Origin of the sequence: Streptomyces sp. NPDC020898 (genome assembly GCF_044333925.1) — a bacterium.
GTDB lineage: Bacteria > Actinomycetota > Actinomycetes > Streptomycetales > Streptomycetaceae > Streptomyces.
Genome location: NZ_JBIRRV010000004.1, coordinates 305,419 through 361,803, shown reverse-complemented (window position 1 = coordinate 361,803; position 56,385 = coordinate 305,419). Strand labels below are relative to the sequence as shown.

Sequence of the window (56,385 nt, the reverse complement as noted above, 5' to 3'; positions counted from 1 at the left end):
CCGGGCAGGTGGTGCCGTTCCAGCATCGGCGGCGGGTACGGGATGTCGAACCCGGCGACGCGCAGCACCGGCGCCTCCAGGTGGTGGAAGCAGCGCTCCGTGACGCGGGCCGCGATCTCCCCGCCCGGGCCGCCGAAACCGCCCGACTCATGGACGACGAGGGCCCGCCCGGTCCGCCGTACCGAGGCGCACACCGTCTCGTCGTCGAACGGAACCAGGGAACGCAGGTCGACGACCTCCAGGTCCCAGCCCTCCGCTTCGGCCGCCCGCGCCGCCTCCAGGCAGACGGGCAGGGACGGCCCGTACGTGATCAGGGTGGCGCTGCGGCCCGGGCGCCGCACCACCGCGCGTCCTATCGGTTCAACGGCCGACGGCTCGTCCGGGTTCCAGGAATCCTTCGACCAGTACAGACGCTTGGGCTCCAGGAAGACCACCGGGTCGTCGGAGGCGATGGCGGCCCGCAGCAGGCCGTACGCGTCAGCGACCGTGGCGGGCGTGACGACATGGAGCCCCGGAGTCGCCATGTAGTACGCCTCGGAGGAGTCGCTGTGGTGTTCGACGCCGCCGATGCCGCCGCCGTAGGGCACGCGGACGGTGATCGGCAGGGGCATGGCACCGCGCGTGCGGTTGCGCATCCGGGAGACGTGCGAGATCAGCTGCTCGAACGCGGGGTAGGCGAACGCGTCGAACTGCATCTCGACGACCGGGCGAAGGCCGTACATCGCCATGCCGACGGCCGTTCCGAGGATGCCCGCCTCGGCGAGCGGGGTGTCCGTGCAGCGGTCCTCGCCGAACTCTTTCGCGAGACCGTCGGTGACCCGGAAGACCCCGCCGAGGGTGCCGACGTCCTCGCCCATGACGTGCACGGTCGGGTCGGCGGCCATGGCGTCGCGCATCGCGCGCGTGAGGGCCTGCGCCATGGTGGCGGGCTTGAGGGCGACGGTGGTCATCGGTGCGCCCCGTCCGCCTCGGCTTCGAGCTCGGCCCGCAACTGGGCCCGCTGCTCGCGCAGTTGAGGGGTCGGCTCGGCGTACACCTGGGAGAACAGGTCCATGGGGTCGAGCACCGGGTCCTGGTTCATCCGGGCGCGCAGGTCGGCGGCGAGGGCCTCGGCGTCGTCGCGGGCGGCCCGGATGCCGTCCTCGTCGAGCAGCCCGCGCGCGGTGAGCTCCTGTTCCAGGAGCACGATCGGGTCGTGCTCGCGCCAGGTGGCGACCTCGGACTCGGCCCGGTAGCGCTTGTCGTCGTCGGCGTTGGTGTGCGCCTCCACGCGGTAGGTCACCGCCTCGACCAGCGTGGGACCGCCACCCGCGCGCGCGTGCCGCACGGCGTCGCCCAGCACCTCGTACACGGCGACCGCGTCGTTGCCGTCGACCAGGCGGCCCGGCATCCCGTAGCCGACGGCCTTGTGGGCCAGCGACGGGGCGGCGGTCTGCTTGGCGAGCGGGACGGAGATCGCGAAGCCGTTGTTCTGGACCAGGAAGACAACCGGCGCCTGCCACACGGCGGCGAAGTTCAGCGCCTCGTGGAAGTCGCCCTCACTGGTGCCGCCGTCGCCGACCAGAGCCAGCGCGACCACGTCGTCACCCTTGAGACGCGCGGCGTGCGCGAGCCCGACGGCGTGCGGCAGCTGCGTCGCGAGCGGCGTACACAGGGGCGCCACCCGGTGCTCACGCGGGTCGTACCCGGTGTGCCAGTCACCGCGCAGCAGCGTCAGCGCCTGTACGGGGTCCACGCCCCGGGCGACGGCGGCGAGCGTGTCCCGGTAGCTGGGGAACAGCCAGTCGCGGTCCTCCAGGACGAGCGCGGCGGCCACCTCGCAGGCCTCCTGGCCGACACTGGACGGATACACGGCGAGCCGGCCCTGCTTGGTGAGGGCGGTGGCCTGCGCGTTGTACCGGCGCCCGCGCACCAGCTGCGCGTACAGCCGGCGCAGCAGCCCCGGGTCCGCCTGCGCCGCCTTCTCGGTGCCGAGGACGCGGTACGGAGCCGCGTCGGGCAGCAGCGGCGCGGGGTCGGTGCGGGGCTGCCAGGCGGGCGGCGGCGTTGGCCGGTATGCGCCCCGCTGCTCCATGACCGTCATGACGGCACCTCCTCGTGGGAGACGGCTTCGGACGCACCACGGATGTGAGGCGTCTCACCTACCGATTGTTCGGTCGTCGGCACAATTTGGCTACAGGCACCGCCAGGCTGTGGACAAACGGTTCTCCACAACCTGAGATGGACGCAGTACGTCCATGGTAGGGAGGCGGGGGGACATGGCACCTGAACAAATGGCCGAACGCCCGGACGGCGGCCCGGCCCTGCCACCCCCTCGCCCGCTGGACGCGATCGATCAGGACATCCTCCAGATGCTCCAGGCCGACGGCCGCGCCTCGATCCGGTCCGTGGCCGAACGCGTCCACGTCTCGCGGGCCAACGCCTACGCACGCATCAACCGCCTCATCGAGGACGGCGTGATCCGCGGCTTCGGCGCCCGCGTGGACCACGAACGCGCTGGGCAGGGCACCTCCGCCTACATCACGCTGAAGATCGTGCAGAACTCCTGGCGCACGGTCCGCGAGCAGCTGAGACTGCTCCCCGGAGCGGACCACATCGCCCTGGTGGGCGGCGACTTCGACGTACTCCTGCTGGTCCACACACCCGACAACAAGGCGCTGCGCGAGCTGGTGCTGACCCGCCTCCAGGCGATCCCGGAGGTGCTCAGCACGCGCACACTGCTGGTGTTCGAGGAGGAGGACCTGGAGCCGGAGGGCTGAGTCCGCCCTACCGACTGGCACAGGGTGACTCACTCCGGACTGCGCAGCCCCCCGAAGACCAGCCGCACCACCGCGTCGGAGACCTCCCGCTCACCCATGCCGCGCCCGTCGGGCCGGTACCACTCGACGACCGAGTTGATCATCCCGAAGACGAGCCGCGTCGCAAGCCGGACCTCCACGTCACCGCGTATGTCCCCCTCGGCCGCCGCGGCCTTGAGCAGGTCGGCGACCCGGTGGTCGAAGTCCCGGCGCCGTTCCAGGGCCTGGCGCTCGGTATCGGTGTTGCCGCGCACCCGCAGCAGCAGCGTCACGTACGGCAGTTCGGCGATGAGCACCTCGACCATGCGCCGCACGACGTACTCCAGACGCCCGGCGGCGGGCCCCACGCACGCGTGCTCCTCGTCGAGGATCCCGAAGAGCCCGTCCAGCGCCCGGTCCACGGCGCGGCGCAGCAGCTCCTCCTTGCCGGTGACGTGGTGGTAGATCGACGACTTGGAGATGCCCGCGGCCTTGGAGAGGTGCTCCATGGAGGTGCCGTCGTAGCCCCGCTCGTTGAAGACCTGGACGGCGACCTGGAGCAGCGTCTGCGGGGTGTACGTGTCGCGCTTGGCGGTGGTCATGGGGTGCCCTCCCGCTTGTCGGTGGCGTACGCGTGGCGGTAGAGCGCGAGGGACGGCGCGTACCGTCCGCTCGGGTCGCGCTGGTGCAGTTCGTCGAGGATCTCGTGCGCCCAGCTCCGGCCGAGCCTGCGGCTCCATTCGAAGGGCCCGAGCGGGTAGTTGACGCCGAGGCGCATCGCCGTGTCGACGTCCTCCTCGGTGGCGACGCCCTTGGCGACGGCGTCGTGCGCGAGGTCGACGATCCGGGCCACCGTGCGGGCGACGATCATGCCGGGGGTGTCCTGGAGGACGCTGACGTCCTTGCCGAGCGCCTGGAAGAGGCCGATGGCCTCGGCGAGGGTCTGCGGCTGGGTGTCCTGGGACGCGGAGAGGGCCATGCGGGTGGCCCGCCGGTAGTCGAGGGCCAGGTCGAAGTAGACGACGTCACGGAACTCGACGGAGGTCTGCCCGTCGGCGAGCACCAGCTGACCGCCGCTGGGCAGCACCAGCCGGGTCCCGTGGTCCTCCTCGTCCTCACGGACGGGGATGCCCGCCTCGCGGATCAGCGCGAGCAGCTCGGCGGCGGGGCCAAGGTCGCCCTCGGCGACGACGTACGCGGGCGCCTGGGCCTGCTCCGCGGTGTGCGGTTCGGCCGGCTCGGCGTCGTCGCCGTAGTCGTACCAGCCCTGCCCGGTCTTGCGGCCGAGCCGGCCCGACTCGACGAGCCGGCGCTGGGCGAGCGAGGGCGTGTACCGCACGTCCTGGAAGAAGGCCTGCCACACGGAGTGGGTGACGGCCTCGTTGACGTCCTGCCCGATGAGGTCGGTCAGTTCGAAGGCGCCCATCCTGAAGCCGCCGCACTCGCGCAGCACCGCGTCGATGGTGGCGGGGTCCGCGGACTGGGCCTCGTACGCCGCGAAGGCCTCCGCGTAGAAGGGCCGGGCGAGCCGGTTGACGATGAAACCGGGGGTGTCGGCGCAGGCCACCGGGGTCTTGCCCCAGGCGCGAGCCATCTCGTACGCGCGCGTGGCCGACGTGACGTCGGTGGCGAACCCGGAGACGACCTCCACGAGGGGCAGCAGCGGCGCCGGGTTGAAGAAGTGCAGGCCCACGAACCGGCCGGGGTTGCGCATGACGCCCCCGATGGCGGTCACGGACAGGGAGGAGGTGTTGGTGGCGAGCAGACAGTCGTCGTCGACCACGTCCTCCAGCGCGCGCATCAACTCCTGCTTCACGTCGAGCTGTTCGAGGACGGCCTCGACGACGAGGGAGCAGTCGGCGAGTTCGGCGAGGCTCCCGGCGGTGTGCAGCCGGCCTTGGGCGGCGTCCCGGTCGACCGCCGTCAGCCGGTCCTTCTCGACGAGCCTGTCGAGCCGCTCGCCGATCGCCCGGGCGGCCTCCTGGGCCCGCCCCGGAGCGGCATCGAACAGCCGTACGTGATGACCGGCGACCAGCGCGACCTGGGCGATGCCCTGGCCCATGGTGCCGGCGCCGACGACGGCCACGGGGCTGCTGAGGTCGAGTGCTGTCATGTGCGCGATCCTCCCGCACGGGGTTTTCCACAGATGCGGCGGACCCCCTTGTCCCGACCGATCGTTCGGTTACTCTAACTCTGTCATGTCTTTCGTGCCCAGGTCATGAGCTCGAAGAAGTGCTCTTGAGACGAGGAGATGGTTACCCCATGGCCGCCGAACTCACCGCGCACCAGCTGATCGCCCAGCACCGGCCCACCCTGGACCAGGCACTGGAAGCGATCCGCACGCGCGCGTACTGGTCCCCGCACCCCGAACACCCCAAGGCGTACGGGGCGGACGGCAGCCTGGACATGGCCGCGGGCAAGGCCGCCTTCGACGCCGTGCTGAACACCCGCCTCGACCTCGGCCAGCCCGGCACGGACGACTGGGTGGGCGCCGAGGTGTCCCCGTACGGCATCGGCCTGGGCGTCACCTACCCGCACGCGGACGTCGACGTGCTGCTGCCCGCCATGAAGGCCGGCCAGGGCGCCTGGCGGGACGCGGGCGCCGAGACCCGCGCGATGGTGTGCCTGGAGATCCTGAAGCGGATCAGCGGCCGGACGCACGAGTTCGCGCACGCGGTCATGCACACCAGCGGCCAGGCCTTCATGATGGCGTTCCAGGCGGGCGGCCCGCACGCCCAGGACCGCGGCCTGGAGGCGGTGGCGTACGCGTACGCGGAGCAGGTCCGCACCCCCGACTCCGCGGAGTGGACCAAGCCCCAGGGCAAGCGCGACCCGCTGGCCCTCACGAAGCAGTTCACGCCGGTCCCGCGCGGCATCGCCCTCCTCATCGGCTGCAACACCTTCCCCACGTGGAACGGCTACCCGGGCCTGTTCGCCTCCCTGGCCACGGGCAACGCGGTTCTCGTGAAGCCCCACCCGCGCGCGGTACTTCCGCTCGCGCTGACCGTCCAGATCGCGCGCGAGGTCCTGACGGAGACGGGCTTCGACCCGAACCTGGTGGCGCTGGCGGCCGAGCGCCCCGGCGAGGGCATCGCCAAGACCCTCGCCCTGCGCCCCGAGATCCGGATCATCGACTACACGGGCTCGACGGCGTTCGGCGACTGGCTGGAGGCCAACGCCCGCCAGGCGCAGGTCTACACGGAGAAGGCCGGCGTCAACACGGTGATCGTGGAGTCGACCGACAACTACAAGGGCCTGCTGTCGAACCTCGCGTTCGCTCTCTCCCTGTACAGCGGCCAGATGTGCACGACCCCGCAGAACCTCCTGATCCCCCGCGACGGCATCCGTACGGAGGAGGGCCACAAGTCGTACGACGAGGTGGTCACCGGCCTCGCCGCCGCGGTCGGCGGCCTCCTGGGCGACGACGCGCGGGCGAACGGGCTGCTGGGCGCGATCGTCAACCCCGACGTGAAGGCACGCCTGGAGGCGGCAGCCGGCCTCGGCGAAGTCGCCCTGGCCTCACGGGAGATCGCCAACCCGGACTTCCCGGACGCGGTGGTCCGTACACCGGTGATCGTGAAACTCGACGGCGCGCGGAAATACTGGGACGGGGCGGACTCCGAGGCCGCCTACATGAGCGAGTGCTTCGGGCCGGTCTCCTTCGCCGTCGCGGTCGACTCGGCGGCGGACGCGGTGGAGCTGCTGCGGCGGACGGTCCGGGACAAGGGCGCGATGACGGTCGGCGCGTACACGACCGACACGGAGTTCGAACAGGCCGTCCAGGAGGCCTGCCTGGAGGAGTGCGCCCAGCTGTCGCTGAACCTGACCGGCGGGGTGTACGTCAACCAGACGGCCGCCTTCTCCGACTTCCACGGCTCGGGCGGCAACCCGGCCGCGAACGCGGCGTTGTGCGACGGGGCGTTCGTGGCGAACCGGTTCCGGGTGGTGGAAGTGCGCCGCCAGGCCTAGAGGGCCGCGTTACCGGTGACGCTCCAGTGGTACAGCGTCATGGCCACGCTGGTCGCGAGGTTGTAGCTGGAGACCTGGGGGCGCATCGGGAGGGACACCAAGTGGTCGCCGCGCGCGCGTAGTTCGGGCGACAGCCCGCTGCGCTCGGAGCCGAAGGCCAGCACGGCGTCGTCCGGGAGCTTCAGCCCCCGGATGTCGTCGCCCTCCGGATCGAGGGCGAACACCGGCCCGGCGGGCAGCTCGGCCACCGTCAGCCGCTCCACGGCCGTCGCGAAGTGCAGCCCCGCTCCGGCGCGTACGACCGTGGGGTGCCAGGGGTCGAGCGTGCCGGTGGTGACGACCCCGGTGGCGCCGAAACCGGCCGCCAACCGGATCACGGCCCCGGCGTTGCCGAGGTTGCGCGGGTTGTCGAGGACGACGACGGGCGCGGTCCTGGGCGTGCGCGCGAGCGCCTCCAGGTTGGCCCCGCGGGAGGGCCGTACTGCCAGGGCGGCCACCCCGGTGGGATGCGGACGCGGCACGAAGGACCTGTACGTGGCTTCCGGGACCTCCACCAGGAGGGCGTCCAGGGTGTCCCGTACGTCCGGAGCCAGCTCGGCGGCGAGATCCAGCGTCGCCCGGCGGTCGGTGGTCACGGCGACCGGGACACGCGCGCCGAAACGGACGGCGTGCTTGAGGGCGTGGAAGCCGTCGAGCAGGACGGCGGTACCGGCGAGGCGGCGCCACTCGGCCGCCGACTCCGCCTCGGGGGCTGTCCCTGGGGCTGTCACCGGGTCCGTCGCTGCGTCCTTCATGCCTTAAAGCCTACGTGCGGGGGTCCCGCCTGCTCCTCCACCGCCGGCTCGTCGGCCTCCCCCGGGGTGCGCCGGTCCGGCGGCTTCGTACGGCCGTTCCCCGGCAGGCGGGCGAGCAGGCGTCCACGCGCGCGTGCCGCCCCGTCGCCGAGGCGGCGCAGGAAGGAGGTCGGAAGGAAGACCGCGTCCGCGGCGATCATCGCGAGCGAGAAGAAGGGCAGCCCCAGGACGACGGCGATCACGGCGTGCTCGGTCATCATCACGGCGAGCAGGACGTTCTTGACCCGCCGGTTGAAGAGCGTGAAGGGGAAGGCGACCTGCACGATCACCGTCCCGTATGTCACGAGCATCACCATCGTGCCGCTCGACGACATCAGGTCGGACAGGGCAGGCCACGGGGAGAAGTAGTCGAGGTGGAGCGGGTAGTAGACCGCGGTGCCGTCCTGCCAGCGCGAGCCCTGGATCTTGTACCAGCCGGCCGTCGCGTAGATCAGACAGGCCTCGGCCATGATCACGAAGAGGGCCGCGTTGTGGACGAGGTTGCCGACGATGTCGAGGAGCATCCGGGGCTCACCGCCCCGCCCACGGCGCTCCACGGCCCACCACACGCCCTGCGCCAGCCACATGCCCCAGAGGATCGTCGGCACCAGCCAGTCCCCGCCGAGCTTGCCTGCGGCGGTACCGGCGACGAGGAGGAGCCCGAGGACGGTCCAGAGCGCGGGGCCCACGCGGTCGGGGGCGGTTTCGGGAACGCGCGCGCGTGCCTCGCGCCTGCGCCGGGCGTCCAGGGACCACACCTGGCCGCAGCGCGTGAACACCAGGTAGAGGGACATCAGGTGCAGGACGTTGTCGCCGCCGTCGCCCACGAAGATGCTGCGGTTCTGGAGCGAGAGCACGCCGACCATGAAGACCACGGACAGGGTGCGGGTCCGCCAGCCGAGCAGGAGCAGGACACTGGCGAGCACGGCGAGCACGTAGACGAGCTCGAACCAGAGCTGGCTGCCGGACCACATGAGGACCGTGAACGCGCCGTTGTCCGCGATGAGCTGCTGGGAAAGATCCCAGCTCCAGGGCCCGTCGGGACCGTACAGCTCCTGCCGGTGCGGGAACTCGCGCAGCAGGAACAGCAGCCAGGTCGCGGAGAAACCGATACGGACGACGGCGGCCTGGTAGGGGCCCAGGGCGGTCTCGGTGACCCGGCCGATGCCGAGCGAGACGGAACGGGAGGCAGAGCGGGAGGCCGACAGCGCGAGGCGGGTCATGAGGCGTCCGCCTTCGTCGCGTCCGTCGCGCCTACCGCGCCTGCCGCCGCCGCGGGCGTCTCGTCGTCGGGGACGGGCCACCAGGGCAGTACGCGGTACGTGGGCTTGTCGGCCACCTGATCCTGGCTCCACTCGGGCGGTCGGACGTTCGTGCTGCGGGAGCGGACCTGGACGCGGTCGATCGTGCCGCCGGGGCCGGCCACGTCCTCGCGGTCGAGGCGCATGACGACGATGCGGCGCAGGTACTGCTCGGCGAGGACACCACGCAGGCCCGAGGGGCGGTTCTGGGCGTCGTGCGAGCCGACGAGGAAGTCCCAGGCCCGGCGCAGCTCGTTCTGCTGCGTGTGGCTCGGCAGCAGATTGCCCTTGATGGCCTCACCGTCCAGCGCGGAGAGGTCGTACCAGCCGGTCGTCCGGGCCTCGCCCTCCGCGGTGGCGACATCGGCGCGGACCTCGACAGCGATGTTCTGCTGAAGCGGGTTGGGGGCAAAGAGCTTCCAGTTCTGTTCGAACTCCGGGTAGATCCACTCGTCGATCGCCCGCGTGTGCTCCTTGCTGACCGTGTTCGAGGGCGCGACATGCAGGAAGACCATGCCGAGGTGGACACACGCGGCAACAGCGACGACCGCGACGGCGAGGGCGGCGCCTATCTGGTACGGGAGGGAGAGGGCCGCCAGTGCCGGGCGGGGGGCCTCCGGGGGGCCCGGGGGAGGCGCGGAGTCGTCCGGCGGGCCGGGCTCGGGCGGCGGCTGAGGGACGTCGGGCAGGGCGCCCTCGGCCTCGCCGGGCTCGTCGCGCCCGTGCCGGGCGTTCGGGCCTGCCTCGTACGCGTCCATTCCGCCCCGTCTCCCGATCCCCGGTCCCACTGCGGTCCGCCTGCCCACACACACCACGACACGGCGTGCGCACGGGCACGGTACTCACGGCCACCCGCCCCGCGCAGCCCCCTCCATAGACCCTGCACGACCGGCGAACGGCGCCCGCCTGCCCTGGACCGGAGAGTTATCCACAGCCGTTGACACCCTACGGCCCACCGCTGGATCATCGAATCAGCCGTACCGAACGATCGGTCGGTGACCGGACGTGGGGCGCCGATCAGAGCCACCCGTTCCCTTCTTCTAGAACCTGTTCTATCTTGACGCCCCGTCAGGCAACCCGCCCCCGGCCGAGAGGACAGCACCGTGGACTTCAGGTTCAGTGAGGAGCAGCAGGCGGCGGTCGAGGCGGCTCGGGCGGTGTTCGGCGGGGTCGTGCCGGACGGGGTGCCCAGTCCGTCGCTCGTCGCGGGTGCCGTCGCGGACGACTTCGACCGGGTGCTGTGGGGGAAGCTCGCCGGTGCGGATCTGCTGAGCCTGCTGCTCGACGAGGAGTTCGGCGGGGCCGGCCTCGATGCCATCGCCCTGTGCCTCGTGCTGCGCGAGTCCGCGAAGGTGCTGGCCCGGGTGCCGCTGCTGGAGAGCTGCGCGGCCGCGGCGGCCGTACAGGCGTACGGGGACAAGGAGTTGCGGGGTGAGGTGCTCGGCCGGGCCGGGGCCGGCGAGCTGGTGCTCACCGTCGCCGCGCACGGCCGCACGGGCCACGACCCCGCCGAACTCGCCGTGACCGCGCAGCGGGACGGTGACCTCTGGCTGCTCGACGGAGTGCAGACGGCGGTGCCGTGGGCGCACAACGCCGACTTCGTCCTCGTACCCGCGCGCACGAGCGCCGACCGGACCGTTCTCGCCCTCGTTCCCCGCGTCCACGAAGGCGTCGTCCTCACCGAGCAGATATCCACCACCGGCGAGCGGCTCGGCGAACTGCGCCTGGAGTCGGCGCGGGTGCGGGGGCGGTACGTCCTCGACGCCGACGGTGCCTGGCCGTGGCTGCGCGATCTGCTGACCGTCGGGACGTGCGCGCTGGCGCTCGGGCTGGGTACGGCGGTGCTGGACATGACCAGCGACTACACCGGAAAGCGGGAGCAGTTCGGGCATCCGCTGGCGACGTTCCAGGCTGTCGCCGTGCAGGCCGCCGACCGGTACATCGACCTGCGCGCGATGGAGGCCACGCTGTGGCAGGCGGCGTGGCGGATCGGCTCGGGGGCCGGGGGTGCGCTGCCCGTCTCCGGAGATGTCGCCGTCGCGAAGATCTGGGCCGCGGAGGGGGTACGACGTGTGGCGCAGACCGCGCAGCATCTGCACGGAGGGTTCGGCGCCGACACCGACTATCCGCTGCACCGGTACCACGCCTGGGCCAAGTACCTGGAGCTGTCGCTCGGCCCGGCGGCGGCACACGAGGAGATGCTGGGCGACCTGCTCGCGGCACACCAGCTGGGCTGAGAGCGGGGGCAGGACCGTACGGGGGTTCAGGCGACGAAGCCCGGCGCGCCCGTGTCGTCCACGACCGGGCGGCCCGCCGCCTCCCACACCTGCATGCCGCCGTCGACGTTCACGGCGTCGATGCCCTGCTGGACCAGGTAGTTGGTGACCTGGGCCGAACGCCCGCCGGAGCGGCAGATCACGTTGACCCGGCCGTCCTGCGGTGCCGCCTGGGTCAACTCGCCGTAGCGGGCGACGAATTCGCTGATGGGGATGTGCAACGCCCCCTCGGCGTGGCCCGCCTGCCACTCGTCGTTCTCGCGGACGTCCAGGAGGAAGTCGCCGTCCTTGAGGTCCGCGACCTCGACCGTGGGCACACCAGATCCGTAACTCATGTGCCCGACGATACCCAGGTCAGTGCCCGTGCAGCTCCGCGAGTTCCGTCTCGCGCTGCGCGACCTGGGCGAGGAGCTGTTCGGCGATCTCCTCCAGGAGGCGGTCGGGGTCGTCCGGAGCGAGCTTCAGCATCGCGCCGATCGCGCCCTCCTCCAGCTCACGGGCGACCAGCGTGAGCAGTTCCTTTCGCTGGGCAAGCCATTCGAGGCGAACGTAGAGCTCCTCGCTACGGGTCGGCCGCCACTCGACAGGCGCCGGGCCCGCCGCCCACTCCTCGGCCAGCTCCCGCAGCAACGGTTCGTCGCCCCTGCTGTAGGCGGCGTTGACCCGGGAGATGAACTCGTCGCGCCGCGCCCGTTCGACATCGTCCTGCGCCAGGTCCGGGTGGGCCTTGCGGACCAGCTCACGGAAGAGCTTGCGGGCCTCGTCGCTCGGGCGCACCCGCTGCGGGGGCTGCACCGGCTGCTCGGTCAGCATCGCCGCGGCCTCCGGGAACAGGCCCTCCGCGTCCATCCAGCCGTGGAACAGCTCCTCGACCCCGGGCATCGGCATGACCCGCGCCCTGGCCTCCTGCGCCTGGCGTACGTCCTCGGGGTCGCCGGTGCGCACGGCCTTCGCCTCGGCGATCTGCGCGTCCAGCTCGTCGAGGCGGGCGTACATCGGGCCGAGTTTCTGGTGGTGCAGCCGGGAGAAGTTCTCGACCTCGATACGGAAGGTCTCCACCGCGATCTCGTACTCGATGAGCGCCTGCTCGGCGACCCGCACGGCCCGCTCCAGCCGCGCCTCGGGCCGATCCTCCTCAGCCGCACCCTCGGCCTGACCGTCCTGACCTGCCTGGGCGCTCCCGTCACCGGCCCCGTCGGCGGCGCCCTGTCCGGCCGTGCCGGAGGGCGCCTGCGCGCCAAGGCGCTCCCGCGGCCCTTCTGCTTCGGGCACGGACGAGGACTGGTCAGCTTCCGGGGTCGTCACCCGCCCAGCGTAGGCCACGGTTCACCCGTCCACCCATGGCCACCGGACAGACCCCGCAGACGTCACGGCCCCGTCCGCGCCGCAGCCCTCACACTCCCATCTCCGCGGCGACCCTCCCCGCGCGCACCGCCTCCACCAGATCCGCGTGATCCGCCTCCGTTCGGTCGGCGTAGGCCGTGGCGAACGTCGCCATCGCCTCGTCCAGTTCGTCGCTCTTGCCGCAGTAGGCGGCGATCAGGCGCGGGTCGGCGCTGTGGGAGTGAGCGCGGGCCAGCAGGGCGCCCGTCATCCGGCCGTAGTCGTCGATCTGGTCGGCGGAGAGGGCGGCCGGGTCGACGCTGCCCTTGCGGTTGCGGAACTGCCGTACCTGGAACGGCAGTCCGTCGACCGTGGTCCAGCCGAGCAGGCTGTCGCTGACGACCTGCATCCGCTTCTGCCCGAGCACGACCCGACGCCCCTCGTGCGCCGCACCCGAGGCACCCGCCGGGTCCGTCGCCTCCACCGGGTCGAAGCCGGCGGTGGCCAGGTGCGGGACCAGCACCGAGGGGCGGGCCTCCTTCACCTGGAGGACGAGAGGTTCGCCGCGGTGGTCCAGGAGCAGGACGACGTACGACCGCGCGCCGACACTGCCCGTGCCGACGATGCGGAACGCCACGTCGTGCACCGAGTGACGGGCCAGCAACGGGAGGCGGTCCTCCGAGAGCGTGGTCACGTACTGCTCCAGGGACGCCGCCACCGCCGCGGCCTCCGCGTCCGGCACCTGACGCAGCACCGGCGGAGCCTCCACGAAGCGCCGCCCACCGTCCTCCGTGGCCTCCGTCGACCTGGCCGCGAAGCGCCCGCTGGTGTTGCCCCGCGCCTTCTCGGAGACCCGCTCCAGCGTGCCGATCAAGTCGTGCGCGTCCGTGTAGGAGACGAGCTCCTCGTCCGCGATGGCGTTCCACGCGTCCAGCACCGACAGCTTCGCGAGGAGCCGCATCGCACGGCGGTACGCGCCGACCGCGCCGTGCGCCGCCCTGCGGCAGGTGTCCTCGTCCGCGCCCGCCTCCCGGCCCGCGAGCACGAGCGACGCGGCGAGCCGCTTGAGGTCCCACTCCCAGGGCCCCTGGACCGTCTCGTCGAAGTCGTTCAGATCCATGACCAGACCGCCGCGCGCGTCGCCGTACAGGCCGAAGTTGCCCGCGTGGGCGTCGCCGCAGATCTGGGCGCGGATCCTGGTCATGGGGGTACGGGCGAGGTCGTACGCCATCAGACCCGCCGAACCGCGCAGGAAGGCGAAGGGGGTGGCCGCCATCCTGCCCACCCTGATCGGGGTCAGCCCGGGGATACGGCCCCGGTTGGACTCCCGGACCGCCGTCTCCGCGTCCGGCCGGGAGCCGTCCGCGCCGCTGTCGAAGGAGGCGTGCGCACTGCGCGGGACCTGCCGCCGCAGCGCCTTCCCCTCCTCCTTGGGCGAGCCCTCCGCCTGCCGCTGGGCGAACCCGCGCACCTGGGGAAGCTCCCGCGACCGGCTCCGCACCGCCCCGGTCCCCGCCGACTCCGCACCGACCTCGGTCATCGCGACCGCCTCCCCCGCTCCGCTCACCACTGGCAACATCAACTCGCGATGACCGTACAGCCGCCCGCCACATCCCGTCAGACCCTGTGGATAACCCAGAACGGACCCCTCACGGGAACGGCATCGTCAGGTCGGAGCACTGGGACTCGACCTGGGCACCGGCGACGACACCCCCGAGACCGAGTGGCTCGAGAAGGTCTCGGACGAGGATGACAACGCCCCGCGCAGCAGCACCCGTTGACCTGATCCCCACGACGTCACGTCAGGACAACCGGGACTGTCCGCACGCGATCAGGAACCCGAAGAGCACGCGCCCCACCAGGCACAAAAGCCACCCCCCGACCGTGAGATACCTCACCGTCCCGACCGGAGTCAGCCGCAACAACGAGAAACGGGCCCTCACCATGACTTTCGTCACTGGTGAAGACCCGTTCCATCGGTTCTTCTTTGTGCGCGAGGGGGGAGTTGAACCCCCACGCCCTTGCGGGCACTGGAACCTGAATCCAGCGCGTCTGCCATTCCGCCACTCGCGCATTCGGTGTGCCCTCGGGTCCCGCTCCAAGCGGTGCTGGGGCCTTCCGACATCGAGAAGATTAGCACGCTGGAGGTGGTGGGTTCACATCCCTTTCCCTCCGCCGCCCGAGGGCGGCCCACCTGCGAAGGTTCCCGCCCCGCAGCCCTCTCGGCTCCTCTGCGGACCGAGCCGGACGGCCTCCGGCTACGTATCAACGTCGACCGGTTCACGTATCAACCTCGTACCGGTCCAGCCCATCTCCTCAAGAGGCGGGCAAGGTGCACAGTCAGGTGCGGGACACTGGTTTGGCGCCGCCTCTACGATCTGAGTACGGCCGGGGAGTTCGAAGAGGAGCTTCACAGGGAACTTCGTCAGGCGTCGACACCCGTCGATCGCGCCGACAGGGGGAACCAGCCGATTTCCCGGCGCGTGGATACGATCAGTAAGCAGTACCAAGTACGGCTCAGACAGAGCAGCAACCAGGAGGAGGTGCCCCATGGGAGTCCTGAAGAAGTTCGAGCAGCGTCTCGAAGGTCTGGTCAACGGCACCTTCGCCAAAGTGTTCAAGTCCGAGGTCCAGCCCGTGGAGATCGCGGGTGCGCTGCAACGCGAGTGCGACAACAACGCCACCATCTGGAACCGCGACCGGACCGTCGTACCCAACGACTTCATCGTGGAACTGAGCACAGGGGACTTCGAGCGCCTCAGCCCCTACTCCGGGCAGCTCGGCGACGAGCTCGCCGGGATGGTGCGGGACTACGCCAAGCAGCAGCGGTACACCTTCATGGGCAACATCAAGGTGCACCTGGAGAAGGCCGACGACCTGGACACCGGTCTGTACCGGGTCCGCAGCCGTACGCTCGCCTCCTCCACCAACCAGCAGGCACCCGGCGGCCCCGGCGCCGCCGTTCCCGCGGCACCGCCCGCGGGCCGGCCCGGCGGCGGATACGGCTATCCGCCCGCCGCCGCGCCCCCCATGCCGGCCGCACCGCCGCCCGGCGGGCGCCCCGGCGCCGCCCCGGCGGGTCCGCCCATGGGGCAGCGGCCGACGGCGGCCGGCGCGAGCCGGATGCGGTGCTGGGTCGAGATCAACGGTGCCCGCCACCAGATCTCCCGCCCGACCCTGGTGCTGGGCCGCAGCACCGAGGCCGACGTGCGGATCGACGACCCCGGCGTCTCGCGCCGGCACTGTGAGATCCGGCCCGGAACGCCCCCGACGATCCAGGATCTCGGGTCCACCAACGGCATCGTGGTGGACGGGACACACACCACCCGCGCTACGCTCCGCGACGGCTCGCGGATCGTCGTGGGCAGCACCACCATCATTTACCGGCAAGCCGAAGGGTGAAGCGGGGGCAATGTCAGAGCTGACCCTCACGGTCATGCGGCTGGGTTTCCTGGCCGTACTGTGGCTGTTCGTGATCGTGGCCGTGCAGGTCATCCGCAGCGATCTGTTCGGTACGCGTGTCACCCAGCGCGGGTCGAGGCGTGACAGCGGCCGCCAGCAGCAGGCGGCCGCCCGACAGACCGCCGCGCCCCCGCAGCAGCGCCAGCAGCAGCCGTCTTCCGGCGGCGGCAGGCAACGCCGTGGCGCCCCCAGCAAGCTGGTCGTCTCCGAGGGCACACTGACGGGCACCACCGTCGCGCTCCAGGGGCAGACGGTCACGCTCGGCCGGGCCCACGACTCGACCATCGTGCTGGACGACGACTACGCCTCCAGCAGGCATGCCAGGATCTACCCGGACCGGGACGGCCAGTGGATCGTCGAGGACCTCGGGTCCACCAACGGCACCTATCTCGACCGGACCCGGCTCACGACTCCCACACCGATTCCGCTGGGCGCGCCGATCCGCATCGGCAAGACGGTCATCGAGCTGCGGAAGTAGTGCTACATCATGATTGAGTGGCAGCGGAGCGAGCACGCAGCGGCGGTCCACGCGAAGGGCCCCGGCGCGCTCCCGACCGGAGGGTGGGCACCGTGCGGATGTACCCGGAGCCGACGGGCGAGGTGCGCATGAGTCTGTCACTGCGCTTCGCCGCCGGATCGCACAAAGGCATGATCCGTGAAGGGAACGAGGACTCCGGTTACGCCGGTCCCCGTCTCCTCGCGATCGCCGACGGCATGGGCGGCCAGGCGGCCGGTGAGGTCGCCTCCTCCGAGGTGATCTCCACGATCGTCGCCCTCGACGACGACGTTCCCGGCTCCGACATCCTGACCTCGCTCGGCACCGCCGTGCAGCGGGCCAACGACCAGCTCCGGATGATGGTCGAGGAGGACCCGCAGCTGGAGGGCATGGGCACCACGCTCACCGCCCTCCTGTGGACGGGCCAGCGCCTCGGCCTCGTACACGTGGGCGACTCTCGTGCGTACCTCCTCCGGGACGGCGTCCTCACGCAGATCACGCAGGACCACACCTGGGTGCAGCGGCTCGTCGACGAGGGCCGGATCACCGAGGAGGAGGCCACCACCCACCCGCAGCGCTCCCTGCTGATGCGCGCACTGGGCAGTGGCGACCACGTCGAACCCGATCTGTCGATCCGTGAAGTCCGGGCCGGCGACCGGTACTTGATCTGCTCCGACGGGCTGAGCGGCGTCGTGTCCCACCAGACCATGGAGGACACCCTCGCCAGCTACCAGGGCCCCCAGGAGACCGTCCAGCAGCTCATCGAGCTGGCGCTGCGCGGCGGCGGCCCCGACAACATCACCGTGATCGTCGCCGACGTCCTGGACCTCGACACCGGGGACACCCTCGCCGGACAGCTGTCCGACGTACCCGTCGTGGTCGGCGCGGTCGCCGAGAACCAGCACAACCAGCACAACCTGCACGACGGCGGGGCCATGCAGACGCCCGCCGGACGCGCCTCAGGCCTCGGCCGGCAGCGGCCCGCGCACGGCGGGGGCGGCGAGTTCGGCCCGCCCGGCTCCGGCGACACCACCGACTACATCCAGACCGGCAGCTTCGGCGGCTACACCGACGAGGACTTCGTCAAACCCAGCGCCGGCCGCAAGTGGTTCAAGAGATCCCTCTACATCGCCCTCACCCTCGCCGTCATCGGCGGGGGTCTGTACGGCGGCTACCGCTGGACGCAGACGCAGTACTACGTCGGCTCCAACGACGAGCACGTCGCGCTGTACCGCGGCATCAGCCAGGACCTGGCCTGGGTCTCGCTCTCGAAGGTCGAGAAGGACCACCCCGAGATCGAACTCAAGTACCTGCCGGCGTACCAGCAGAAGCAGGTCAAGGCCACGATCACGGAGGGCGGCCTCAAGGACGCCCAGTCGAAGATCTCCGAACTGGCCACCCAGGCCTCCGCATGCAAGAAGCAGGAAGCACGGCGCGCGGCCGACAACGCGAACAACGCCCAGACCGGCGAGGGCGAGGCCGGCGGCACCACGGGAACCACCCGTACCGCCGCCGCGTCCAAGGCAACGCCGACCCCGACGCCGTCCGGATCGGCGTCCCCGTCCACCACCGCACCCAGTCCCACACCCGGCCCCAGCCTCTCTGAGGAAGAGCAGAAGCTGGTCTCGCAGTGCGGTAAGCAGTAGGCAAGCCGTGAGGGGCCACTTCATACGATGAGCAGTGCAACGAACACCTCGGCACACCACACGTCCACGATCGGCGCGATCGGCACTCCGAGCCGACGCAACACCGAACTGGCACTGCTGGTGTTCGCCGTCGTCATCCCGGTCTTCGCCTACATCAACGTGGGCCTGGCCATCGACGACAAGATCCCCGCCGGCCTTCTCAGCTACGGCCTCGGCCTCGGCCTGATCGCCGGCGTCGGCCACCTCGTCGTACGCAAGTTCGCCCCGTACGCCGACCCCCTGCTGCTCCCCCTGGCCACACTGCTCAACGGCATCGGCCTGGTCGCCATCTGGCGGCTGGACCAGTCCAAGCGGCTCCAGCGGCTCAGCATCTACGTCGAGGCGGCCCCCCGCCAACTGCTGTACTCCGCACTGGGCGTGGCCCTGTTCGTCGCCGTGCTGGTCTTCCTCAAGGACCACCGCATCCTGCAGCGCTACACCTACATCTCCATGGCCGGCGCGCTCGTCCTGCTGGTCCTGCCGCTCGTCCCGGGCCTCGGCTTCGACAACTTCGGCGCCAAGATCTGGATCAAGATCCCCGGCCTGGGCAGCGTCCAGCCCGGCGAGTTCGCGAAGATCGCCCTCGCGATCTTCTTCGCCGGCTACCTGATGGTGAAGCGCGACGCGCTCGCCCTCGCCAGCCGCCGCTTCCTGGGCCTGTACCTGCCCCGCGGCCGCGACCTCGGACCGATCCTCGTCGTCTGGGTGATGTCGATCCTCATCCTGGTCTTCGAGACCGACCTCGGAACGTCGCTGCTGTTCTTCGGAATGTTCATCATCATGCTGTACGTCGCCACCGAGCGGACCAGCTGGATCGTCTTCGGTCTGCTGATGTCGGCGGGCGGCGCGGTCGGCGTCGCCAGCTTCGAGTCGCACGTCCAGCAGCGCGTCGAGGCCTGGCTCGACCCCCTGAACGAATACCTCCTCAGCCAGAAGGGCATCCAGGGCCACACCGAGCAGTCCATGCAGGCCCTGTGGGCCTTCGGTTCCGGCGGCACCCTCGGCACCGGCCTCGGCCAGGGCAACTCCGACCTCATCGGCTTCGCCGCCAACTCCGACTTCATCCTCGCCACCTTCGGCGAGGAACTCGGCCTGGCCGGCGTCATGGCGATCCTGCTCATCTACGGGCTGATCGTGGAACGCGGCGTCCGTACCGCCCTCGCCGCCCGCGACCCCTTCGGCAAGCTCCTCGCGATCGGCCTGTCCGGCGCCTTCGCCCTCCAGGTCTTCGTCGTCGCCGGCGGCGTCATGGGCCTGATCCCGCTGACCGGTATGACGATGCCCTTCCTCGCGTACGGCGGTTCCTCCGTCATCGCCAACTGGGCCCTCATCGGCATCCTGCTCAGAATCAGCGACACCGCACGCCGCCCGGCCCCCGCCCCGGCCCCCAACCCCGACGCCGAGATGACCCAGGTGGTCCGCCCGTGAACAAGCCCCTGCGCCGGATCGCGATCTTCTGCGGGCTCCTCGTGCTCGCCCTGCTCGTCCGCGACAACTGGCTCCAGTACGTGCGGGCGGACGCCCTCAAGGACGACAAGTACAACCGCCGCGTCGCCATCGAGCGCTACGCCACACCCCGCGGCAACATCATCGTCGACGGCGAGTCGATCACCGGCTCCACCACGTCCAACAGCACCGACTTCGAGTACAAGCGCACCTACAAGGACGGCCCCATGTGGGCCCCCGTCACCGGCTACGCCTCGCAGGCCTTCGGCGCCACGCAGCTGGAGTCCATCGACGACGGCATCCTCACCGGCAACGACGACCGGCTTTTCTTCCGCAACACCCTGGACATGATCACGGGCAAGAAGAAGCAGGGCGGCAACGTCGTCACCACCCTCAACGCCGCCGCCCAGAAGGCCGCATACGACGGCCTCAAGGGCCGCGGCAAGGGCGCGGTGGCCGCGATCGACCCGTCCACCGGCGCGATCCTGGCACTGGCCTCCTTCCCCTCATACGACCCCTCCGTGTTCGCCGGGAACTCGGACAAGGACTCGGAGGCCTGGCAGAAGCTCCAGAAGAAGGCCGATCCCAACGAGCCCATGCTCAACCGGGCGCTGCGCGACATCTACCCGCCCGGCTCCACCTTCAAGGTCGTCACGGCAGCCGCCGCCCTCGAGAACGGCGTGTACACGGATGCCGACGAAAAGACGAAGTCGCCGCTCCCCTACACGCTGCCGGACACCACGACCGAGCTGAAGAACGAGGGGTCCATCCCCTGCGAGAACGCGACCATGCGCGTCGCACTCCAGTGGTCCTGCAACACCGTCTTCGGCAAGATGGGTGTCGACGTCGGCAAGGACAAGATGCTCGAAGAGGCCAAGAAGTTCGGCTTCAACTCCGAGCAGTTCATCCCGGTCCGCTCCGCCGCCTCCAACTTCCCCGAGACGATGGACAGGCCGCAGACCGCGCTCAGCTCGATCGGCCAGTTCGAGACCGCGACGACCCCCCTGCAGATGGCCATGGTCGTCTCCGCGATCGCCAACGACGGCAAGCTGATGAAGCCGTACATGGTCGACAGGCTCCAGGCCCCCAACCTCGACGTGCTCGAACAGACCGAGCCGGAGGAGATGAGCCAGCCCCTGTCCTCCAAGAACGCCCAGACCCTCCAGTCCATGATGGAGACGGTCGTCAAGGACGGCACCGGCAAGAAGGCGCAGATCAGCGGCGTGACCGTCGGCGGCAAGACCGGCACCGCCCAGCACGGCGTCGACAACAGCGAGAAGCCGTACGCCTGGTTCATCTCGTACGCCAGACTCGCCGACGGCAGCTCACCGGTCGCCGTCGCGGTCGTGGTCGAGGACGAGGGCGCCATCCGCGACAACATCTCGGGCGGCGGCCTCGCCGCTCCCATCGCCAAGAGCGTGATGGAGGCGGTCATCCAGAGCAAGCAGTGAGAGCCCCGTCACGTCCCCTTCACATCGGTGCACGTTGCGATACCGGTCCGGTATCGGCTGACGGGCTTGGCCAGGTCACACAAATGAACCCGGGTACCGTATGCCCGGACGGCACAGCCGGACCACACACAGGTGCGGTCGGGACCGACGGAGAGGGCTGGTAGGAAGCTATGGAAGAGCCGCGTCGCCTCGGCGGCCGGTACGAGCTGGGTCACGTGCTCGGCCGTGGTGGCATGGCGGAGGTATACCTCGCACATGACACCCGCCTGGGCCGCACCGTGGCAGTGAAGACGTTGCGCGCCGACCTCGCGCGCGACCCTTCCTTCCAGGCCCGGTTCCGCCGGGAGGCCCAGTCGGCCGCCTCGCTCAACCATCCCGCGATCGTCGCCGTGTACGACACCGGCGAGGACTACATCGACGGGACGTCCATCCCGTACATCGTCATGGAGTACGTGGACGGCTCAACGCTCCGCGAACTCCTCCACTCGGGCCGCAAGCTGCTGCCCGAGCGGACGCTGGAGATGACCATCGGGATCCTCCAGGCACTGGAGTACTCCCACAGAAGCGGCATCGTCCACCGCGACATCAAGCCGGCCAACGTGATGCTCACGCGCAACGGCCAGGTCAAGGTCATGGACTTCGGCATCGCCCGCGCGATGGGCGACTCCGGCATGACGATGACGCAGACGTCGGCGGTCATAGGAACAGCCCAGTACCTGTCGCCGGAACAGGCGAAGGGCGAGCAGGTGGACGCCAGGTCCGACCTGTACTCGTCGGGCTGCCTGCTGTACGAGCTCCTGACGGTCCGCCCGCCGTTCATCGGGGACTCCCCGGTCGCGGTCGCGTACCAGCACGTACGGGAGGAACCGCAGCCCCCGTCGGTGTTCGACCCCGAGATCACGCCCGAGATGGACGCCATCGTCCTGAAGGCCCTGGTCAAGGACCCGGACTACCGCTACCAGTCCGCCGACGAGATGCGCGCCGACATCGAGGCCTGCCTCGACGGCCAGCCCGTCGCGGCCACCGCCGCCATGAGCTCGGCCGGCGGATACGGCGGCTACGGCTACCCCGACGACCAGGCGACCACCGCCCTGCGCTCCGACGCCGGCGCGACCACCATGCTCCCCCCGATGGGCCCGGACGACGGCGGCTTCGGCTACGACGACCGATCCCGGCGCCGCCAGCCCAAGAAGTCGAACACCTCGACGATCCTGCTGGCCGTGGCGGGCGTACTGGTGCTGGTCGGCGCGATCCTGATCGGCAAGTGGGTGTTCGACGGGCAGGCGGTGAACGACAGCGCCTTCAAGAACCCCAACTTCGTCAGCCAGACCAAGAGCGACGCGGAGAAGGCCGCGGTGAACTCCGACCTGAAACTGACGTTCACCGAGAAGGCCTGCGAGGACGAGCCCAAGGGCAACATCTGCTCCCAGGCGCCCGCGGCCGGTGCCGATGTGAAGAAGAACGACACCATCGCGCTGGTGGTGTCCACCGGGGCGCCGAAGGTGGCGGTGCCTAGCGTGATCAACCTGAGCCTCGACGAGGCAACGGCGAAGCTCGAGGGCGACGACTACAAGTTCACGATCAAGACCGAGACACGGGAGTCTTCGGAGGACCCGAACAGCGTCCTGGAGCAGGACCCGGCTTCCGGCCAGGAGGTGGAGAAGGGATCGACGATCACCCTCGTCATCGCCAAGGAAGAGGAGAAGTCGACGGTCCCGACGGTCATCGGCCAGGACTGTGACACCGCCAAGCAGCAGATGCAGGACAACGGTCTCGTCGGCGAGTGCACGGAGATCGACACCGAGGACGACAACCAGGTCGGCAAGGTCATCTCGACCACACCTCAGGCCAACACCGAGGCCGACCCGGGCTCCACGGTGAACATCCAGATCGGCAAGAAGGCCGAGCAGCAGAAGACCCAGGTCCCGAACGTCGTCGGAAAGACCGTGGGAGAGGCCCGGCAGATCCTGCAAGCAGCCGGCTTCAACAACATCCAGTTCAGCAACGGCAGCAGCCAGAGCGACACCGCCTTCGTCACCGGCCAGGACCCTGGCCAGGGCAACGAGGTCGACGATCCGGGGAACACGCAGATCACGCTCCAGAGCGTCGACTTCGGGGGCGGCAACAACAACGGAGGCAATGGCGACAACGACAACGGCGGCATCTTCGGCTGACCGCTTGTCACTTGTCACTGGTCACATGAGTGAGCCCCGGCACCTGAGAAGGGTGCCGGGGCTCACTCATACCCATGTACGAAATCCGACCACAACTTCGTATGCCTGAACTCGTTGGACGGGTGAGGAAACCCACCGAGTTGAGGAGAAACGGAACGTGATCAACGAAACGGCGCTGTTGGAGTCGAAGGCGCTGCGTGACAGTGCGCTGGACCGGACGGACGTGCTCGACAGGGTGAAGGCACTGTCACTGCTACCGGACGGGATGCATGTGACTACGGCGATGGTGGCGACCTACTTCGGGGTCACCGCCGAGGCGATCCGCCAGCTCAAAGCACGGCACCGCGAAGAGCTGACAGACAACGGAATGGTGACTCTGCGGGGCCCCGAACTCACGCAATTTAAGCGTGACATCCTGTCACGCTATCCAGCTCCTCAACAGCCCCGATCGAGCCTCACCCTCTACTCCCGCCGAGCCGTCCTCAACGTAGCCATGCTGCTCCGGGACAGCGAAACCGCACGTCAGGTACGCACGTACCTCCTCGACATCGAGTACCTGGCACGTACGCAGCCTGTGGATAACTCCGTCCACCAAGACGTCGTCTCCCTCGACGACCGCATCGACCAGCGCATCACCCACATCCTCGGCAAGACCGTCGTCCCCATGTTCAACGCCCTGATCGAAACATCGGGCGAGCACCGCCAGGAGCTGATCGCCCTGCGGGCAGGAGTCCAGCGCGTCGAACGACGGCTCCACCACCACGCACGGCTGAAGCGGCTGGAAGGGACACGTTCGAACATCACATCGCCGAACTGCTGCGCCGCGACGGATGCACCAACGTCGTCGTACAAGGCGGCCACGGCGACCGGGGCGTCGACATCATCGCGCTCACCTCCGACGGGCGACGCCTCGTGGCCCAGTGCAAGAGGTTCGCGCCCTATCTCTCCATCACCAGCCCCGATCTCCAGAGGTTCGTCGGGTCGGCGAAGGTCCTGTACAGCGCGGAGGTGGCCCTCTTCGTGGCGACGTGCCCCTTCACCCCCGAGGCCCTGGGCATCGCCGCCGAGGCCGGGATCACCGGGGAACCGCTGAAGGTACTGGAGTAACACGACCTGACGTGAAGAGGCCCGAAGCCGCAAAGGCAAGTTGCGGCTTCGGGCCTCCGTCATGTTATCGACAGGCCCCCTGTAGAGGGGTCTGTCAGCGCAGTTCCTCAGGAACCGTCCGCTCCCCGTCAACCTTCTCCACCCGCACCAGTTCCCCCCACACGATGTACCGGTACTCCGACGTGAACACCGGTGTGCAGGTCGTCAGGGTGATGTAGCGGCCGGCCTTCTTCTTCCCCGACTCCTTGGGGATCGGGGAGAGGACCTGGACGTTGTACTTCGAGGTCTCGGGGAGGATGTCGTAGACCTTGTAGACGTACCACTCCGTCTTCGTCTCGAAGACGATCGGGTCGCCCTTCTTCAGCTTGTCGATGTTGTGGAACTTGGCGCCGTGGCCGTCCCGGTGTGCCGCCAGCGTGAAGTTGCCCTGCTTGGCCTGCGGGAGCGCCGACTTGACGGGGTCCGTGTAGTAGCCGGCGACGCCGTTGTTCAGGATCTTGGACGTCGTGCCCTTCTTGACCAGGACCTCGCCGTTCTTCATCGCCGGGACGTGCAGGAAGCCAATGCCGTCCTTGGTGTCCAGCGCGCCGGGGCCGGTGTCCGCGTCGGCCCAGTGGTCGCGTACCTCGTCGCCCTGTTTGCTCGCCGCGCGGTCCGCGACGACGTTCGTCCACCACAGGGAGTACGCGACGAACAGGCCCAGCACCAGGCCCGCCGTGATGAGGAGTTCACCCAGAACGCTCACCGCGGTGGCCAGTTTGCCGGCCTTCCTCCGCGGACGGGCCTGCGACGGGGAAACCCGGGCGTCGGCGGTCTGCTCGCCGTGGTCCGTCGTCGCTGCCACTCTCATCCGCCCTTACTGCTACTGCTACTGCAGGAGCGCATCCGGCTTGCCCTCGCTGCGCGGCCGTTCCTCGACCATCTTGCCCCACACGATCATCCGGTACTTGCTCGTGAACTCCGGCGTGCACGTCGTGAGGGTGATGTAGCGGCCGGGCGCGGTGAAACCCGAACCGTCGGGAATCGGGTTCAGCACGGCCGTGTTGCTCGGCGACGTGACGGGCAGGATCGCCTCCATCTTGTAGACGTAGTACTTGTCCTGCGTCTCCACGACGATCGCGTCGCCCTTCTTCAGCCGGTTGATGTACCGGAACGGCTCGCCGTGCGTGTTGCGATGGCCCGCGAGCCCGAAGTTGCCGGTCGCAGCGCTCGGCATCGCCGTGTTCAGGCTGCCCTCCGCGTAGTGGCCGACCATGCCCCGGTCCAGCACCTTCTTCTTGTCGATGCCCTCCGCGATCGGCACCACCACATCCAGCTTGGGGATGTCCAGGATGGCGAAGCCCTGCCCCGGCTCGAACACCCCCGGCGCGCGCTTCCCGCTCGCCCAGTCGTCCTGGAGGCTGGTCGTCTCGTTCCCGGCCTGCGCGTGCGCCCGTACGTTCGTCCACCACAGCTGGTAGGTCACGAACAGCAGCATCAGTACGCCGGTGGTGATGAACACCTCACCCACCGCCCGGCTCGCCATCACGGCCATCCCCGGCTTCTGCGCCCGCGCCGCCTGCCGCGCCGCCACCCGGGAGAGAGGCGCTCCCTCCGCCGCCGCATCGCTGCTCGCGCCCTCCGATGCCTCCTGTGGGCCCCCAGGGCGTCCGTGACGGGCCTTGGCAGCCTTCCGGCGAGCTGCGCGCCCGCCAGCCGCAGAAGGGCCCTCAGAGGCGCCTGTGGCCCCGGTGGCAGCCGCGAACGAGGATGTCGGGTCCTCGCCAACTATTCGCGGCGCCTCGGGAAGCAGATCGGGAGGCGGTTCCGGCAGCCGCAGGGCCACCGTCTCCTCGTCGATGGGCGGGAAAACCAAGGGAGAGGCCACGGTCGGGGGCGCGGGAGGCGTCACCGGAGAGGCCGCGGGAGGCGCGTACGGCTCCTGCTCCTCGTAGACCCCCACCTGCCAGTCCTGCGCGTACCCCCGCGAGTCGTACCCCGACTCGGGTCCGGGGTCCTGGTGCTCCGCCGCCCCACGCTCGGCCGAGGCGTCATAGGGCCGCGCATGACTGCTCCGCCTCCGCCGACCCCGCGTACGGGCCGGCGGCGGAGGCGGATCGTTCCGCTGCCCCGGCAACGGGTCGCTCAGCGGGTCCGCCATCCCGTCCACCGCCGCCTCGAACGCGCCCGGCGCCTCGTACGGCTGCTGCTGCCCGTACGAGGTTCCCTGGTCGCCGGTCTCTCCGAATGCGGAGCCGGACTCGCGCTCGGGGCGCAGGGCGGTCACGCCGTGGCCCTGCCCACCACCGGGGCGAGCCCCGCCGACCTCGCCACGGCGCCCCGGTCACCGCACTCGACCAGCCAGTTGGCCAGCATCAGGTGACCGTGCTCGGTCAGCACCGACTCGGGGTGGAACTGCACACCCTCGACCGGAAGTTCGCGGTGTCTGAGGCCCATGATGATCCCGTCGTGCGTACGGGCCGTGACCTCCAGCTCGGCCGGGACCGTCTCCGGTTCCGCCGCGAGCGAGTGGTAGCGCGTCGCCGTGAAGGGGCTCGGCAGGCCCGCGAAGACGCCCCTGCCCTCGTGTTCCACGAGGGACGTCTTGCCGTGCAGCAGCTCGGGAGCCCGGTCCACCACACCGCCGTACGCCACCTGCATCGACTGCATGCCCAGGCACACGCCGAACACCGGCACCCCGGTCGCCGCGCAGTGGCGGACCATCTCGATGCAGACGCCGGCCTCCTCGGGCGTACCCGGGCCCGGCGACAGCAGCACGCCGTCGAAACCGTCCTGCGCGTGCGCCGTCGACACCTCGTCGTTGCGCAGCACCTCGCACTCGGCGCCCAGCTGGTACAGGTACTGGACCAGGTTGAAGACGAAGCTGTCGTAGTTGTCGACGACGAGAATCCGTGCGGTCACTGGTCGTTCACCGTCACATCGTTGAAGGGGAGGAGAGGTTCTGCCCACGGGAAGACGTACTGGAAAAGCACGTAGACAACCGCCAGCGCCAGCACGAGGGAGAACAACGCCTTCACCCACGCGTTCCCCGGCAGATGCCGCCAGATCCAGCCGTACATGCCGTCCCTTCCGTCGCCCACGGCACCCGACTCGCGGCACCGGACTCACGCCGTACCTCACCAGATTAACGGCGCAGCGCCGCAGGTTTCCCGGCCTCCACAGGCTGTGTGGAATCGAGATGTGCCCAGACGATCAACCGATGACTGTGTCCCCACTCCGGATCACACGTGGTCAGCGTGAGGTAACGGCCCGAACGCGTGTACCCGCTCTTACGTGGCACAGGATCGATCACCTCAATGTCCGTGGGCACGGTTTTGTAGGGGCCTTTGTCGATCCGATACGTGAACCACGTCGTCCCGTCCGTCAGCACCACCGCGTCCCCGCGGCGCAGCTTCGGGAAGTCCTTGAAGGGATCACCGTACGTTCGCCGGTGGCCGGCGACCGAGAAATTGCCCTCCTGGCCGAGCCGCGCGGTGGTGGCGTAGTGACCGAGGCCCTTCTTCAGCGTGTTCGTCCGCGTGCCCTCGAGCACCGGCTTGTTCCACGTGAAACCGAGCCTCGGGATGTACATGATCGCGAAAGGCCTGTCCGCGGTGTAGGGCCCCGGGGCCTTTGGGCTGGTGGGACCCGGTGCTGCGGTCGCGGGCGCGGCTGTCGACTCCGGCGGCTCCGGTGTCTTTGGCGCCGCCGCCCCCTTCGACCACTGTTCCTGTAACTGGTGGATCTGGTCGTCCATGACGTCGTCGGCCTTCACGCCCGTCCAGAGCAGCACGTAGACGACGAAGAGCACGATCACCGTGCCCACCGTGACGCACAGCTCGCTGACCGTCCTGATGATCACGCGCCCCGACACAGGCCCCCCAGTGGTGAGCGACTCCGGTGCTCCGGCTACTCCACAGGCTTCGCGTAGTGCAGATCCACTGTGCCCGAGTAGCCGGGAAGAGTCACTGTCCCGTCCTCGTCGACCTGCCAGCCGAGGCCGTAGACGTTGACGTACACCATGTAGTTCTGGATCGCCTTGGACGCCGTGAGCGCACTCCTGAGCTTCTCCGGGTCACCCACCGCCGTGATCTTGTACGGGGGTGAGTAGACGCGGCCCTGGAGGATCAGGGTGTTGCCCACACAGCGGACCGCGCTGGTGGAGATGAGGCGCTGGTCCATGACCTTGATGCCCTCGGCCCCGCCCTGCCACAGGGCGTTCACCACGGCCTGGAGGTCCTGCTGGTGGATGACCAGGTAGTCGGGCTGCGGCTCCGGGTACCCGGGGAGTTTCGCGGTGGCGTTCGGCGGGGCGTCGTTGAGCGTGACCGTGAGCGCCTCGCCCTTGAGCTTCTGGGTGCCCGCGGCCTTCTCCAGCGCCGCCAGTCCGGCGTCCTCGGCCGCGGTGCTGCCGTTGTCACGTTCCGCGAACGAATCGAGGTCCTGACGCAGGCCCGCGTTGGACTCGTCGAGCCGGCCGTTCTTGTGACTGCGCTCCTGGATGAGGTCCGAGAGCCTCAGCAGGGACGCGTCCGTGCGGATGTTCGTACCCTTGGCCGTGTCGAAGCTGATGAAGAAAATCAGCCCGGCGAGAGCAAAAACCCCTGCCGTGAGCACCCGCACCGGGCGGAAACGACGGTTACGGGTGGGACTGGCACCCGTCCCGGGAGAGTCGGCAGAATTGCTCAACGTACCCTTATCTCCTTCGGCGCCGCGGAAGCACTACGCTAACGGACGCCCGGGGGAGCACTAAGTGTCCCCTTGTACGCTGCCCCGGAGCCCGACCCAGTTCCCTGCGCGGCCACGCAGCGCATCGACAGGAGAGACCCTCGTGCCGAAGTCACGTATCCGCAAGAAGGCCGACTACACGCCGCCGCCCGCCAAGCAGGCGACGGCCATCAAACTGAACAGCCGCGGCTGGGTCGCACCGGTCATGCTGGCGATGTTCCTCATCGGCCTGGCCTGGATCGTCCTGTTCTATGTGACCGACGGCAAGCTGCCGATCGACTCACTGGACAACTGGAACATCGTCGTGGGCTTCGGCTTCATCGCCGCCGGATTCGGTGTCTCCACGCAGTGGAAGTAAGGGCTCGCTCGGCGGTCGGCCTGCTGGTCACCTTCGGGTGAACCTGGCTCTGCCCAGGGCTTTCCGCTGAGTTATCCACAGCCAGGGCGTCATTTCCACACCCCGCCTGGGGAAAAGACGACGATCTGTGGATAACCCACTGAGTGTTGACGCCGGTACGACTGAAACACCGGTATCCGCAAGCTTGTTCGCCCCCTGCCTGACCTGGGAAAACTCCGGTCAGTGACAGGGGGCGCAGCTATTCCCGCACACTGTGCACAGGTAGCGCCACGGACTGTGGACAACAGGCACTGAGTGACAGGATCAGACGAGCTGACCCGTGCGGATCAGCGTCATGACGACCACCACGACCAGGACCAGGGCACAGACGCCGTACTGGATCAGGGACCGGCGCTCACGCGGGGCGTGGACCATGGCATAGCCGATCACGACGCCGGCGACGAGACCGCCGACGTGGGCCTGCCAGGCGATGTTGAACCCGGGGTTGAAGGTGAAGATCATATTGATGACCAGCAGGGCGATGATCGGCCGCATGTCGTAGTTGAGGCGGCGCATCAGGACCGCGGTCGCGCCGAAGAGGCCGAAGATGGCGCCGGAGGCACCGAGGGACGGCTGGTTCGGGGCTGCGATCAGATACGTCAGCGCGCTGCCGGCGAGGCCGGAGACCGCGTACAGCGCAAGGTAGCGGGCGCGGCCGAGAGCGGCTTCCAGAGGGCCACCGATCCACCACAGGCTGAGCATGTTGAAGATGATGTGGATGATGCTGCCGTGCAGGAACATCGACGTCAGCAGCCGGTACCACTGCCCCTCCGCGACGCCCTCCACCGAGCCGAGGCCCGGGATGTAGGCGCTGCCGAGGAGCTCGAAGCGTTCGTCGAAGCGCTCGCCGATCGACAGCTGGAGCAGGAAGACCGCGACGTTGAGGCCGATCAGGATCTTGGTCAGGAACCGGGGGTCGGCCGTGATGGTGCCGCCGGCGATGGTGCGGGGGGTGGAGGCACCCGGCGCGTGTCCCGTGCCGGAGCCGTTGCGGACGCATTCCGGGCACTGGAAGCCGACGGACGCGCTGACCATGCACTCGGGGCAGATGGGGCGTTCGCAGCGGGTGCAGCGGATGCCTGTCTCGCGGTCCGGGTGGCGGTAGCACGTGGGCAGGCTCTGGGCGTCCTGCGGGCCCTGCGGGCTGCCTGGCGCCTGGTCCATGAGGTCCCCTAAGTCCGTCGTACGCATCGGCATGCGCACCCTCGTTGTGGCTGCCCTGCGCATGTTTTGCGCAATGCACCGCCCCGCCCATCCTTACGGATGAGCGGGGCGTTTGGTTCCCTGCGGGAGGGTCTCCCGGGTCTCAGCCCTCGCGGGTCTGGACGACCACCGACTCGATGACGACGTCGTTGACCGGGCGGTCGGTGCGCGGGTTGGTCGCTGTGGTCGCGATGGCGTCCACGATCTTCTGGCTGGCCGCGTCGGTGATCTCACCGAAGATGCTGTGCTTGCGGGTCAGCCAGGCCGTCGGGGAGACGGTGATGAAGAACTGCGAACCGTTGGTACCCGGGCCGGCGTTGGCCATGGCCAGGAGGTACGGCTTGTCGAAACGGAGGTCCGGGTGGAACTCGTCCTCGAACTGGTAGCCGGGGCCGCCGGTACCGTTGCCGAGCGGGTCACCGCCCTGGATCATGAATCCGCTGATCACCCGGTGGAAGACCGTGCCGTCGTAGAGCTTGTCCGTGGACTTCTCGCCCGTCTCCGGGTTGGTCCACTCACGCTCGCCGGTGGCGAGTTCGACGAAGTTCCGGACCGTCTTGGGCGCGTGGTTCGGCAGGAGCCGGACTTCGATGTCGCCTTGATTGGTCTTCAGGGTGGCGTAAAGCTGCTCAGCCACGATCTGCCTTCCGTTGTCCTCTTGTGACTCCCCGATCCTCGCACGGTCGACGCCGTGCGTCGCTCAGCGCCCTCCTCCGGGCGAATTTCCGGCGTTTTCGCTTGCGTACCGGCTCACTCCAGCTCACTTCGGCCCGCTCCGGAAACGGTCGGGCCACAGAAAACCGGCCGAGTAGGCACGGGACGGGGGCGCTGCGCGGGGATCCGTGGCATTGTCGACGACAAGCTCCTGTTGCCCGTATTCAGCGCTATTGCATGTGATCGTCATCCGTTGCCACATGTGATCGGTTCGGTGCCATCAGTGCCGTGCGATCGGCCGTCCATGACCCGGATGCCCGCCCTCGCATGCCCCGCGGCGGATTGGCAGGCATGATCCGTAAAAGGGTGGAAAGTCGAATAACCGTACGCCACCGAGGAGGAGGATCCCGTGACCCGCATTGAAAGCGTGCGCGCCGCGACCGGCTCGGCGAGGGACAGCGTCCTGCACGCCGCGGAAGTGGTGGGGCCCTACGCCGACACGGCCAAGGACAGGGCCGCGCACTACGCACACGAGGCACGCGTACGGCTTGCGCCCAGGGTGTCTCAGGCCGCCGATCAGGCCCGCGTCCAGTACGGCGCGCACCTCGCGCCGCGACTGGAGCAGGCCCGTGCGCATGTGCCGCCGAAGGTCGACCATGCCGCCCACGAGGCTGCCGCTCGTACCGCCAAGGCTGCCCGGCAGGCTGCCGACTACACCGCGCCACGTATGGAGCGGGCGGTCGCTGTGGCCGGGCCCGCACGAGAGGAGGCCGCCGCACGTGGTGCTGCGGCGTTGGCCGCGCTGCGCGGTCAGGTCACTCCGAAGGAGATCCGGAAGCTGGTGCGCAAGCACGAGCGGCGGGCCCGTGCGGGCCGGCTCGCGAAGGGGCTGGCCGTGCTGGGCGTCCTGGCGGGCGGTGCGTTCGCCGCCTGGAAGTGGTGGGACAAGCAGGCCAACCCCGACTGGCTGGTCGAGCCGCCCGCCGCGACCGAGGTCCCGGAGACGGGCCACCTGACGTCGGTGGACGGCACCGGTCAGTCGGTTCTGGACCCCGAAGTCCAGGCGAAGGAGGCCGAGTCGGAGGCGGCGAAGGACGACGAGAACCGCCGCTGACCACTGTTCGGCGGACGATTCGCGTGGTGGTGTCGCTGTGGGGCGGGAGGCCTGAGGGTCTCCCGCCCCACAGCGATGTTTCACGTGAAACGTTGAGAGGCGTTGTTTCACGTGAAACATCGCCGGATCCGATCTCCCGGCGATGCCGACTCGGCGTCGACGCTGGTGTGACCCGTCAGGAGGCGACGGCCAGTTCCGTGCCCGTCCGCAGGCCGCCGATGCCCTTCAGGGTCAAGGGCCGGCGGGCGTTGCGGCGGACCGGAGAGGCCACCGAGGTCGCCTGGATCGCGAGGTCACCTTGCTCCTCCGTGCCCTGGTTCCGGCCGGTGGCGAAGACGAACAGGCGCAGGACCAGGAAGCGGCCGATGCCGGCGAGGCCGGAGGCGCTGAGGTAGACGGCCTGCTCGGTGAGGGCGCCGGGTGACGACTGGACCATGTGCAGGGCGAACATCGCGAGGCAGGTGACGACGTAGGCGGCGGTGGCCGAGCCCGCGGACTGCCAGTGCTGGCGCCATCCGGCGCGCTCGCCGGCGCCGAAGGTGAAGCGGGCGTGCAGCTCGGTGCACAGGATGGTCGAGGCGACCGTGATCAGCGCGTTGGCCAGTACCCAGGGCATCGTCGCGGCGAGCAGCGCCACGGCGCCGCTGGAGAGGACGCCGACACCGCCGCCGCAGAGGACGAACCGCGCGAAGGAGGCGAGCGGACCGGGAGCGGCAGCGGCGCCGGTGGTCTCCGTCGCCGTGGTCACCTCCGTACGCAGCGCGGCGCCGGTCGTCCTGGGCTTCGACGAGAGCAGCGACTTCACGGCGGTTTCCTTCCGGGCGGGGCCTGTGAACCTCTGTGGATCACGGGGGATCAACTGGGTTCAACGATGCCTTCGCGCGCTCAGGGAAACGATGACGTGTACTCCCGAACCGGGGGTGTAGCTGGCACCACCTTCAGCCCCCGGGAGGCACTACCAACGCCCGCGAAACGCCCCCCGTGCATGGCAGCCGGCCCTCGCCGCTCACCCCTCACCCTCGCCCGCCCGCACCAGTCCCGCCTCGTAGGCGAGCACCACCAGTTGCGCCCGGTCCCGCGCCCCCAGCTTGCTCATCGTCCGGCTGACGTGGGTCTTGGCGGTGAGCGGCGACATGAGGAGACGTACGCCGATCTCGTCGTTCGACAGCCCCCGTCCGACCAGCGCGAGCACCTCGCGTTCGCGGTCCGTCAACGGCGCCAGCCGCGCCCTGGCCACCGTCTCCGGTGCCTTCAGTCGGGCGAACTCCTCGATCACCCGGCGGGTGACGGCCGACGCCAACAGGCTCCGCCCGGCGGCCACCGTACGGATCGCGGCACGCAGTTCGTCGGGCTCGGCGTCCTTGAGGAGGAAGCCGGCGGCACCCGCGCGCAGGGCCTCAAACACGTACTCGTCGGCCTCGTAGGTGGTCAGCACCAGGACTCGTACGGCGTCCAGGGCGCTGTCCGCGACGATGCGGCGGGTGGCTTCCAGACCGTCGGACCTGGGCATCCGGATGTCCATCAGCACGACGTCCGGACGGGTCGTGCGGGTCAGTTCCACCGCCGCCAGCCCGTCGGCGGCCTCGGCGACGACCGCCAGGTCGGGGCTCAGTTCCAGCAGCGCGCGGAATCCCGCGCGGACCACGGTCTGATCGTCGGCCAGCAGCACCCGGATCATGCCTCGGCCTCCGCCCCGGCCCCGTGCACAGGCAGGACCGCGGACACCCGCCAGCCCCCGTCCACCATCGGCCCGGCCACCACCGTCCCACCGACCCCGGCGGCCCGCTCCCGCATCCCGATCAGGCCGTAGCCGTCCCCCACCGGACCCGCGTCCACCGTCCCTGTCCCGTCGTCGACGACCTCGACCACCAGCCGTTCCCCGTCCCCGCCCGATCCCCTCACCAGGGACACCGTCACCGACACCTGCCGGGCGTCCGCGTGCTTGAGCACGTTCGTCAGCGCCTCCTGGACGATCCGGTACGCCGCCAGTTCCACCAGGGGCGGCAGCTCCCCGCCCGCGTCGGCGCCCTCGGCATCCGTGTCCGGGGTGCGCAGGGTGACCCGCAGTCCGGTCGCCCGTACGCGCTCGGACAGCTCGGCCAACTCGGCCAGCCGGGGCGCGGGTCCGGCGTCCGGCTCGCCCTGCCGCAGCACGCCCACCGCGGCCCGCAGCTCCCGTACCGCCTCCTTGCCCGAGGTCCGTACCTGCCGCATCGCCTGCCGTGCCACCTCCGGTTTCGCGTCGAGCGCGTCCAGTGCGAGCGCGGCCTGCACGGTCATCGCGGACACGGTGTGCGCGACGACGTCGTGCAGTTCGCGGGCGATCCGCACCCGTTCCCGTGCCACCCGCAGCCGCGCCTCCCGGTCCCGCTCCGCCTCCGCCCGCGCGGCCCGGTCCTCGTACTGCGCCATCAGCTCCCGGCGTCCACGGACCACTTCGCCGAGGAGCAGCGGCACGAGCGGCCACAGCATCTCCAGCAGGGGAGCACCCTGCGGCTGGACCACGTCGATGCCGGCGATCATCGACACGACGCCGGAGACGACGGCGGTGACGACGGCCGTACGAAGGGTGCGGCGTCGTCCGCCCGTCACCGCCACGGCGTACAGCGCGACCATGACCGGCAGGTTGAGCAGCTCCCCGATGTGCCCGTACAGCGCCCAGCCCGCGCACCCGGAGCCGGTGACAAGTGCGACGGCGACGGGCCACCGGCTGCGCACGAGCAGTGCGCCGACCGAGACGGTGTACAGCGACCAGGTCACCCAGTCGGCCTGCCGGTATCCGGAGGCGTTGGAGGCGGCGTCCGCGCCCGTGAACACCGCGACGACAGCGGCGATCACGAGATCCACGGCCTGTGCGGACAGCGGCATGCGTTTCACGATACGAGCGGACCACGGACGGCACATACACCCACGGGAGTACGGGAGTACGGGAGTACGGGCACTGATAGCTTCTACACGGACGTAGAAACAGCAGCGGAACCAAGCCGGAGCAACAAGGAGTTCGCATGGCCCTGTGGGACCGCATCAAGGAGTCCGCATCGACGATGCAGACCCAGCTCGAGGCGAAGAAGAACGACTTGAAGAGCGGCGCGTTCCGGGATGCGAGCATGGCGATGTGCGCACTGGTCGCCGCCGCGGACGGCACGATCGACCCGGCGGAACGCCAGCGCGTGGCCCAGCTCATCGCCACGAACGAGGTCCTCCAGAACTTCCCCGCCGACGACCTGCGCCGCCGCTTCGACGAGAACATCGGCAAGCTGACGGCCGACTTCGCCTTCGGCAAGGTGAGCGTGCTCCAGGAGGTCGCCAAGGCGAAGAAGAAGCCCGCCGAGGCCCGTGCCGTCATCCAGATCGGCATCGTCATCGGCGGCGCGGACGGCGACTTCGACAAAACCGAACAGGCGGTCGTCCGGGAGGCCTGCTTCGCCCTCGACCTGCCCCCGCACGAGTTCGACCTCTGACGCGACCCCGCCTCCACCGGCGGCCTCCCGTCACGGCCACGCCCCTCCGCACCCCGGAGGGGCGTGCGCGTTCCGGCCCGGCCGACCGGAAACAGCGCTTCGCGCAGGGAGCCGTACGGCACAGCGGACCGGACCGACGCAAAATGCCTCCGAACCGCGTTTCCGCAGTTCGAAGGGCATTTCCGGGGTGGAGCCTAGGGGAGTCGAACCCCTGACATCTGCCATGCAAAGACAGCGCTCTACCAACTGAGCTAAGGCCCCGGAGGAAGACGTCCGCCCAGAACAACCACGTACTGGTGGGCGCCGACGACCAGAGTACCGGGTCATCCCCGGTATCTCGCAAAAGGATTGGGGCTCCCCGTGGACGACCACTCTCCGTAAGATGCTCGACGTGGTTCGCTACAGCGAACCGCGGTATTTGGGGAAGCGATGGGGAGACGCAATGGATGCCGCACAGCAGGAAGCCACCGCAAGAGCGCGGGAGCTTCAGCGGAACTGGTACGGGGAGCCGCTGCAGGCGCTCTTCCGTAAGCTCATCGACGATCTTGGACTCAACCAGGCTCGTCTCGCGGGGGTACTGGGGCTGTCCGCGCCGATGCTGTCACAGCTGATGAGCGGCCAGCGGGCCAAGATCGGCAATCCGGCAGTGGTGCAGCGGGTTCAGTTGCTGCAGGATCTGGCCGGTCAGGTCGCGGACGGCAGCGTCAGCGCGGCCGAGGCGACCGAGCGGATGGACGAGATCAAGAAGTCGCAGGGGGGTTCGGTGCTCAGCAACACCGCGCAGTCGACCACGAGTTCGGGGGCGCCCACGGTCAAGCGGGTGGTCCGCGAGATCCAGTCGCTGCTGCGCTCGGTGTCCGCCGCCGGGGACATCATCGAGGCGGCCGACACTCTCGCCCCGACCCACCCGGAACTGGCAGAGTTCCTCCGGGTGTACGGCGCGGGCCGCACGTCCGACGCCGTGACGCACTACCAGTCCCACCAGAACTGAGCCGCCGGCCCGGCCGCCGACCGGGGGTTCGGCGGCCGGGCTACGGCTCAGGGGCAGGAACGGGGCAGAAACGAAGAGGCAAAAGAGGCAGGCGTACGGGGGACAGGGCGGGGCAGGGGGACAGGCCCGGAAGCGGGCCACGACGTGAAGTGAACCGGGGGACGGAATCAGGTTCTGGGCGAGCGGGGTGACAGCGGACTCCGGAGCGGGGTAGGAGGAAGCCGTACGACAGGTGCGTTCCGCCGGTCCAGAGCCGACCGAGGGGGGATCCGAAGGGGGATCGACGCAGAGCCATGGGTGAGGTCTTCGCCGGCCGGTACGAACTGGCCGACCCGATCGGGCGTGGAGGAGTCGGCGCCGTCTGGCGCGCCTGGGACCACCGCCGCCGCCGGTACGTGGCCGCCAAGGTCCTCCAGCAGAGCGACGCCCACTCGCTGCTGCGCTTCGTCCGCGAACAGGCGCTGCGGATCGACCACCCGCATGTCCTCGCCCCGGCCAGCTGGGCCGCCGATGACGACAAGGTCCTGTTCACCATGGACCTGGTCGCCGGGGGCTCGCTCGTCCACCTGATCGCGGACTACGGCCCGCTGCCCCCCGTGTTCGTCTGCACCCTCCTCGACCAGCTCCTCTCGGGCCTCGCCGCCGTGCACGCGGAAGGCGTCGTCCACCGTGACATCAAGCCCGCCAACGTGCTGCTCGAAGCGACCGGTACGGGACGCCCCCGGCTGCGGCTGTCCGACTTCGGCATCGCGATGCGGCTGGGCGAACCGCGGCTGACTGAGACCGACTACGTGGTGGGCACGCCCGGTTACTTCGCTCCCGAGCAAATGCTGGGCGCCGACCCGGACTTCCCCTCCGACCTGTTCGCGGTGGGCCTGGTCGCGCTCTATCTCCTGGAGGGCGCCAAGCCGGACTCCAAGGCCCTCATCGAGTACTTTGCGGAACACGGCACGCCCAGCGCCCCGCAGGGCATACCCGAGCCGCTCTGGCAGGTCGTGGCCACGCTGCTGCAACCGGACCCGCAGGCACGGTTCCGCACCGCCACGGGTGCCCGCAAGGCCCTCGCCCAGGCGACCGAGCTCCTGCCCGAGCCCGGCCCCGACGACGAGCTGATCGAGATATTCGACCAACTCGGCCCCCTCCCAAAGGGCTTCGCCCCGACCGGCCCCCTCAAACCGTCCCCCGGCGTGACCACGAACGGCACGCGCACCGGCACGGCAGCGGGCGGCGGCACAGGAAGCGGGCCGGCCACCGGCGCCGGACACGGCGGGCCGAACTCGGGCGGCACCCACACCGGCGCGGGACCAGCGGGCCGCTACGACCCGTACAGCGAGCCCCACCCGGACGGCACGCCCACCGGCCCGGCGACAGGCGGCACCCACACGGGGACGGGGCTGAGGGCGATGCCGGGGCCGATGCCCGGTGCGATACCGGGTTCGATACCCGGTCCGATGCCGGGTTCGATACCCGGTCCGATGCCGGATCGCGCGCCGGCGCCGGGAACGGTCTCGCCGCCCTCCGGATCCGGCCCCGGTGCCCTACCCTCCAGGCCGGTCACGGACCCCGCACCGCCCGACTCCGCCGTCGCGGCCCCCTGGCAGGCCTCCGGTGCCGCCTCGGCCTGGCCCGGCACCGGCTCCGTACCGGCTCAGCAGAACGGCGTGCCTCCCCAGCCGGACACAGCGCCGCCGCGCCCCACACACCCTCCCGCTCCCAGTCCCTCCCAGCGCTCGGCCGCCGATCCGGTTCCTGCCCCGGCGCGGCCGTCCTCCATGTCGGACACGGGCAGCTTCCATCTGCCGCCGCCCCACGTCGCGGCCCCCTCCGCACCGCCGGCGCACCAGCGTGCCCGCCACCAGCCGGAGCAGCCCCCCACTCCCCCCACGGCTCTCCCGCTCCCGGTACCGGCCGGCGTCCACGTACGCCCGGCCTACGAAGGGCCGACCGCGACCCCCACGCCCACGCTGCGGCAGGACACGTACGCCTCTGCTTCTCCGTACGCCGCCAGGCCGCCGGAGGTTCCGTCCTCCCCGCAGCCGGCGCCGCAGCACCGCTCCCGACGCCGCCGGCGCCGTCCCGGCCCGCCCGCGAAGGTGGCGATACCGGTCCTGCTCCTCGCTCTGGCCTGCTACGCCGTCGGATTCTGGGCGCTGTTCCGCATCTGAACGGCCCGCGACCTCCCCACCGGCCCGCCTACGAGGCCGCGGAGGCCCCGGCCCGCCGTCTGGCGACGATCGTCCACAGGGCGAGGCCCAGCACCAGCGCGCTCCCCGCCCCGATGCCGCTCACCGCGACCACCCGCATCGCGGCATCACCGCTCCCGCCGCTACCCGCGGCTCCGTCAGCGCCCGTACCGCCCGCCACCGCGCCGGACGCCCACCCCGCGGCCGCCTGCCGGTCCTGATCCGTGACCGCGAACATGTCCCGGGGCACGGACTGCCCCAGATACCCGGGCGCGTCCTTCGCCGTACCGCTCACCTGCACCCGCAGCGTCAGCCCGTACGGGCCCGCGCCGAACCGTGTCTTCAGCTGCTCGCCGAGATGGACGACGAGGTAGTACGAGCCGGCGAACCGCATACCGCTCAGCCGGTCGCCGACGCCCGAGCGGTTGGCGTACGCGACCGGTGGCAGCGGATCGAGGGCTGCCGAGGTCTGCCGGCCGTCGTAACCGAGGCCCTCGTCGTCGACGTACCCGCGCGCGGGGTTGTAGAGCGACATGACCAGCGCGCTGCTGACGAACCCCTTGCCGCCGCTGGAACTGCCCAGTTCGGCGACGGCGTGCAGTTGCTGCCCCCAGTCGACCGGTACCCGGTAGAACAGCGTCTCGCCGGGCGTGATGTCGTCCTGCCAGACCCCCTGGCCCACCGCGGTGGCCGAGCCGAAGCCCGCGCCGCCCTCGCGGCGGACGGCGTCGCCGGCGAGGGGCGCGGGCGAGGCGGAGTCCCATGACTCGGGCGAGGGGGTGGCTCCCGGCGCCTCCTCGTTCGCGAGGCGCGGTTCCGACGCGTACGTCAGCTCCAGGCCCCAGTCGTCCGACGACGAACCCGCCGAGTCGATGCGGTCCACGACGAGGTAGTACGTACCGGCGCTCTGACATGCCGTCGTCTCGCCGCCGGTCGTGCGCGATGCCCAGGCGGCGACCGGATGCGGGCTGCGGGAGGCCCCGAAGCGTGTGCTGTCGTAGGAGCAGGAGCGGGCGTCGGTGTCCTGCACGGTCACCTTGACGCCGTCGGAGGCGGACACCGTCGTGCCCGGCCGGGGGACGGCGGTGGCGGAGACGTACGCGTTCGACGTGGCGTCGAGTTCGAGGCGGTAGTAGAGCCTGCCGTTGACCGGGAGGGTGCTCCGGTACGTCCCGCCGGGCTCCAGCTGCACGGCGTCCGTGGTGCTCGCGGCTCCCTCGACGACCTGGGCGTCCTCCGCGAAGGCGTACGTGTACGCACCTGACGCGGCGACCGCCTCGGAGCCGGCCCCCGAGCCCGCGCCCGCACCCACCACCGCGCACAGCACCGCCGCCACGACCGCGCCCCGCACCGTGCGCCGCCCCATCACGCGCCACCCCTCGTCATGCTGCCCGAACCGTCCACGGGCTCCGCCGCGACCGGGCACCGTTTCTGCCCGGATCGTCGCCCATCCTGCCCCGCCGGCCGCCCCGGCACCCGCGCAATGCGTACGCGTGACCGAAACAACCGTCTCCGGCGCATCTCGATTTGCCCTGGCACGCATTTCCTTCACGACGGCGAACTACCCACCGTCCCCCGACGCCATCCGGCCACACCGCGCGGAACCGCCCCGACAACACAAAACCCCGACCGCGTCGGCGGCCGGGGTCTGCTCAGAGACTGCTGTCGGTACTCACGAACCCGTGGGCACGGAGTCGGTCGCCTCCGTCCACAGATCCTGCTCGGCGCGATCCGCCTGGATCTGGCGGTACACGAGGAGCCCGCCGATGGCGGCCAGTGCGACCAGGAGAAGCTTCTTCACCGTGCGACCTCGTCTTTCCTTGACGTAGGGGACCTCTGCCGCCCGACTATACCCTCCGGCCGAGACCGATCAGTGACCTGCGTCCGCCCCCAACTCCCGCCCGGCGTAACGCAGTAGAACCGGATGCCACCGCTCCGATCGGAGGGTGATCAGATCTCCACGTACCGTGACTTTTCGCCACACTCCGCCTTTGCGTCCATCCGGGTGGTGTTCATCCGAAGATCGACGCGCCACGGGCGTCGGTCCACCACTTCGCGACCCCCATACACATCATGAGGAAAGTACGCAAATCGCCCAACCTGAAAGTGAGGGGCCGTGGCCCAGAACAAGGTCATGAAGCTGTGGACCGCCGCCGTCACCGCCTTCCTGGCGCTGTGCACGACGCTCGGACTGATCACGACGACCGCCACCACGGCGGTAGCCGAGAGCCGCCCGGCCCGCAACTGCACCGCACCCGCAGCGCTGCCCGCGACGGCCGCCTGGGCCTGGTCCTACGCCCGCTCCCTGCCCCCCACGATGAAACAGCGCATCCGCGCCGAGGCCCACGGCTCCTCCCCGAGCTGCCGCCACCGCTCACCGGCCGACACGGACGCGGAGGCCGGCACCGAGTCCGACGCGGACCCGGACGCCGAGACGGCGGCACAGCCGCTTTCCTGACCCCCCGTGACCGCCCTCCCCTGACGCCCCTCCCTATGTAGCGGCGAACTTGCGTACAAAGCCACACGGAGAAGCACCAGGACAAACGAAAGACCCCCAACCATCACTGGTTGGGGGTCTTTTCGCTGTGGGGCTAACAGGATTTGAACCTGTGGCCTCATCCTTATCAGGGATGCGCTCTAACCAACTGAGCTATAGCCCCGCCGCGCTCTGCGGTGTACGACCCGCGCGCTGACCTCTGAAGATTAGCGCACGACGTGGCCAGTCCCAAAATCGATAGTCGGGCGACGTTTGGGACCGCCCCGCGCCTGCACCTCACCCGCGCCGCACCCGCAGTTCACGCGCACGTCACAAGCCCACCGTGAGATCACTGCGAGCTCAGTACCAGCTCAGTACGAACTCACTCGTCCTCTGCGAGCGTCAGCTCGATGCCGCCCACGAAGCCCGCGGAGAGGTTGTAGATGAACGCGCCGAGCGTCGCCAGCGCCGTCGCGAGGACGACGTCGATGACCGCGATGACCGACGTGAACAGCACGACGTTCTGGAGCGACAGGAAGGACTGGAGGTCGAAGCCGTTCGACTCGTTCGAGCCCGTGGCCTCCGAGATCGTGCCGCCGACCGTCGAGAAGACGCCCATCGCGTCCATGACCATCCACAGCACCACCGCCGCCACGATCGTGCAGATGCCCAGCGCGATCGACAGCAGGAAGCTGACCTTCATCACCGACCACGGGTCGGCCTTGGACACGCGCAGGCGTGCCTTGCGGGTGCGCGGCAGGGTGCGCGCGCCCGTGCGCGGGCGGCGTACCGCCCCTGCCGGACCGCCCGACTGTGCCTGTGCTTGTGCCGGCGGGCCCGCCGGAGCGGCCGGCGAGTAGGCCTGCGGCGGGTGGTAGGGCCCCGCGGACTGCTGCGGCTGGCGCTCGCCGGGCAACGGCGATGCCTGCTGCGGCGGCGCTGCCGCACGCTGTGCGGCGGGCTGGGCGCCCGGAGCGGCGGGCGGGGCTGCCGGGCCCGCGCCGCCCCCGTACTGCTGGGTCTGCGGACCTCGGGTGTCCGTCACAGTTCCCCCCTGGGATCCATGCTTGTCGGGCGAGCGTGAGTCGGTCGCGTGCGGCTTGATGGCTTGCAGGTTGGTCGTGTGCGGATCCGTCGCACTGTGTGAAGTGCTGTTCGAACCGCTGGGCGGCGGCTTCGCACCCTGCGCATCAGTCGCACGCGCGGCGGAGCCACGACCGCCGCCGTCCGTTTCCGTACCGGTCGAGGGACCGGACGTACTGCCGGACGACCCGGCGCCCGTGGCTCCGCTCACGATGACTCACTCCTCGCGTTACTCCGACGAGGACTGATCGCCCTCGTCCGTGCCGGTGGTCGCGGCACCCTCGGCCGACTCGTCGACGGCGTCGTCGCCGTCGACCTCCTCGGCCTCACGTCCCGCCTCGGCGTTTCGTGCGATGCCGACCACGGCATCGCGCTTGCCCAGGTTGATCAGTTGGACGCCCATGGTGTCACGGCCCGTCTCCCTGACCTCATTGACCCGCGTACGAATCACACCGCCGGACAGCGTGATGGCGAGGATCTCGTCGGTCTCCTCGACCACCAGCGCACCCACGAGCGAGCCGCGGTCCTCGACGATCTTGGCGGCCTTGATACCGAGGCCGCCGCGACCCTGGACGCGGTACTCGTCGACGTTGGTCCGCTTCGCGTACCCGCCGTCTGTGGCAGTGAACACGAACGTACCGGGTCGAACAACATTCATCGAGAGCAGCTGGTCTCCCTCACGGAAGCTCATGCCCTTGACACCCGAGGTGGCACGGCCCATCGGACGCAGAGCGTCGTCCGTCGCCGTGAACCTGATCGACTGTGCCTTCCTGCTGATCAGCAGGAGATCGTCCTCGGACGAGACGAGTTCGGCTCCGATCAGTTCGTCGTCGGAACCGTCCTCCGTCTCACGGAGATTGATCGCGATGACACCGCCGGAACGCGGCGAATCGTAATCCTTCAGAGGCGTCTTCTTCACAAGACCGCCCTTGGTGGCCAGCACCAGGTAGGGCGCCGCCTCGTAGTCGCGGATCGCGAGGATCTCCGCGATCGCCTCGTCCGGCTGGAAGGCCAGCAGGTTGGCGACGTGCTGTCCACGCGCCTCCCGTCCGGCGTCGGGCAGCTCGTACGCCTTCGCGCGGTACACACGGCCCTTGTTCGTGAAGAACAGCAGCCAATGGTGCGTCGTCGACACGAAGAAGTGGTCGACGATGTCGTCTTCCTTGAGCTTCGTGCCGCGTACGCCCTTGCCGCCACGCTTCTGGGAGCGGTAGTCGTACGTCTTGGTGCGCTTGACGTAGCCGCCGCGCGAGATGGTGACGACGATGTCCTCTTCGGCGATCAGGTCCTCCATGGACATGTCGCCGTCGAAGGGAACCAGCTTGGAACGGCGGTCGTCGCCGAACTTCTCGACGATCGCGGCGAGTTCCTCGCTGATGATGCCGCGCTGACGCACGGGCGAGGCGAGGATCGCGTTGTACTCACGGATCTTCGCCTGCAGCTCGTCGTGCTCGGCGACGATCTTCTGGCGCTCCAGAGCCGCCAGCCGGCGCAGCTGCATCTCGAGGATGGCGTTGGCCTGGATCTCGTCGATCTCCAGGAGGCCCATCAGGCCCTCACGCGCGATCTCCACGGTGTCACTGCGCCGGATCAGCGCGATGACCTCGTCGATGGCGTCCAGGGCCTTCAGCAGGCCACGCAGGATGTGCGCGCGCTCCTCGGCCTTGCGCAGCCTGAAGCGCGTACGCCGGACGATGACCTCGATCTGGTGCGTCACCCAGTGCCGGATGAACGCGTCCAGGGAGAGGGTGCGGGGCACGCCGTCGACGAGCGCCAGCATGTTCGCGCCGAAGTTCGTCTGGAGGTCGGTGTGCTTGTACAGGTTGTTCAGGACGACCTTGGCGACCGCGTCCCGCTTCAGGACGATGACGAGGCGCTGGCCCGTACGGGACGACGTCTCGTCGCGGACGTCGGCGATGCCGCCGATCTTGGCGTCCTTCACCAGGTCGGCGATCTTCTGCGCCAGGTTGTCCGGGTTGACCTGGTAGGGGAGTTCGGTGACCACCAGGCACTGGCGGTTCTGGATCTCCTCGACGTCGACGACCGCGCGCATCGTGATGGAGCCACGACCGGTGCGGTACGCCTCCTCGATGCCCTTGCGGCCCACCACCAGGGCACCGCTGGGGAAGTCGGGGCCCTTGATGCGCTCGATCAGGGCATCGAGCAGCTCCTCGTGGGAGGCCTCGGGGTTCTCCAGGTACCACTGGGCACCGGACGCGACCTCACGGAGGTTGTGCGGCGGGATGTTGGTCGCCATACCGACCGCGATGCCCGCGGAACCGTTGATCAGCAGGTTCGGGAAGCGGGCCGGCAGAACCGTCGGCTCCTGGTTGCGGCCGTCGTAGTTGTCCGTGAAGTCGACGGTGTCCTCGTCGATGTCGCGGACCATCTCCATGGACAGCGGCTTCAGCTTGCACTCGGTGTACCGCATCGCGGCGGCCGGGTCGTTGCCTGGAGAGCCGAAGTTGCCGTTGGAGTCCACCAGCGGCATCCGCATCGACCACGGCTGCGCGAGGCGGACCAGCGCGTCGTAGATCGAGGAGTCGCCGTGCGGGTGGTAGGTGCCCATGACGTCGCCGACGACGCGGGCGCACTTGTAGAAGCCCTTCTCGGGCCGGTAGCCGCCGTCGTACATGGCGTACAGGACGCGGCGGTGGACGGGCTTGAGACCGTCCCGTACGTCGGGCAGCGCACGCGACACGATGACGGACATCGCGTAGTCGAGGTACGAGCGCTGCATCTCGGTCTCGAGCCCGACAGGCTCGACACGCAGCGTGATCTGGCCCTCTTCAGGAGTGCTCGGACCCGTGGGGGAAAGGGGTGTCTCGTCGGTCATTGCTGGTGAAGTTCCTTCCTGGTGCGGTCAGCTGAGACCGACTCAGATGTCGAGGAAGCGGACGTCCTTGGCGTTGCGCTGGATGAACGCGCGGCGTGCTTCGACGTCCTCGCCCATCAGGACCGAGAACAGGTCGTCGGCCTGGGCGGCGTCGTCGAGCGTGACCTGGCCGAGGACGCGGTGCTCCTGGTCCATCGTCGTGATGCGCAGTTCCTCGGCGTTCATCTCGCCGAGACCCTTGAAGCGCTGGACCGAGTCGTCGCGGGTGCGCTTGCCGTTCTGCCGGCCGTGCTCGATCAGGGCGTCGCGCTCGCGGTCCGAGTACGCGTACTCGAAGTCGTCCCGGCCCCACTTGATCTTGTACAGCGGGGGACGGGAGAGGAACACGTGTCCGGCCTCGACCAGCGGGCGCATGAAGCGGAACAGGAAGGTCAGCAGCAGGGTGTTGATGTGCTGGCCGTCGACGTCGGCGTCCGCCATCAGGATGATCTTGTGATAGCGGAGCTTCTCGATGTCGAAGTCCTCGTGCACCCCGGTACCGAACGCCGAGATCAGCGCCTGGATCTCCTGGTTCTGCAGGATCTTGTCGATCCGAGCCTTCTCGACGTTCAGGATCTTGCCGCGGATCGGGAGGATCGCCTGGTACTGCGGGTTGCGGCCGGACTTGGCCGAGCCGCCGGCGGAGTCACCCTCGACGATGAAGATCTCGCACTTCACGGGGTCGTTCGACTGGCAGTCGGACAGCTTGCCCGGCAGCGACGCCGTCTCCAGCAGACCCTTGCGACGCGTGAGGTCACGGGCCTTTCGGGCCGCCACGCGCGCGGTGGCCGCCTGGATGCCCTTGCGGATGATGTCCGAGGCCTCGACCGGGTTGCGGTCCAGCCAGTCGTTGAGGTGCTCGTAGACCGCCTTCTGCACGAAGGTCTTCGCCTCGGTGTTGCCCAGCTTGGTCTTGGTCTGGCCCTCGAACTGGGGCTCGCTGAGCTTGACCGAGATGATCGCGGTCAGACCCTCGCGGATGTCGTCGCCCGTGAGGTTGTCGTCCTTCTCGCGGAGCAGCTTCTTGTCGCGCGCGTACTTGTTGATCAACGAGGTCAGCGCGGCCCGGAAGCCCTCCTCGTGCGTACCGCCCTCATGCGTGTGGATGATGTTGGCGAAGGAGTACACACCCTCGGTGTAACCGCTGTTCCACTGCATCGCGACCTCGAGGGACAGGCTCTTTTCCTTGTCCTCCGCCTCCAGGTCGATGACGGTCGGGTGCACCGCTTCTCCCTTACGGGAGTTGAGGTACGTCACGTAGTCGACGATGCCGCCCTCGTAGTGGTACGAGACGGTCCTGACCTCGTCCTTCTCGTCGGCACCCGCCTCGTCCGCACCGGCTGTGGCCTTCGCCACCTCGCGCTCGTCAGTGAGTTTGATGGTCAAACCCTTGTTGAGGAACGCCATCTCCTGGAAGCGCCGCGAGAGCGTCTCGAAGGAGTACTCGGTGGTCTCGAAGATGTCGGCGTCGGCCCAGAAGGTGACCGACGTGCCGGTCTCGGCCGTGGCCTCGTGCTGCGCCAGCGGAGCCGTTGGGACGCCCAGCTTGTAGTCCTGCGTCCAGCGGTGGCCGTCGGTCCTGACCTCGACGGAGACCCTGCTCGACAGCGCGTTCACGACGGAGACGCCCACGCCGTGCAGACCGCCGGAGACCGCGTAGCCGCCACCGCCGAACTTGCCGCCCGCGTGCAGCACCGTCAGCACGACCTCGAGGGCCGGCTTCCCCTCGGAGGGGACGATGCCCACCGGGATGCCACGGCCGTTGTCGATGACGCGCACGCCACCGTCGGCCAGGATCGTCACGTCGATGGTGTCCGCGTGACCGGCCAGCGCCTCGTCGACGGAGTTGTCGACGACCTCCTGCACCAGGTGGTGCAGGCCACGCTCACCGGTGGAACCGATGTACATGCCAGGTCGCTTGCGGACCGCGTCCAGACCCTCGAGGACGGTGATGGCGCTGGCGTCGTACGAGGCGGTGACCTCGTCGTTCATGGAGGTCGCCTCGGGTTTCGCGCCGGCGTCGGTGGACGGGATGTTCTCGTTGGGGTTGCCGGAATCGGCCACGAAGCGCCCTTTCTGGCACAGCACAGGCCAAGCTCCCGGCCGATGGCCGGAGCGGCTGCGGCGTGTTGCGTTGGGTAAGCCTTAGTCAGCGGTGCACACCATTTCCCGGTGGTCCCCTCCAATGGGGCGGGATTGTCTTCCAGTCTACCGGTAGCGCCGACGGTGATGGGGGTTTGCCGGTACCTGAGTCCGCATGTGCCGCCCTCAACCGGCGTCTCCCGAGTCCCCATATACGGAACGGGGCTCCAAGAGGCTTGGAGAGGCACTCAGCGCTTCCGGGTGTCAACCCTTGGCTACCGGCGAGTCAGTTCGGGATTCGCCAACGCGCGCACCGTCGTCGACCCGCCCCCGCCACCTCGCGCATGTGACGCAGCTCACCCACAGAGTGTGGTGGGGCTCACCCGTAGGTGTCGCCGGGACCCGTGCTCCCAGGAGCCCGCAACGGGCCGAAACGACGGGCCGGACCATGCGGTCCGAGCACCTTGAGGAGCCGCACCCTGCCGTGCCCGAGGTCCTCGTTCAGCCGTGCGACCAACTGCGGTGCGAGCAGCCGCACGTTCGTCGCCCACGCCGTCGAGTCGCAGCGCACGGTCAGCACCCGCTCGTCCTCGTCGTACGACTCCGGCACACAGTGATTGGCCAGGTCCTCACCGACGATCTGCGGCCAGCGGCCCATCACCCCGCCCACCGCGGCGGGCGCCTCCCACCCGCGCTCCGTGACGAGCCGGTTGATCGCCGCACCGAGCGCCATGGGGTCACGGCCGTCACGGCCCGACCCGGACCGCAGACCGGACCCGCGCCGCACCTGCTTCTTCTGCTGCGCCGCGTCCCCACGCGCGCGTGCGGCCTCTTTCGCCGCCCGCAGCGCCACCCGCGCCAGATCCACCCCGGAGGGCTCGGCAGACGGTTTGGGGGCTTCCTCCGGGCCGCCTCCGGACGCGGGCTCCTCGGCCGTCATGCGCGCTCCACCACCCCGTCCGACACCGAGTACCGCGTCCCCGCCAGGACATGCGGTACGTCGTCGTCGACCGCGGCCGTCACCAGCACCTGCTCGCCGGGCGCCACCAGCTCCGCCAGCCGCTCCCGGCGCCGGGTGTCCAGCTCCGCGAACACGTCGTCGAGAACGAGCACCGGCTCGTTCCCCTCGGCCCGCAGCAGGTCGTACGAGGCCAGCCGCAGCGCCAGGGCGTACGACCACGACTCACCGTGGGACGCGTACCCCTTGGCGGGCAGCTCACCGAGCTTGAGATGCAGGTCGTCCCGATGCGGTCCCACGAGGGTGACGCCCCGCTCGATCTCCTGCTTGCGGACCTCGGCCAGGGCCCCCATCAACTGCTCGTACAGGTCATCGCGCGCGTGTGCCTCACCCGGCGCCGACGACTTGTACTCCAGGGCCACCGGACCGCCGCCGGGCGCCAGCTGCTCGTACGCCTTGTCGGCCAGCGGCTGGATCGCGGCGACCAGGTCGAGCCGCTGGGCCAGCAACTCGGCCCCCACGCGCGCGAGATGCTGGTCCCACACGTCGAGCGTCGACAGGTCCATCGTGCGACCGCCGTGCCGCCGGGCCAGCGCCGCCGACTTGAGGAGCGTGTTGCGCTGCTTGAGGACCCGGTCGTAGTCGGAGCGCACCCCGGCCATCCGCGGGAAACGCGCGGTGATCAGCTCGTCCAGAAAGCGGCGCCGCTCACCCGGGTCGCCCTTCACCAGGGCGAGATCCTCGGGCGCGAACAGCACCGTCCGGACGATCCCCAGTACGTCACGCGGTCTGACCTGCGAGGACCTGTTGATGCGGGCGCGGTTGGCGCGGCCCGGGTTCAGCTCCAGCTCGATCAGCTGCTGCCGCTCGCCCTGCTTGACCTGCGCCCTGATGACCGCCCGCTCGGCGCCCATGCGGACCAGGGGCGCATCCGAGGCGACCCGGTGGCTGCCCAGGGTGGCGAGATAGCCGACCGCCTCGACCAGGTTCGTCTTGCCCTGCCCGTTGGGGCCCACGAAGGCGGTGACACCCGGCTCCAGCGGCACCTCGACCTGGGCGTACGAACGGAAGTCGGCCAGCGACAGATGCGTGACGTGCATGGTCGTTCACCGACCTCCCCCGAGCTTGTGGACCGCTGGGCGGCCCTGTGGACTACTTCGACTCGACCGCGTGGCCGCCGAACTGGTTGCGCAGCGCCGCGATCATCTTCATCTGCGGAGAGTCGTCCTGCCGGGACGCGAACCGCGCGAACAGCGACGCGGTGATCGCGGGCAGCGGAACGGCGTGGTCGATGGCGGCCTCCACGGTCCAGCGGCCCTCACCGGAGTCCGCCGCGACACCGCGCAGCCTGTCCAGGTGCTCGTCCTCTCCGAGGGCGTTGACCGCGAGGTCCAACAGCCACGAGCGGATGACGGTGCCCTCCTGCCAGGACCGGAAGACCTCCCGTACGTCCGTGACGGAGTCGACCTTCTCCAGCAGCTCCCAGCCCTCGGCGTACGCCTGCATCATCGCGTACTCGATGCCGTTGTGGACCATCTTCGAGAAGTGCCCGGCGCCCACCTTGCCCGCGTGGACGGCGCCGAAGTCGCCCTTCGGCTTGAGCGCCTCGAAGACCGGCTCCACCTTGGCGATGTCCGCCGCGTCGCCGCCGTACATCAGCGCGTAGCCGTTCTCCAGGCCCCAGACGCCGCCGGAGACGCCGCAGTCGACGAAGCCGATGCCCTTGGCCGCCAGCTCCTCGGCGTGCTTCTCGTCGTCCGTCCAGCGCGAGTTGCCGCCGTCCACGACGACGTCGCCGGGCTCCAGGAGTTCGGCGAGCTCGTCGACGGTGGACTGGGTCGGGGCGCCGGCCGGGACCATCACCCACACCACTCGCGGGGCGCTGAGCTTGCCCACAAGCTCCTTGAGGCTGTGGACATCGGCGACGTCCGGGTTGCGGTCGTATCCGATGACGGTGTGGCCTGCGCGGCGGATCCGCTCGCGCATGTTGCCGCCCATCTTGCCGAGGCCGACGAGACCGAGCTCCATCAGTTGTTCCTTAGGTTGCGACGTGGCATGAGGGCACTCCTGTTGCTCGTACCCACGTCCGAGCCTAAACCCGGACGCTCATGCACATCTGTGGGCATACGCGCTCAGACGTATGCCCCCACCTGCGCTGTTCTCGTCGGGAAGCGATCAGCCGCTCAGCCGCTGAGGCGGACCGGCATGATCAGGTACTTGTACGCCTCGTCCGCCTCGGCGTCCACGGCCGGCTTGCCGCTGAGCAGCGCGGGCTTCGTGGACGTCGTGAACGAGAGCTGGGCCACCGGGGAGTCGATGGCGCTCAGGCCGTCCAGCAGGAACGTCGGGTTGAAGGCGATCGAGACGTCGTCGCCCTCCAGCTGGGCGTCGACCCTCTCCACAGCCTGTGCGTCGTCGCTGGAACCCGCCTCCAGGATGAGCACGCCCTGCTCGAAGCTGAGCCGCACCGGGGTGTTCCGCTCGGCCACCAGGGCCACACGCTTGACGGCCTCCACGAACGGCGCCGTCTCGATCACGGCGATGGAGTTGAACTCCGTCGGGAACAGCGAACGGTACTTCGGGAGGTCGCCCTCCAGCAGCCGCGTGGTCGTGCGGCGGCCGGCGCCCTCGAAACCGATGAGGCCCTCGCCCGCACCGGAGCCGGACAGGGCCAGGATCACGCTGTCGCCGCTCGTAAGGGCCTTGGCGGTGTCCAGGAGCGTCTTGGCGGGCACCAGGGCCACCGCGGACGCCTCCGGGTCCTCCGGCTTCCACAGGAACTCACGGACCGCGAAGCGGTAGCGGTCGGTGGAGGCCAGCGTCACCGTGTCGCCCTCGATCTCGATGCGCACACCGGTGAGGACGGGCAGCGTGTCGTCACGTCCGGCGGCGATGGCCACCTGCGCGGCGGCGGAGGCGAAGACCTCACCGGGCACCGTGCCGGTCGCGGTCGGCATCTGCGGCAGCGACGGGTACTCCTCCACAGGCAGTGTGTGGAGGGTGAAGCGGGAGGAGCCGCACACCACCGTCGCCCGTGAACCGTCTGTGGAGATCTCCACCGGGCGGTTGGGAAGCGCGCGGCAGATGTCGGCGAGCAGCCGGCCGGACACCAGGACCGTGCCCACTTCCTCGACTTCGGCCTCGACCGAGACCCGCGCGGATACCTCGTAGTCGAAGCTCGACAGGCTCAGCTGGCCTTCCTCGGCCTTCAGAAGGAGGCCGGCGAGGACAGGCGCCGGTGGACGGGCCGGGAGGCTGCGTGCCGCCCAGGCAACTGCCTCCGCAAGTACGTCGCGTTCCACCCGGATCTTCACTGTTGCCGCCTCCTGCTGTTGCCGGCGCTTCTCGGCCTGCCTGGCTTCGTCGTCTGTCTCGGTGTCGTCGGTCCCTGTGCTGGGAAGGACACCGGGGAACAGTCTGACGCACAGCACTGACAGTAGGTGCCTGTCGGGTCAAGTCGTGACGAGGGGCAGTCGGGCTCCCGACAGCAAGTTGTGCACAGGACCCGCTTCGAAACGGATATCCAGCTCTCTCTAGTTGCTAGTAGTAGTAGGGGCTGTGGATACCGTGGATAACCCCGTTTTCGCAGCTCAGGCCGCAGATTTTGTCCACCGGCCCTGTGGGTGGAGGCAGTGGATAACCAGGCCTCTCTGTGGAGAACAGAAAGTTCTGCACACTCCATGCACAGGAGAGGGCGACTTCTCCCCAGGGCCGTCCCCAGCTTTGCCCATCTTTCCCACAGCCCAACCCGACACCTTGGTGTGACGCCTTTCACTCGACCCGGTGAGGAGGCGCGTCGGGTTGCCGAACAGTGGACAGAGGTGTGGAGAAGCCGCTGATCGCTGGGGACAACCGGCCGCAGCCTGTGGGCCGCCGGTGGACAACTCCGTGCACAGCCTGTGGATCATTTCTTTGTCCACAGCCTGTGGAGATCTTTTGTCCACCGATCCACAGCCACCTGAGCTGGTCTGATGGTCTATCACCAGCCTGGCCTGTGGACACAGTCTGGACAACTTCCCGGTCCCCAGGGTGTGGACGGGAGAAAGTCACCGAATCTGTGGAGGGTGGCCGTAACCCGGCCCGCATTCGAACAGTGGGTTGCGGCGAGGCAACGGCCGAAGCGCGTCCGGAACGCCGAAGGCGCCCTCGGGAACTCGTCCCGGGGCGCCCTCGGTGCCGTGACTGCGCGGCTGTCAGCCGTTCTTGATGCGGTTGGTCAGCTCGGTGACCTGGTTGTAGATGGAGCGGCGTTCGGCCATCAGCGCGCGGATCTTGCGGTCGGCGTGCATGACGGTCGTGTGGTCGCGGCCGCCGAACTGTGCGCCGATCTTCGGCAGCGACAGGTCCGTGAGCTCGCGGCAGAGGTACATGGCGATCTGGCGGGCGGTCACCAGTGCCCGGCCTCGCGAGGTGCCGCACAGGTCCTCGACCGTGAGGCCGAAGTAGTCGGCGGTCGCCGCCATGATGGCCGGCGCGGTGATCTCAGGGGCCGAGTCCTCGCCGCCCGGGATGAGGTCCTTGAGGACGATCTCCGTGAGGCCGAGGTCCACCGGCTGCCGGTTGAGCGACGCGAACGCCGTCACCCGGATCAGCGCCCCCTCCAGCTCGCGGATGTTGCGCGAGATGCGGGAGGCGATGAACTCCAGGACCTCCGGCGGAGCGTTGAGCTGCTCCTGGACCGCCTTCTTACGGAGGATGGCGATACGCGTCTCCAGCTCGGGCGGCTGGACGTCGGTGGTCAGGCCCCACTCGAAACGGTTCCTCAGCCGGTCCTCCAGCGTCACCAGCTGCCTGGGCGGCCGGTCGGAGGAGAGCACGATCTGCTTGTTCGCGTTGTGGAGCGTGTTGAAGGTGTGGAAGAACTCCTCCTGCGTCGACTCCTTGTCCGCGAGGAACTGGATGTCGTCGACGAGAAGGATGTCCATCTCGCGGTAGCGCTTGCGGAAGCTGTCGCCCTTGCCGTCGCGGATGGAGTTGATGAACTCGTTGGTGAACTCCTCGGAGCTCACGTACCGCACACGCGTGCCGGGGTAGAGGCTGCGCGCGTAGTGCCCGATGGCGTGCAGCAGGTGCGTCTTGCCGAGTCCCGACTCCCCGTAGATGAAGAGCGGGTTGTATGCCTTCGCGGGCGCCTCGGCGACGGCGACGGCGGCCGCGTGGGCGAAACGGTTCGACGCGCCGATGACGAACGTGTCGAACAGGTATTTGGGGTTGAGGCGTGCGGTGGGCTCGCCGGGACCGGGCGTCGGCGCCTGCTTCGAGGACGACTGACCGGGTCCGCCGCGGTGCGAGTGGCCGCCGCCCGACGGCGGCTCCGACAGGTCGCGGCGGCCGTCGCGCTGCTCGTACTCCGAGCGCTGCTGTCCGTAGTCGCCGCGCTGCTGCTCGTACTCGGAGCGCTGCTGTTCGTACGGTGAGCGGTCGCGCGGTGGCTGCTGGCGGTAGTCCGAGGACGGTGACGCGTACGGGTCGCGGTCCGGGAAGCCGAGCCGGGGCTGCTGCCAGCCGTAGTCGTCCTGGGGCGGCCGGGGCCAGGCGCCGGGCTCGGGGCGCTGGTACTCCGAGGGGTAGGCGGGGCGGGCGTTGGGCAGCTGGTCCGGGTGGGAGGGCTGCTGGCCGTCACGTGTCTGAGGGCGCTCGTCGGCGCGGTGGCGGCCGTATCCCTGGTACGGGTCGCGGGCCGGGGGGAGCTCGGGGTCCTCGTAGCGCGACTGCGGCGGGGCGGGGGGCGCGGGCGGGGAGGACTCGCCGACGGAGTCGTCCACGGTGATCGCGATGCGGATCGGCCGGCCGCACTCACGGCTGAGCGTCTCGCTGACGATCGGTGCGAGGCGGCCTTCGAGGACGCCTTTCGCAAACTCGTTCGGTACGGCGAGCAGTGCGGTGTCCGCGACGAGGGCCAGCGGCTGGCAGCGTCTGATCCACCGCTCGTCCTTCACCTCTACGCCCTGTCCGCGGCCCTCGCCGAGGAGTTGTTCCAGCACTCGTGGCCACACTGCGGCAAGATCGGCAGGTACGTCAGCCACAGGGCACGCTCTCTCACGGGTCCCACGAACGTGTGGTTCTGGGACGTATCGGGATGTAAATCGGGTGGGACGGGCGATAGGGAGTCCGGCCACGGTAGTCAGGGCGACGGGTGCGGTTCAAGTTGTTGTCCCCAGCCTGTGGATAGTGTCTCGCCCTGACCGCTGGTTTGACCGGATGGCGTAGCCCCGCGTACCGTGACCAGGTCGAGTTGTCGATGGCTGCTGCCGCCTGCCTCCGATGGGCATAGATCACGTACGAGGTCTCCTACCAGGGACCTTTCAGTGATCGGGAGCGGTGCACTCGGGCGTAAGCGAGCTACTCGTGGGCGCACGGTGACAGCCAAGACGGCACCCCGGTACCTACCGATTCTTTCTGGAGCCCCCGAGTGAGCAAGCGCACCTTCCAGCCGAACAACCGTCGCCGCGCGAAGACCCACGGTTTCCGCCTGCGGATGCGTACCCGTGCCGGTCGCGCGATTCTCGCGAACCGCCGTGGCAAGGGTCGCAGCAGCCTGTCCGCCTGATCCCGATCAGGTCATGACGTCGTGCTGCCTACCGAGCATCGGCTGAGGCGGCGCGAGGACTTCGCGACCGCGGTACGACGGGGTCGCCGGGCCGGCCGCCCGCTTCTCGTCGTCCATTTTCGTAGCGGTACCACGGACCCGCACGCGCCTGGGGAGAGCGCTCCCCCGACGCGTGCGGGTTTCGTCGTCAGCAAGGCAGTGGGCGGCGCGGTCGTACGCAACAAGGTGAGGCGCAGGCTTCGCCACCTGATGCGGGACCGAGTCGCCGAGCTGCCCCCCGGTAGCCTGGTAGTCGTACGAGCGTTGCCCGGTGCGGGTGACGCCGACCATGCACAGCTGGCCCGAGACCTGGACGCCGCTCTGCAGCGGCTGCTGGGAGGGGGCGCGCGATGAAGTACCCGCTGCTGGCTCTGATCAAGTTGTACCAGTGGACGATCAGTCCACTGCTGGGGCCCGTGTGCAAGTACTACCCGTCGTGCTCCCACTACGGCTATTCGGCCATCGACCGGCACGGCGCGGTCAAGGGAACGGCACTCACGGCCTGGCGCATCCTGCGGTGCAACCCGTGGTCGCTGGGCGGTGTGGACCATGTCCCGCCGCGCAAGCGTCCGCGGTGGCACGAAATGCTGCGCAACACCTGGCGTGCACGCAAGGGCGGGACCTCCGCCGCCGGCGCGGCCATCGAGGGGCAGAATCCTTCGAGCCCGGCCGCCGAGACCCCGTCCCATGTCCAAGGAGCATGATTAGTGGACACGATTGCCAGCATTTTCAGCTTCATCACGACACCCGTTTCCTGGGTCATCGTCCAGTTCCACAGTGTGTACGGCGCGATCTTCGGCGACGACACCGGTTGGGCCTGGGGCTTGTCCATCGTGTCCCTGGTGATCCTGATCCGCATCTGTCTGATCCCGCTCTTCGTGAAGCAGATCAAGGCGACCCGGGCCATGCAGACACTGCAGCCCGAGATGAAGAAGATCCAGGAGCGCTACAAGAACGACAAGCAGCGCCAGTCCGAAGAGATGATGAAGCTGTACAAGGAGACGGGCACCAACCCGCTCTCCTCGTGCCTCCCCATCCTGGCGCAGTCCCCGTTCTTCTTCGCCCTCTACCACGTGCTCAACAGCATCGCGAACAACGACACCATCGGTGTGATCAACAAGGGTCTGCTGGAGAGCGCGCAGAAGGCGCATGTCTTCGGCGCCCCGCTGGCCGCGAAGTTCACCGACAGCTCCGCAGACGTCACGGCGCTCGACGCCACGCTGACCAACGTGCGCATCGTCACCGCGATCATGATCGTCCTGATGTCGGCGTCGCAGTTCTACACGCAGCGCCAGCTGATGACGAAGAACGT

Annotated in this window: 52 protein-coding genes and 3 tRNA genes (2 of these 55 cut by a window edge); 20 read left to right on the top strand and 35 right to left on the bottom strand. The window is 69.4% G+C overall.

Annotation, left to right across the window (positions count from 1 at the left end):
* A protein-coding gene (locus tag ACH4TV_RS16050) for an alpha-ketoacid dehydrogenase subunit beta (protein WP_398398353.1) crosses the window boundary here: on the bottom strand, positions 1-950 show its 5' portion. 55 nt of this gene lie to the left of the window's left edge; the window shows 950 of its 1,005 coding nt (coding positions 1-950); the start codon lies at positions 948-950; the stop codon falls past the left edge of the window.
* Positions 947-2,083, bottom strand: coding sequence for a pyruvate dehydrogenase (acetyl-transferring) E1 component subunit alpha (pdhA, locus tag ACH4TV_RS16045; RefSeq protein ID WP_398398351.1), 1,137 nt, complete (start codon positions 2,081-2,083; stop codon positions 947-949). The genes ACH4TV_RS16050 and pdhA overlap by 4 nt, the downstream gene beginning before the upstream one ends.
* 190 nt (positions 2,084-2,273) lie before the next feature.
* Between pdhA and ACH4TV_RS16040 the strand changes: the two genes are divergently transcribed.
* Positions 2,274-2,759, top strand: coding sequence for an Lrp/AsnC family transcriptional regulator (locus ACH4TV_RS16040; protein WP_398398832.1), 486 nt, complete (start codon positions 2,274-2,276; stop codon positions 2,757-2,759).
* Positions 2,760-2,788: 29 nt separating this feature from the next.
* On the opposite strand, the gene ACH4TV_RS16035 is transcribed toward ACH4TV_RS16040, so the two are convergent.
* Together ACH4TV_RS16035 and ACH4TV_RS16030 are read right to left on the bottom strand one after the other, a co-directional pair.
* On the bottom strand, positions 2,789-3,379 hold the full coding sequence (locus tag ACH4TV_RS16035; RefSeq protein WP_398398349.1) for a TetR/AcrR family transcriptional regulator: 591 nt from the start codon (positions 3,377-3,379) through the stop codon (positions 2,789-2,791).
* Positions 3,376-4,890 carry a 3-hydroxyacyl-CoA dehydrogenase gene (locus ACH4TV_RS16030; protein WP_398398347.1) on the bottom strand — a complete coding sequence of 505 codons (1,515 nt, stop codon included), beginning with the start codon at positions 4,888-4,890 and terminating at the stop codon, positions 3,376-3,378. Before ACH4TV_RS16030 ends, ACH4TV_RS16035 begins: the two co-directional genes overlap by 4 nt.
* A gap of 149 nt (positions 4,891-5,039) precedes the next feature.
* Between ACH4TV_RS16030 and paaN the strand changes: the two genes are divergently transcribed.
* Entirely contained in the window at positions 5,040-6,746 is a 1,707-nt protein-coding gene (gene paaN / locus ACH4TV_RS16025) for a phenylacetic acid degradation protein PaaN (RefSeq protein ID WP_398398345.1), read from the top strand.
* On the opposite strand, the gene ACH4TV_RS16020 is transcribed toward paaN, so the two are convergent.
* Genes ACH4TV_RS16020 through ACH4TV_RS16010 form a run of 3 tightly spaced genes read right to left on the bottom strand, consistent with a single transcriptional unit; the run spans position 6,743 to position 9,638 of the window.
* Positions 6,743-7,540, bottom strand: coding sequence for a TrmH family RNA methyltransferase (locus ACH4TV_RS16020; protein WP_398398343.1), 798 nt, complete (start codon positions 7,538-7,540; stop codon positions 6,743-6,745). The two genes, paaN and ACH4TV_RS16020, sit on opposite strands and share 4 nt — an antisense overlap.
* A complete protein-coding gene (locus tag ACH4TV_RS16015) occupies positions 7,537-8,802 on the bottom strand; it encodes an HTTM domain-containing protein (protein ID WP_398398341.1) in 1,266 nt (421 codons plus the stop codon). Before ACH4TV_RS16015 ends, ACH4TV_RS16020 begins: the two co-directional genes overlap by 4 nt.
* Complete coding sequence (locus tag ACH4TV_RS16010) at positions 8,799-9,638, bottom strand: DUF5819 family protein (protein ID WP_398398339.1); 840 nt, start codon at positions 9,636-9,638, stop codon at positions 8,799-8,801. Before ACH4TV_RS16010 ends, ACH4TV_RS16015 begins: the two co-directional genes overlap by 4 nt.
* Before the next feature lie 345 nt (positions 9,639-9,983).
* On the opposite strand from ACH4TV_RS16010, the gene ACH4TV_RS16005 reads away from it, so the two are divergent.
* Positions 9,984-11,117: an acyl-CoA dehydrogenase family protein gene (locus ACH4TV_RS16005; RefSeq protein ID WP_398398338.1), complete on the top strand. Its 1,134-nt coding sequence runs from the start codon at positions 9,984-9,986 to the stop codon at positions 11,115-11,117.
* A 26-nt stretch (positions 11,118-11,143) separates the two neighbouring features.
* Here the strand turns inward: ACH4TV_RS16005 and ACH4TV_RS16000 are convergent, their stop codons facing one another.
* From ACH4TV_RS16000 to ACH4TV_RS15985, 4 genes are all read right to left on the bottom strand, one after another.
* Positions 11,144-11,473 carry a rhodanese-like domain-containing protein gene (locus tag ACH4TV_RS16000; RefSeq protein ID WP_398398830.1) on the bottom strand — a complete coding sequence of 110 codons (330 nt, stop codon included), beginning with the start codon at positions 11,471-11,473 and terminating at the stop codon, positions 11,144-11,146.
* A gap of 37 nt (positions 11,474-11,510) precedes the next feature.
* Positions 11,511-12,461, bottom strand: a complete 951-nt coding sequence (locus tag ACH4TV_RS15995; protein WP_398398336.1) for a hypothetical protein — start codon at positions 12,459-12,461, stop codon at positions 11,511-11,513.
* An 88-nt stretch (positions 12,462-12,549) separates the two neighbouring features.
* Positions 12,550-14,019, bottom strand: coding sequence for a DUF2252 domain-containing protein (locus tag ACH4TV_RS15990; protein WP_398398334.1), 1,470 nt, complete (start codon positions 14,017-14,019; stop codon positions 12,550-12,552).
* A 450-nt stretch (positions 14,020-14,469) separates the two neighbouring features.
* A tRNA-Leu gene (locus ACH4TV_RS15985) sits at positions 14,470-14,552 on the bottom strand.
* 477 nt (positions 14,553-15,029) lie between these two features.
* On the opposite strand from ACH4TV_RS15985, the gene ACH4TV_RS15980 reads away from it, so the two are divergent.
* From ACH4TV_RS15980 to pknB, 6 genes are all read left to right on the top strand, one after another.
* Positions 15,030-15,881: an FhaA domain-containing protein gene (locus tag ACH4TV_RS15980; RefSeq protein ID WP_398398332.1), complete on the top strand. Its 852-nt coding sequence runs from the start codon at positions 15,030-15,032 to the stop codon at positions 15,879-15,881.
* A 10-nt stretch (positions 15,882-15,891) separates the two neighbouring features.
* Positions 15,892-16,419: an FHA domain-containing protein gene (locus ACH4TV_RS15975; RefSeq protein ID WP_398398330.1), complete on the top strand. Its 528-nt coding sequence runs from the start codon at positions 15,892-15,894 to the stop codon at positions 16,417-16,419.
* 128 nt (positions 16,420-16,547) lie between these two features.
* On the top strand, positions 16,548-18,083 hold the full coding sequence (locus tag ACH4TV_RS15970) for a Stp1/IreP family PP2C-type Ser/Thr phosphatase (protein ID WP_398398328.1): 1,536 nt from the start codon (positions 16,548-16,550) through the stop codon (positions 18,081-18,083).
* 27 nt (positions 18,084-18,110) lie between these two features.
* Positions 18,111-19,550, top strand: coding sequence for an FtsW/RodA/SpoVE family cell cycle protein (locus ACH4TV_RS15965; protein ID WP_398398326.1), 1,440 nt, complete (start codon positions 18,111-18,113; stop codon positions 19,548-19,550).
* A complete protein-coding gene (locus tag ACH4TV_RS15960) occupies positions 19,547-21,019 on the top strand; it encodes a peptidoglycan D,D-transpeptidase FtsI family protein (protein ID WP_398398324.1) in 1,473 nt (490 codons plus the stop codon). Before ACH4TV_RS15965 ends, ACH4TV_RS15960 begins: the two co-directional genes overlap by 4 nt.
* Before the next feature lie 170 nt (positions 21,020-21,189).
* The gene (gene pknB, locus ACH4TV_RS15955; protein WP_398398322.1) at positions 21,190-23,193 is read left to right on the top strand and encodes a Stk1 family PASTA domain-containing Ser/Thr kinase; all 2,004 of its coding nucleotides are present in this window, start codon (positions 21,190-21,192) and stop codon (positions 23,191-23,193) included.
* Between the two features lie 418 nt (positions 23,194-23,611).
* Here the strand turns inward: pknB and ACH4TV_RS15950 are convergent, their stop codons facing one another.
* Positions 23,612-23,953, bottom strand: coding sequence for a hypothetical protein (locus tag ACH4TV_RS15950; RefSeq protein WP_398398320.1), 342 nt, complete (start codon positions 23,951-23,953; stop codon positions 23,612-23,614).
* Here ACH4TV_RS15950 and ACH4TV_RS15945 point away from each other — a divergent pair.
* The gene (locus ACH4TV_RS15945; protein WP_398398827.1) at positions 23,881-24,300 is read left to right on the top strand and encodes a restriction endonuclease; all 420 of its coding nucleotides are present in this window, start codon (positions 23,881-23,883) and stop codon (positions 24,298-24,300) included. The genes ACH4TV_RS15950 and ACH4TV_RS15945 overlap by 73 nt on opposite strands.
* 94 nt (positions 24,301-24,394) lie before the next feature.
* Here the strand turns inward: ACH4TV_RS15945 and ACH4TV_RS15940 are convergent, their stop codons facing one another.
* The 6 genes from ACH4TV_RS15940 to ACH4TV_RS15915 are packed head-to-tail and all read right to left on the bottom strand — an operon-like array spanning position 24,395 to position 28,968.
* Positions 24,395-25,150: a class E sortase gene (locus ACH4TV_RS15940; RefSeq protein ID WP_398398318.1), complete on the bottom strand. Its 756-nt coding sequence runs from the start codon at positions 25,148-25,150 to the stop codon at positions 24,395-24,397.
* Between the two features lie 18 nt (positions 25,151-25,168).
* Positions 25,169-26,566 carry a class E sortase gene (locus tag ACH4TV_RS15935; protein WP_398398316.1) on the bottom strand — a complete coding sequence of 466 codons (1,398 nt, stop codon included), beginning with the start codon at positions 26,564-26,566 and terminating at the stop codon, positions 25,169-25,171.
* Positions 26,563-27,201: an aminodeoxychorismate/anthranilate synthase component II gene (locus ACH4TV_RS15930; protein ID WP_398398314.1), complete on the bottom strand. Its 639-nt coding sequence runs from the start codon at positions 27,199-27,201 to the stop codon at positions 26,563-26,565. Before ACH4TV_RS15930 ends, ACH4TV_RS15935 begins: the two co-directional genes overlap by 4 nt.
* Positions 27,198-27,380, bottom strand: coding sequence for a hypothetical protein (locus tag ACH4TV_RS15925; RefSeq protein WP_189149527.1), 183 nt, complete (start codon positions 27,378-27,380; stop codon positions 27,198-27,200). Before ACH4TV_RS15925 ends, ACH4TV_RS15930 begins: the two co-directional genes overlap by 4 nt.
* Before the next feature lie 44 nt (positions 27,381-27,424).
* A complete protein-coding gene (locus tag ACH4TV_RS15920; protein ID WP_398398312.1) occupies positions 27,425-28,153 on the bottom strand; it encodes a class E sortase in 729 nt (242 codons plus the stop codon).
* 35 nt (positions 28,154-28,188) lie between these two features.
* On the bottom strand, positions 28,189-28,968 hold the full coding sequence (locus ACH4TV_RS15915; RefSeq protein WP_398398310.1) for a DUF881 domain-containing protein: 780 nt from the start codon (positions 28,966-28,968) through the stop codon (positions 28,189-28,191).
* A gap of 142 nt (positions 28,969-29,110) precedes the next feature.
* On the opposite strand from ACH4TV_RS15915, the gene crgA reads away from it, so the two are divergent.
* Positions 29,111-29,365: a cell division protein CrgA gene (gene crgA / locus ACH4TV_RS15910; RefSeq protein WP_319097728.1), complete on the top strand. Its 255-nt coding sequence runs from the start codon at positions 29,111-29,113 to the stop codon at positions 29,363-29,365.
* Between the two features lie 303 nt (positions 29,366-29,668).
* On the opposite strand, the gene ACH4TV_RS15905 is transcribed toward crgA, so the two are convergent.
* Together ACH4TV_RS15905 and ACH4TV_RS15900 are read right to left on the bottom strand one after the other, a co-directional pair.
* Complete coding sequence (locus tag ACH4TV_RS15905) at positions 29,669-30,568, bottom strand: rhomboid family intramembrane serine protease (RefSeq protein ID WP_398398308.1); 900 nt, start codon at positions 30,566-30,568, stop codon at positions 29,669-29,671.
* A gap of 142 nt (positions 30,569-30,710) precedes the next feature.
* Positions 30,711-31,244: a peptidylprolyl isomerase gene (locus ACH4TV_RS15900; protein ID WP_398398307.1), complete on the bottom strand. Its 534-nt coding sequence runs from the start codon at positions 31,242-31,244 to the stop codon at positions 30,711-30,713.
* A 426-nt stretch (positions 31,245-31,670) separates the two neighbouring features.
* On the opposite strand from ACH4TV_RS15900, the gene ACH4TV_RS15895 reads away from it, so the two are divergent.
* Positions 31,671-32,375 carry a DUF5324 family protein gene (locus ACH4TV_RS15895; protein ID WP_398398305.1) on the top strand — a complete coding sequence of 235 codons (705 nt, stop codon included), beginning with the start codon at positions 31,671-31,673 and terminating at the stop codon, positions 32,373-32,375.
* A gap of 175 nt (positions 32,376-32,550) precedes the next feature.
* Here the strand turns inward: ACH4TV_RS15895 and ACH4TV_RS15890 are convergent, their stop codons facing one another.
* The 3 genes from ACH4TV_RS15890 to ACH4TV_RS15880 all read right to left on the bottom strand — a co-directional run bounded on the left by ACH4TV_RS15890 (position 32,551) and on the right by ACH4TV_RS15880 (position 35,243).
* Positions 32,551-33,123: a hypothetical protein gene (locus tag ACH4TV_RS15890; protein ID WP_398398825.1), complete on the bottom strand. Its 573-nt coding sequence runs from the start codon at positions 33,121-33,123 to the stop codon at positions 32,551-32,553.
* Between the two features lie 258 nt (positions 33,124-33,381).
* Positions 33,382-34,053 carry a response regulator gene (locus ACH4TV_RS15885; protein ID WP_398398303.1) on the bottom strand — a complete coding sequence of 224 codons (672 nt, stop codon included), beginning with the start codon at positions 34,051-34,053 and terminating at the stop codon, positions 33,382-33,384.
* Positions 34,050-35,243, bottom strand: coding sequence for a sensor histidine kinase (locus ACH4TV_RS15880; RefSeq protein WP_398398301.1), 1,194 nt, complete (start codon positions 35,241-35,243; stop codon positions 34,050-34,052). Before ACH4TV_RS15880 ends, ACH4TV_RS15885 begins: the two co-directional genes overlap by 4 nt.
* Positions 35,244-35,380: 137 nt before the next feature.
* On the opposite strand from ACH4TV_RS15880, the gene ACH4TV_RS15875 reads away from it, so the two are divergent.
* A complete protein-coding gene (locus ACH4TV_RS15875; protein WP_189149495.1) occupies positions 35,381-35,836 on the top strand; it encodes a tellurite resistance TerB family protein in 456 nt (151 codons plus the stop codon).
* A gap of 188 nt (positions 35,837-36,024) precedes the next feature.
* Here the strand turns inward: ACH4TV_RS15875 and ACH4TV_RS15870 are convergent.
* Positions 36,025-36,097 (bottom strand) — tRNA-Ala (locus ACH4TV_RS15870).
* Positions 36,098-36,278: 181 nt separating this feature from the next.
* Here ACH4TV_RS15870 and ACH4TV_RS15865 point away from each other — a divergent pair.
* Positions 36,279-36,827: a DNA-binding protein gene (locus ACH4TV_RS15865; RefSeq protein ID WP_398398299.1), complete on the top strand. Its 549-nt coding sequence runs from the start codon at positions 36,279-36,281 to the stop codon at positions 36,825-36,827.
* Positions 36,828-37,120: 293 nt separating this feature from the next.
* Positions 37,121-38,992 carry a protein kinase gene (locus ACH4TV_RS15860; protein ID WP_398398297.1) on the top strand — a complete coding sequence of 624 codons (1,872 nt, stop codon included), beginning with the start codon at positions 37,121-37,123 and terminating at the stop codon, positions 38,990-38,992.
* 28 nt (positions 38,993-39,020) lie between these two features.
* On the opposite strand, the gene ACH4TV_RS15855 is transcribed toward ACH4TV_RS15860, so the two are convergent.
* Together ACH4TV_RS15855 and ACH4TV_RS15850 are read right to left on the bottom strand one after the other, a co-directional pair.
* On the bottom strand, positions 39,021-40,376 hold the full coding sequence (locus ACH4TV_RS15855) for a hypothetical protein (RefSeq protein ID WP_398398295.1): 1,356 nt from the start codon (positions 40,374-40,376) through the stop codon (positions 39,021-39,023).
* A 306-nt stretch (positions 40,377-40,682) separates the two neighbouring features.
* Positions 40,683-40,811, bottom strand: a complete 129-nt coding sequence (locus tag ACH4TV_RS15850) for a DLW-39 family protein (RefSeq protein WP_003999697.1) — start codon at positions 40,809-40,811, stop codon at positions 40,683-40,685.
* Between the two features lie 315 nt (positions 40,812-41,126).
* Between ACH4TV_RS15850 and ACH4TV_RS15845 the strand changes: the two genes are divergently transcribed.
* Entirely contained in the window at positions 41,127-41,468 is a 342-nt protein-coding gene (locus tag ACH4TV_RS15845) for a DUF6344 domain-containing protein (RefSeq protein ID WP_398398293.1), read from the top strand.
* 128 nt (positions 41,469-41,596) lie between these two features.
* Here the strand turns inward: ACH4TV_RS15845 and ACH4TV_RS15840 are convergent.
* From ACH4TV_RS15840 to dnaA, 9 genes are all read right to left on the bottom strand, one after another.
* A tRNA-Ile gene (locus ACH4TV_RS15840) sits at positions 41,597-41,670 on the bottom strand.
* A 198-nt stretch (positions 41,671-41,868) separates the two neighbouring features.
* Positions 41,869-42,780 carry a DUF3566 domain-containing protein gene (locus tag ACH4TV_RS15835; RefSeq protein WP_398398291.1) on the bottom strand — a complete coding sequence of 304 codons (912 nt, stop codon included), beginning with the start codon at positions 42,778-42,780 and terminating at the stop codon, positions 41,869-41,871.
* Between the two features lie 18 nt (positions 42,781-42,798).
* Positions 42,799-45,405, bottom strand: a complete 2,607-nt coding sequence (gyrA, locus tag ACH4TV_RS15830; RefSeq protein ID WP_398398288.1) for a DNA gyrase subunit A — start codon at positions 45,403-45,405, stop codon at positions 42,799-42,801.
* A 42-nt stretch (positions 45,406-45,447) separates the two neighbouring features.
* Positions 45,448-47,532: a DNA topoisomerase (ATP-hydrolyzing) subunit B gene (gyrB, locus tag ACH4TV_RS15825; RefSeq protein ID WP_398398286.1), complete on the bottom strand. Its 2,085-nt coding sequence runs from the start codon at positions 47,530-47,532 to the stop codon at positions 45,448-45,450.
* A gap of 373 nt (positions 47,533-47,905) precedes the next feature.
* Positions 47,906-48,466, bottom strand: coding sequence for a DUF721 domain-containing protein (locus ACH4TV_RS15820; RefSeq protein WP_398398284.1), 561 nt, complete (start codon positions 48,464-48,466; stop codon positions 47,906-47,908).
* The gene (recF, locus tag ACH4TV_RS15815) at positions 48,463-49,584 is read right to left on the bottom strand and encodes a DNA replication/repair protein RecF (RefSeq protein ID WP_398398282.1); all 1,122 of its coding nucleotides are present in this window, start codon (positions 49,582-49,584) and stop codon (positions 48,463-48,465) included. The genes ACH4TV_RS15820 and recF overlap by 4 nt, the downstream gene beginning before the upstream one ends.
* 52 nt (positions 49,585-49,636) lie before the next feature.
* Positions 49,637-50,512 (bottom strand): phosphogluconate dehydrogenase (NAD(+)-dependent, decarboxylating), encoded by an 876-nt coding sequence (gnd, locus tag ACH4TV_RS15810; protein ID WP_398398280.1) that lies wholly within the window; start codon positions 50,510-50,512, stop codon positions 49,637-49,639.
* Positions 50,513-50,667: 155 nt separating this feature from the next.
* Positions 50,668-51,798 carry a DNA polymerase III subunit beta gene (dnaN, locus tag ACH4TV_RS15805; protein ID WP_398398823.1) on the bottom strand — a complete coding sequence of 377 codons (1,131 nt, stop codon included), beginning with the start codon at positions 51,796-51,798 and terminating at the stop codon, positions 50,668-50,670.
* A gap of 879 nt (positions 51,799-52,677) precedes the next feature.
* Positions 52,678-54,510: a chromosomal replication initiator protein DnaA gene (dnaA, locus tag ACH4TV_RS15800; RefSeq protein WP_398398278.1), complete on the bottom strand. Its 1,833-nt coding sequence runs from the start codon at positions 54,508-54,510 to the stop codon at positions 52,678-52,680.
* Between the two features lie 386 nt (positions 54,511-54,896).
* Here dnaA and rpmH point away from each other — a divergent pair, with 386 nt between their 5' ends.
* The 4 genes in view from rpmH to yidC are tightly spaced (at most 21 nt apart) and all read left to right on the top strand, a layout consistent with a single transcriptional unit that may run on beyond the window.
* The gene (gene rpmH / locus ACH4TV_RS15795) at positions 54,897-55,034 is read left to right on the top strand and encodes a 50S ribosomal protein L34 (protein WP_003967884.1); all 138 of its coding nucleotides are present in this window, start codon (positions 54,897-54,899) and stop codon (positions 55,032-55,034) included.
* Between the two features lie 21 nt (positions 55,035-55,055).
* Positions 55,056-55,427 (top strand): ribonuclease P protein component, encoded by a 372-nt coding sequence (gene rnpA, locus ACH4TV_RS15790; RefSeq protein WP_398398276.1) that lies wholly within the window; start codon positions 55,056-55,058, stop codon positions 55,425-55,427.
* Positions 55,424-55,777 (top strand): membrane protein insertion efficiency factor YidD, encoded by a 354-nt coding sequence (gene yidD / locus ACH4TV_RS15785; protein WP_398398275.1) that lies wholly within the window; start codon positions 55,424-55,426, stop codon positions 55,775-55,777. The genes rnpA and yidD overlap by 4 nt, the downstream gene beginning before the upstream one ends.
* Before the next feature lie 3 nt (positions 55,778-55,780).
* Positions 55,781-56,385: the start of a membrane protein insertase YidC gene (gene yidC, locus ACH4TV_RS15780; protein WP_398398273.1), read on the top strand. The gene runs 679 nt beyond the window's last position; 605 of the gene's 1,284 nt are visible here — the first part of the coding sequence; it begins with the start codon at positions 55,781-55,783; its stop codon lies off the right edge, out of view.

Excerpts from the sequence above, each read along its gene's own strand:
- pdhA (WP_398398351.1), bottom strand. The coding sequence starts at position 2,083 with ATGACGGTCATGGAGCAGCGGGGCGCATACCGGCCAACGCCGCCGCCC.
- ACH4TV_RS16040 (WP_398398832.1), top strand. The coding sequence starts at position 2,274 with ATGGCCGAACGCCCGGACGGCGGCCCGGCCCTGCCACCCCCTCGCCCG.
- ACH4TV_RS16035 (WP_398398349.1), bottom strand. The coding sequence starts at position 3,379 with ATGACCACCGCCAAGCGCGACACGTACACCCCGCAGACGCTGCTCCAG.
- ACH4TV_RS16030 (WP_398398347.1), bottom strand. The coding sequence starts at position 4,890 with ATGACAGCACTCGACCTCAGCAGCCCCGTGGCCGTCGTCGGCGCCGGC.
- paaN (WP_398398345.1), top strand. The coding sequence starts at position 5,040 with ATGGCCGCCGAACTCACCGCGCACCAGCTGATCGCCCAGCACCGGCCC.
- ACH4TV_RS16020 (WP_398398343.1), bottom strand. The coding sequence starts at position 7,540 with ATGAAGGACGCAGCGACGGACCCGGTGACAGCCCCAGGGACAGCCCCC.
- ACH4TV_RS16015 (WP_398398341.1), bottom strand. The coding sequence starts at position 8,802 with ATGACCCGCCTCGCGCTGTCGGCCTCCCGCTCTGCCTCCCGTTCCGTC.
- ACH4TV_RS16010 (WP_398398339.1), bottom strand. The coding sequence starts at position 9,638 with ATGGACGCGTACGAGGCAGGCCCGAACGCCCGGCACGGGCGCGACGAG.
- ACH4TV_RS15990 (WP_398398334.1), bottom strand. The coding sequence starts at position 14,019 with ATGACCGAGGTCGGTGCGGAGTCGGCGGGGACCGGGGCGGTGCGGAGC.
- ACH4TV_RS15980 (WP_398398332.1), top strand. The coding sequence starts at position 15,030 with ATGGGAGTCCTGAAGAAGTTCGAGCAGCGTCTCGAAGGTCTGGTCAAC.
- ACH4TV_RS15975 (WP_398398330.1), top strand. The coding sequence starts at position 15,892 with ATGTCAGAGCTGACCCTCACGGTCATGCGGCTGGGTTTCCTGGCCGTA.
- ACH4TV_RS15970 (WP_398398328.1), top strand. The coding sequence starts at position 16,548 with ATGAGTCTGTCACTGCGCTTCGCCGCCGGATCGCACAAAGGCATGATC.
- ACH4TV_RS15965 (WP_398398326.1), top strand. The coding sequence starts at position 18,111 with ATGAGCAGTGCAACGAACACCTCGGCACACCACACGTCCACGATCGGC.
- pknB (WP_398398322.1), top strand. The coding sequence starts at position 21,190 with ATGGAAGAGCCGCGTCGCCTCGGCGGCCGGTACGAGCTGGGTCACGTG.
- ACH4TV_RS15940 (WP_398398318.1), bottom strand. The coding sequence starts at position 25,150 with ATGAGAGTGGCAGCGACGACGGACCACGGCGAGCAGACCGCCGACGCC.
- ACH4TV_RS15905 (WP_398398308.1), bottom strand. The coding sequence starts at position 30,568 with ATGGACCAGGCGCCAGGCAGCCCGCAGGGCCCGCAGGACGCCCAGAGC.
- ACH4TV_RS15885 (WP_398398303.1), bottom strand. The coding sequence starts at position 34,053 with ATGATCCGGGTGCTGCTGGCCGACGATCAGACCGTGGTCCGCGCGGGA.
- ACH4TV_RS15880 (WP_398398301.1), bottom strand. The coding sequence starts at position 35,243 with ATGCCGCTGTCCGCACAGGCCGTGGATCTCGTGATCGCCGCTGTCGTC.
- ACH4TV_RS15875 (WP_189149495.1), top strand. The coding sequence starts at position 35,381 with ATGGCCCTGTGGGACCGCATCAAGGAGTCCGCATCGACGATGCAGACC.
- ACH4TV_RS15865 (WP_398398299.1), top strand. The coding sequence starts at position 36,279 with ATGGATGCCGCACAGCAGGAAGCCACCGCAAGAGCGCGGGAGCTTCAG.
- ACH4TV_RS15860 (WP_398398297.1), top strand. The coding sequence starts at position 37,121 with ATGGGTGAGGTCTTCGCCGGCCGGTACGAACTGGCCGACCCGATCGGG.
- ACH4TV_RS15855 (WP_398398295.1), bottom strand. The coding sequence starts at position 40,376 with ATGGGGCGGCGCACGGTGCGGGGCGCGGTCGTGGCGGCGGTGCTGTGC.
- gyrA (WP_398398288.1), bottom strand. The coding sequence starts at position 45,405 with ATGACCGACGAGACACCCCTTTCCCCCACGGGTCCGAGCACTCCTGAA.
- ACH4TV_RS15820 (WP_398398284.1), bottom strand. The coding sequence starts at position 48,466 with ATGACGGCCGAGGAGCCCGCGTCCGGAGGCGGCCCGGAGGAAGCCCCC.
- recF (WP_398398282.1), bottom strand. The coding sequence starts at position 49,584 with ATGCACGTCACGCATCTGTCGCTGGCCGACTTCCGTTCGTACGCCCAG.
- gnd (WP_398398280.1), bottom strand. The coding sequence starts at position 50,512 with ATGGAGCTCGGTCTCGTCGGCCTCGGCAAGATGGGCGGCAACATGCGC.
- yidD (WP_398398275.1), top strand. The coding sequence starts at position 55,424 with ATGAAGTACCCGCTGCTGGCTCTGATCAAGTTGTACCAGTGGACGATC.